At 70.7% G+C, this 57508-nt stretch carries 55 protein-coding genes and 1 pseudogene (2 of these 56 only partly in view); 17 read left to right on the forward strand and 39 right to left on the reverse strand.

What is annotated here, in order from left to right:
• The 4 genes from WD794_01420 to dctP form a co-directional block, all read right to left on the reverse strand.
• On the reverse strand, positions 1–13 hold the 5' portion of the coding sequence (locus WD794_01420; GenBank protein ID MEX2288972.1) for an acetone carboxylase subunit gamma. It extends 350 nt beyond the left edge of the window; 13 of the gene's 363 nt are visible here — the first part of the coding sequence; its start codon is at positions 11–13; the stop codon falls past the left edge of the window.
• 79 nt (positions 14–92) lie between these two features.
• Positions 93–1415 (reverse strand): TRAP transporter large permease subunit, encoded by a 1323-nt coding sequence (locus tag WD794_01425; GenBank protein ID MEX2288973.1) that lies wholly within the window; start codon positions 1413–1415, stop codon positions 93–95.
• Positions 1412–1954, reverse strand: coding sequence for a TRAP transporter small permease (locus WD794_01430; protein ID MEX2288974.1), 543 nt, complete (start codon positions 1952–1954; stop codon positions 1412–1414). Before WD794_01430 ends, WD794_01425 begins: the two co-directional genes overlap by 4 nt.
• Positions 1951–2994 carry a TRAP transporter substrate-binding protein DctP gene (gene dctP / locus WD794_01435; GenBank protein MEX2288975.1) on the reverse strand — a complete coding sequence of 348 codons (1044 nt, stop codon included), beginning with the start codon at positions 2992–2994 and terminating at the stop codon, positions 1951–1953. Before dctP ends, WD794_01430 begins: the two co-directional genes overlap by 4 nt.
• A 123-nt stretch (positions 2995–3117) precedes the next feature.
• Between dctP and WD794_01440 the strand changes: the two genes are divergently transcribed.
• Positions 3118–4308 carry an MFS transporter gene (locus WD794_01440; protein MEX2288976.1) on the forward strand — a complete coding sequence of 397 codons (1191 nt, stop codon included), beginning with the start codon at positions 3118–3120 and terminating at the stop codon, positions 4306–4308.
• A 27-nt stretch (positions 4309–4335) separates the two neighbouring features.
• Here the strand turns inward: WD794_01440 and WD794_01445 are convergent, their stop codons facing one another.
• From WD794_01445 to WD794_01490, 10 genes and pseudogenes are all read right to left on the reverse strand, one after another.
• Positions 4336–5328 (reverse strand): PhnD/SsuA/transferrin family substrate-binding protein, encoded by a 993-nt coding sequence (locus WD794_01445; protein ID MEX2288977.1) that lies wholly within the window; start codon positions 5326–5328, stop codon positions 4336–4338.
• Between the two features lie 20 nt (positions 5329–5348).
• Positions 5349–6314 carry a DMT family transporter gene (locus tag WD794_01450; GenBank protein MEX2288978.1) on the reverse strand — a complete coding sequence of 322 codons (966 nt, stop codon included), beginning with the start codon at positions 6312–6314 and terminating at the stop codon, positions 5349–5351.
• Entirely contained in the window at positions 6307–7968 is a 1662-nt protein-coding gene (locus tag WD794_01455; GenBank protein MEX2288979.1) for an ethanolamine ammonia-lyase reactivating factor EutA, read from the reverse strand. The genes WD794_01450 and WD794_01455 overlap by 8 nt, the downstream gene beginning before the upstream one ends.
• On the reverse strand, positions 7965–9050 hold the full coding sequence (locus WD794_01460) for a hypothetical protein (protein ID MEX2288980.1): 1086 nt from the start codon (positions 9048–9050) through the stop codon (positions 7965–7967). The genes WD794_01455 and WD794_01460 overlap by 4 nt, the downstream gene beginning before the upstream one ends.
• 72 nt (positions 9051–9122) lie before the next feature.
• On the reverse strand, positions 9123–9953 hold the full coding sequence (locus tag WD794_01465; protein MEX2288981.1) for an ABC transporter ATP-binding protein: 831 nt from the start codon (positions 9951–9953) through the stop codon (positions 9123–9125).
• Positions 9950–10855: an ABC transporter permease gene (locus tag WD794_01470; GenBank protein ID MEX2288982.1), complete on the reverse strand. Its 906-nt coding sequence runs from the start codon at positions 10853–10855 to the stop codon at positions 9950–9952. Before WD794_01470 ends, WD794_01465 begins: the two co-directional genes overlap by 4 nt.
• A gap of 180 nt (positions 10856–11035) precedes the next feature.
• Positions 11036–11686 (reverse strand): N-carbamoylsarcosine amidohydrolase, encoded by a 651-nt coding sequence (locus WD794_01475; protein MEX2288983.1) that lies wholly within the window; start codon positions 11684–11686, stop codon positions 11036–11038.
• Entirely contained in the window at positions 11683–11835 is a 153-nt protein-coding gene (locus tag WD794_01480) for a hypothetical protein (protein ID MEX2288984.1), read from the reverse strand. The genes WD794_01475 and WD794_01480 overlap by 4 nt, the downstream gene beginning before the upstream one ends.
• Before the next feature lie 221 nt (positions 11836–12056).
• Positions 12057–14000 (reverse strand): FAD-binding monooxygenase, encoded by a 1944-nt coding sequence (locus WD794_01485; protein ID MEX2288985.1) that lies wholly within the window; start codon positions 13998–14000, stop codon positions 12057–12059.
• Between the two features lie 81 nt (positions 14001–14081).
• A pseudogene (locus WD794_01490) lies at positions 14082–14591 on the reverse strand (class II aldolase/adducin family protein).
• Positions 14592–14973: 382 nt separating this feature from the next.
• Between WD794_01490 and WD794_01495 the strand changes: the two are divergent.
• Entirely contained in the window at positions 14974–15264 is a 291-nt protein-coding gene (locus WD794_01495) for an FAD-dependent monooxygenase (GenBank protein MEX2288986.1), read from the forward strand.
• Here the strand turns inward: WD794_01495 and WD794_01500 are convergent.
• From WD794_01500 to WD794_01510, 3 genes are all read right to left on the reverse strand, one after another.
• Positions 15242–16369 (reverse strand): MFS transporter, encoded by a 1128-nt coding sequence (locus WD794_01500; protein ID MEX2288987.1) that lies wholly within the window; start codon positions 16367–16369, stop codon positions 15242–15244. The genes WD794_01495 and WD794_01500 overlap by 23 nt on opposite strands.
• Before the next feature lie 65 nt (positions 16370–16434).
• Complete coding sequence (locus WD794_01505; GenBank protein MEX2288988.1) at positions 16435–17175, reverse strand: class II aldolase/adducin family protein; 741 nt, start codon at positions 17173–17175, stop codon at positions 16435–16437.
• A 93-nt stretch (positions 17176–17268) separates the two neighbouring features.
• A complete protein-coding gene (locus WD794_01510) occupies positions 17269–18369 on the reverse strand; it encodes an ABC transporter substrate-binding protein (protein ID MEX2288989.1) in 1101 nt (366 codons plus the stop codon).
• 168 nt (positions 18370–18537) lie between these two features.
• Here WD794_01510 and WD794_01515 point away from each other — a divergent pair, with 168 nt between their 5' ends.
• The gene (locus WD794_01515) at positions 18538–19299 is read left to right on the forward strand and encodes a glucose 1-dehydrogenase (GenBank protein MEX2288990.1); all 762 of its coding nucleotides are present in this window, start codon (positions 18538–18540) and stop codon (positions 19297–19299) included.
• On the opposite strand, the gene WD794_01520 is transcribed toward WD794_01515, so the two are convergent.
• Positions 19293–20738, reverse strand: a complete 1446-nt coding sequence (locus WD794_01520; GenBank protein ID MEX2288991.1) for an aldehyde dehydrogenase family protein — start codon at positions 20736–20738, stop codon at positions 19293–19295. The two genes, WD794_01515 and WD794_01520, sit on opposite strands and share 7 nt — an antisense overlap.
• Positions 20739–20748: 10 nt before the next feature.
• The gene (locus tag WD794_01525) at positions 20749–21744 is read right to left on the reverse strand and encodes an ABC transporter substrate-binding protein (protein MEX2288992.1); all 996 of its coding nucleotides are present in this window, start codon (positions 21742–21744) and stop codon (positions 20749–20751) included.
• A gap of 107 nt (positions 21745–21851) precedes the next feature.
• On the opposite strand from WD794_01525, the gene WD794_01530 reads away from it, so the two are divergent.
• Entirely contained in the window at positions 21852–23045 is a 1194-nt protein-coding gene (locus WD794_01530; GenBank protein ID MEX2288993.1) for an MFS transporter, read from the forward strand.
• Between the two features lie 47 nt (positions 23046–23092).
• Positions 23093–23512 carry a PaaI family thioesterase gene (locus WD794_01535; protein MEX2288994.1) on the forward strand — a complete coding sequence of 140 codons (420 nt, stop codon included), beginning with the start codon at positions 23093–23095 and terminating at the stop codon, positions 23510–23512.
• Positions 23513–23555: 43 nt separating this feature from the next.
• Here WD794_01535 and WD794_01540 read toward each other — a convergent pair whose 3' ends face one another.
• Complete coding sequence (locus tag WD794_01540) at positions 23556–24038, reverse strand: YbaK/EbsC family protein (GenBank protein ID MEX2288995.1); 483 nt, start codon at positions 24036–24038, stop codon at positions 23556–23558.
• Positions 24039–24457: 419 nt separating this feature from the next.
• Here WD794_01540 and dcm point away from each other — a divergent pair, with 419 nt between their 5' ends.
• From dcm to bioB, 4 genes are all read left to right on the forward strand, one after another.
• Positions 24458–25642, forward strand: coding sequence for a DNA (cytosine-5-)-methyltransferase (gene dcm / locus WD794_01545; GenBank protein ID MEX2288996.1), 1185 nt, complete (start codon positions 24458–24460; stop codon positions 25640–25642).
• A 35-nt stretch (positions 25643–25677) separates the two neighbouring features.
• A complete protein-coding gene (locus tag WD794_01550; protein ID MEX2288997.1) occupies positions 25678–26526 on the forward strand; it encodes a hypothetical protein in 849 nt (282 codons plus the stop codon).
• A complete protein-coding gene (locus WD794_01555) occupies positions 26526–26966 on the forward strand; it encodes a very short patch repair endonuclease (GenBank protein MEX2288998.1) in 441 nt (146 codons plus the stop codon). Before WD794_01550 ends, WD794_01555 begins: the two co-directional genes overlap by 1 nt.
• 501 nt (positions 26967–27467) lie before the next feature.
• A complete protein-coding gene (gene bioB, locus WD794_01560) occupies positions 27468–28484 on the forward strand; it encodes a biotin synthase BioB (GenBank protein ID MEX2288999.1) in 1017 nt (338 codons plus the stop codon).
• Here bioB and WD794_01565 read toward each other — a convergent pair.
• On the reverse strand, positions 28481–29251 hold the full coding sequence (locus WD794_01565) for a FadR/GntR family transcriptional regulator (protein ID MEX2289000.1): 771 nt from the start codon (positions 29249–29251) through the stop codon (positions 28481–28483). The two genes, bioB and WD794_01565, sit on opposite strands and share 4 nt — an antisense overlap.
• Before the next feature lie 121 nt (positions 29252–29372).
• Between WD794_01565 and WD794_01570 the strand changes: the two genes are divergently transcribed.
• The 4 genes from WD794_01570 to WD794_01585 are packed head-to-tail and all read left to right on the forward strand — an operon-like array spanning position 29373 to position 33324.
• A complete protein-coding gene (locus WD794_01570) occupies positions 29373–29900 on the forward strand; it encodes a biotin/lipoyl-containing protein (protein MEX2289001.1) in 528 nt (175 codons plus the stop codon).
• A gap of 31 nt (positions 29901–29931) precedes the next feature.
• On the forward strand, positions 29932–31389 hold the full coding sequence (locus tag WD794_01575) for a carboxyltransferase (protein ID MEX2289002.1): 1458 nt from the start codon (positions 29932–29934) through the stop codon (positions 31387–31389).
• Between the two features lie 13 nt (positions 31390–31402).
• Positions 31403–32590 (forward strand): thiolase family protein, encoded by a 1188-nt coding sequence (locus tag WD794_01580; protein MEX2289003.1) that lies wholly within the window; start codon positions 31403–31405, stop codon positions 32588–32590.
• Positions 32587–33324 carry a tyrosine-protein phosphatase gene (locus WD794_01585; protein ID MEX2289004.1) on the forward strand — a complete coding sequence of 246 codons (738 nt, stop codon included), beginning with the start codon at positions 32587–32589 and terminating at the stop codon, positions 33322–33324. Before WD794_01580 ends, WD794_01585 begins: the two co-directional genes overlap by 4 nt.
• A 36-nt stretch (positions 33325–33360) precedes the next feature.
• Here WD794_01585 and WD794_01590 read toward each other — a convergent pair whose 3' ends face one another.
• The 3 genes from WD794_01590 to WD794_01600 are packed head-to-tail and all read right to left on the reverse strand — an operon-like array spanning position 33361 to position 36389.
• Positions 33361–34125, reverse strand: coding sequence for a tyrosine-protein phosphatase (locus tag WD794_01590; protein MEX2289005.1), 765 nt, complete (start codon positions 34123–34125; stop codon positions 33361–33363).
• Complete coding sequence (locus WD794_01595; protein ID MEX2289006.1) at positions 34122–35609, reverse strand: AMP-binding protein; 1488 nt, start codon at positions 35607–35609, stop codon at positions 34122–34124. The genes WD794_01590 and WD794_01595 overlap by 4 nt, the downstream gene beginning before the upstream one ends.
• Positions 35610–35651: 42 nt before the next feature.
• Positions 35652–36389 (reverse strand): SDR family oxidoreductase, encoded by a 738-nt coding sequence (locus WD794_01600; GenBank protein MEX2289007.1) that lies wholly within the window; start codon positions 36387–36389, stop codon positions 35652–35654.
• A gap of 316 nt (positions 36390–36705) precedes the next feature.
• Here WD794_01600 and WD794_01605 point away from each other — a divergent pair, with 316 nt between their 5' ends.
• On the forward strand, positions 36706–37407 hold the full coding sequence (locus WD794_01605; GenBank protein ID MEX2289008.1) for a PEP-utilizing enzyme: 702 nt from the start codon (positions 36706–36708) through the stop codon (positions 37405–37407).
• Positions 37408–37420: 13 nt separating this feature from the next.
• Positions 37421–38986 carry a hypothetical protein gene (locus WD794_01610; protein MEX2289009.1) on the forward strand — a complete coding sequence of 522 codons (1566 nt, stop codon included), beginning with the start codon at positions 37421–37423 and terminating at the stop codon, positions 38984–38986.
• Positions 38987–39092: 106 nt separating this feature from the next.
• Here WD794_01610 and WD794_01615 read toward each other — a convergent pair whose 3' ends face one another.
• The 7 genes from WD794_01615 to WD794_01645 are packed head-to-tail and all read right to left on the reverse strand — an operon-like array spanning position 39093 to position 47149.
• A complete protein-coding gene (locus WD794_01615; GenBank protein ID MEX2289010.1) occupies positions 39093–39776 on the reverse strand; it encodes an HAD family hydrolase in 684 nt (227 codons plus the stop codon).
• Positions 39773–41230 carry a carboxyltransferase gene (locus WD794_01620; GenBank protein ID MEX2289011.1) on the reverse strand — a complete coding sequence of 486 codons (1458 nt, stop codon included), beginning with the start codon at positions 41228–41230 and terminating at the stop codon, positions 39773–39775. The genes WD794_01615 and WD794_01620 overlap by 4 nt, the downstream gene beginning before the upstream one ends.
• Positions 41220–42776, reverse strand: coding sequence for an AMP-binding protein (locus WD794_01625; protein ID MEX2289012.1), 1557 nt, complete (start codon positions 42774–42776; stop codon positions 41220–41222). The genes WD794_01620 and WD794_01625 overlap by 11 nt, the downstream gene beginning before the upstream one ends.
• On the reverse strand, positions 42773–44182 hold the full coding sequence (locus WD794_01630; GenBank protein MEX2289013.1) for an acetyl-CoA carboxylase biotin carboxylase subunit: 1410 nt from the start codon (positions 44180–44182) through the stop codon (positions 42773–42775). Before WD794_01630 ends, WD794_01625 begins: the two co-directional genes overlap by 4 nt.
• A 5-nt stretch (positions 44183–44187) precedes the next feature.
• Positions 44188–44763 carry a biotin/lipoyl-containing protein gene (locus tag WD794_01635; GenBank protein ID MEX2289014.1) on the reverse strand — a complete coding sequence of 192 codons (576 nt, stop codon included), beginning with the start codon at positions 44761–44763 and terminating at the stop codon, positions 44188–44190.
• Positions 44760–46601, reverse strand: coding sequence for a pyruvate, phosphate dikinase (locus WD794_01640; GenBank protein ID MEX2289015.1), 1842 nt, complete (start codon positions 46599–46601; stop codon positions 44760–44762). Before WD794_01640 ends, WD794_01635 begins: the two co-directional genes overlap by 4 nt.
• Positions 46544–47149 carry a hypothetical protein gene (locus WD794_01645; GenBank protein MEX2289016.1) on the reverse strand — a complete coding sequence of 202 codons (606 nt, stop codon included), beginning with the start codon at positions 47147–47149 and terminating at the stop codon, positions 46544–46546. Before WD794_01645 ends, WD794_01640 begins: the two co-directional genes overlap by 58 nt.
• A 233-nt stretch (positions 47150–47382) precedes the next feature.
• Here WD794_01645 and WD794_01650 point away from each other — a divergent pair, with 233 nt between their 5' ends.
• Entirely contained in the window at positions 47383–48183 is an 801-nt protein-coding gene (locus WD794_01650) for an SDR family oxidoreductase (GenBank protein ID MEX2289017.1), read from the forward strand.
• 25 nt (positions 48184–48208) lie between these two features.
• Here the strand turns inward: WD794_01650 and WD794_01655 are convergent, their stop codons facing one another.
• Together WD794_01655 and WD794_01660 are read right to left on the reverse strand one after the other, a co-directional pair.
• The gene (locus tag WD794_01655; protein MEX2289018.1) at positions 48209–49405 is read right to left on the reverse strand and encodes a thiolase family protein; all 1197 of its coding nucleotides are present in this window, start codon (positions 49403–49405) and stop codon (positions 48209–48211) included.
• Positions 49406–49546: 141 nt separating this feature from the next.
• The gene (locus WD794_01660) at positions 49547–49744 is read right to left on the reverse strand and encodes a hypothetical protein (GenBank protein ID MEX2289019.1); all 198 of its coding nucleotides are present in this window, start codon (positions 49742–49744) and stop codon (positions 49547–49549) included.
• A gap of 720 nt (positions 49745–50464) precedes the next feature.
• Between WD794_01660 and WD794_01665 the strand changes: the two genes are divergently transcribed.
• A complete protein-coding gene (locus tag WD794_01665) occupies positions 50465–51232 on the forward strand; it encodes an IclR family transcriptional regulator (GenBank protein ID MEX2289020.1) in 768 nt (255 codons plus the stop codon).
• Between the two features lie 28 nt (positions 51233–51260).
• On the opposite strand, the gene WD794_01670 is transcribed toward WD794_01665, so the two are convergent.
• The 6 genes from WD794_01670 to WD794_01695 form a co-directional block, all read right to left on the reverse strand.
• The gene (locus WD794_01670; protein MEX2289021.1) at positions 51261–51695 is read right to left on the reverse strand and encodes an organic hydroperoxide resistance protein; all 435 of its coding nucleotides are present in this window, start codon (positions 51693–51695) and stop codon (positions 51261–51263) included.
• A 28-nt stretch (positions 51696–51723) separates the two neighbouring features.
• Positions 51724–53376: an FAD-dependent oxidoreductase gene (locus WD794_01675; GenBank protein MEX2289022.1), complete on the reverse strand. Its 1653-nt coding sequence runs from the start codon at positions 53374–53376 to the stop codon at positions 51724–51726.
• Between the two features lie 10 nt (positions 53377–53386).
• A complete protein-coding gene (locus WD794_01680) occupies positions 53387–53962 on the reverse strand; it encodes a 3-isopropylmalate dehydratase (GenBank protein ID MEX2289023.1) in 576 nt (191 codons plus the stop codon).
• Entirely contained in the window at positions 53959–55227 is a 1269-nt protein-coding gene (locus tag WD794_01685; GenBank protein ID MEX2289024.1) for an aconitase family protein, read from the reverse strand. The genes WD794_01680 and WD794_01685 overlap by 4 nt, the downstream gene beginning before the upstream one ends.
• Positions 55228–55229: 2 nt before the next feature.
• Entirely contained in the window at positions 55230–56102 is an 873-nt protein-coding gene (locus WD794_01690; protein MEX2289025.1) for an isocitrate lyase/PEP mutase family protein, read from the reverse strand.
• A 112-nt stretch (positions 56103–56214) separates the two neighbouring features.
• A protein-coding gene (locus WD794_01695; GenBank protein ID MEX2289026.1) for an FAD-dependent oxidoreductase crosses the window boundary here: on the reverse strand, positions 56215–57508 show its 3' portion. It continues 311 nt past the right edge of the window; 1294 of the gene's 1605 nt are visible here — the last part of the coding sequence; its start codon lies beyond the right edge, outside the window — the gene reads right to left on this strand; it ends in the stop codon at positions 56215–56217.

The raw sequence follows: 57508 nt of genomic DNA on the forward strand, positions 1-57508 counted from the left end.
GGATCCGTGGCATGGCGTCTCACTTCTCGACGAGTCGGGATCGGTCGCGCCCATAGCTGCTCCAGCCAAGGCTGCTCATGGTGGTCAGGCGCTCATGTGGCGCCCAGGAGGAGGTCCGGCAGGACCAGGACGATCGCGGGGAAGGCCATCATCAGCGCGATGGCCGCGAGGTCGACGCCGATGAACGGGACGGCTGCCCGGCACACGTCGGCGAAGCTGAAGGACTCCGGGGCAGCGCCTTTCACCGCGAACAACCCCAGGCCGAGTGGTGGCGTCAGGTTCGCCATGTCCATCGTGATGAGCATGAGAATCCCGAACCAGACCGGGTCGTAGCCCAGCGCGACGACGACCGGCACGAACACCGGCAGGGTGATGAGCAGGATTGAAACCTGCTCCATGGGCGAGCCCATCAAAACCACGATCAGCACCATCGCGGCGATCACGACCAGCGGGTGCACCGGGAGATCCGTCACCAGCGCCAGCAGGTCCCGGGTGGCTCCGGAGAAGGCCAGCAGCTGACTGTAGGCGGCGGCCCCGCCCATGATCAGCAAAATCATCCCACTGAGCCGGACAGTCCCGAGAAGCGAGCGGACCACAGCATCCCGGCTGGCGGTCCCGTAACCGACCATGAGGATGGCGGCAGCGAGCACGCCGAAGGCCGCCGCCTCGGTCGGTGTCGCAATGCCCCGCACGATGAGGCCGAGGATCACCAGCACGACCAGCCCCAACGGGAGGATGTCGCGCACGACGATGACCAGGCGCTCACGGGTGCTGATCCGCGGCGACTCGTAGTTCGGCGCCTGGCTGGGGTCGCGCCAGCACCGCACGACGATGTAGGTGACCGACAACGTGGCGAGCAGCAGGCCGGGCAGGATGCCCGCGACGAGCAGCCGGCCGATGGAGATGTTCCCGATCGTCCCGACCAGGACTGCCATGGCGCTGGGCGGAACGATCATGGCGAGGCCGCCGGCAGCCAGAATGGGCCCGGCGGACATGCTCTTGCTGTAACCGCGGTCGAGCATCTCGGGGATCAGCGTCCGGCTGAGCATGGAGGTGGTGGCCACGGCCGAGCCGCTCAGGGTGCCGAGGGCGGTGCCGCCGGCCATCGTGATCACGCCGAGCCGTCCGGGAACACGTCCCACGATCTTGGCCACGGCGTCCAGCGTCCGGGTCGCCACCTGCGCCTGGAAGAGAAGCTCGCCCATGAGCACGAACATCGGGATCGGGAGCAGCGCGTAGTTGCCGATGAAGCTCGGGATGCTGGTGACCATCCGGTCGACGCCGGTCTCGAAGCCGAACAGCAGGGTGCTGGCCAGGATGCTGGTCGTCAGGAAGGCGAAGGCCACCGGAATGCCCGTGAACATCAGGACCAGCAGACAGCTGAGAAAGGCCAGCAGCACGATCTCCCAGCTCACGGGACGCCTTTCCTCGGCATCGCCCGCAGCAGGCCCCGCACGAGTTCGGCGGAGAGCAGGAAGAACCCGATCGGAATGGCGGCCCGGGTGAGCCAGCGCGGGACGGACAGCCCTCCGCTGGTCAGCACCACCGCCCGCTGGTAGTCGTCGAGCACCAGGCTCAGGGAGTACCAGCCGGCGATGCCACAGGCAGCGAGGGCCACCCCGGCCGTGGCCAGAGCGAGCAGGCGGGCCCGGTGCGGACCGATTCTGCTGCCCAGGAAGTCGACCGCGACGTGCCCGTTCTGCCGCAGGATCCAGGCGGCCGGCAGGAACGTCAGGCAGATGACGTAGTACTCCGCGAGCGGCACCGTCCAGGGCGCCGAGTCGATCCCGATCTGCCGCGCCAACACGTCGTAGACGATGACGAGGATCAGGGCGAGCAGCATGGCCCCGACCAGGGCGGCCAGCCCGTCCTCGACCCGGTCCAGGCCCCGCGACAGCAGCCCCGACGCCGAACGCGGCCTGCGGTCCGCGCCGGGTTCGGCCGCCGGGCTCACGTGAAGAACTTGTCAATCAGGGTGTCGGCGTCGGTGCGGACGTTCTTCTGGACCCAGCTCTTCGCGGAGTCCCTGGACAGCTCCAGGTATTTCTCTGCCTCGCCGCCCTCGAACTCCACCTGCTTCACCCCGGCAGCCTCGAGCGTCTTCAGCTCCTCTGCCCGGAGCTGCTCGTAGGCCTCGCCGGTCCTGCCCTCGACATTGATGGCCGCCTGGGTGAGCACCTCCTGCTGCGCCTCGGACAGCCCCTCCCAGATGTCGAGGTTGACCAGCTCGACGATGTCGGTCTGCCAGTACGTCGGCAGCACCTGGTAGCGGGCGACCTCGTGGAGCTGGATGGCCGAGATGCCGACGAAGGGCCAGGTGAACCCGTTGATGACGCCCCGCTCGAGGGACGTGAAGATCTCGCCCGGCGGCAGGGTCACCGCCTCGGCGCCCAGGGCCTCCACGAACGGCACATACACCGGGGAGACCCGCAGCCGCATGCCGGCCAGGTCAGCGACGGCCGCCACAGGCTTGGTCGTGTACATGCTGTACGTCGACCCGACCGAGCCGCGGCCGAGCAGGTGGGCGTTCATCCGTTCGTGGTGGATGTCGCTCAGATACTCGAAGGCACCGGATTCCCGCTCCTCCTCCGCCGTCAGCTGCGAGTAGTCCAGCACGGAGGCTTCGGGCAGCGCGGGGAGGTAGTAGGCGGCGGAGAGCCAGGCCATGTCGATCGCGCCGGACCGCACCGCGTCGGCGAGGTCGAAGGGGGCGATGGACTCCGGCCCGCCGACCACCTCGATCGACATCTTGCCGTCGCTGAGCTTGTCGACCTCCTCCTGGAGCATGCCGAGGCCGACGTTCTGGTAGGGGTCGTTCTCCGGCCAGGCCGCGACCAGCCGCAAGGTGGCCGACCCGACGGAGCCGTCGCCGCCCGAGGATGTATCGGTGTCGGCTGCGCCGCCACCGCAGGCGGCCAGCGCGACGGCGCCGGCCAGGACCAGGCCTAGCCGACGGAAGATCTTTCGGGTGTGGGGAGATCCGGACCTGATCAACGTCGTGTCCTCTCGTGGCTGCAGCTCGACGAAGGAGCCTTGCCCGGACGTTATTGTGCGGTTGGATGACTGTCCATACCCAAACAGTTTTTGGGCCTAGCAGCATGCACCCGGGGGAGCGCGATGGAACGGTCGACGTTCCCGCGGCGGCCCACCCTGTCGCCGCTGGCCCTCGGCCTGCTCGTCGGACTGGTGGCAGCCAACCTCCGGCCGCTGCTGGCCAGCGTGGGCCCGATGCTGCCGGACCTGCGCGCCGATCTTGCACTGTCCGGAACCGCGGTCGCCGTCATGGCAGGGCTCGGCGTCCTGTGCCTGGGACTTCTCGCACCGGTGGCCCCGCGGCCGGCCCGCCGCTGGGGCATCAACCGTGTCCTCACCGGCTCGCTGGTCGCCCTGGTCGTCGGACTGCTGGTCCGAGCGACCGGTGGCGCCGTCGCCCTCTTCGCCGGGACGGTCCTGGCCTGCGCCGGCGTGGCCGTCGCCAACGTGCTGCTGCCAGCGGTCATCAAGCGCGACTTCCCGTCCCACCCCGGTCCGGCGATGGGTGTCTACACGATGGCGTTGAGCGGCTCTGCCGCGGTGGCAGCGGCGAGCACCGCTCCGCTGGCGGCGCTGCTCGGTCTGGGCTGGCGCGGGGGGCTGGGCGTCTGGGCCGTGCCTGCTACCGTCGCGCTCGCCGCCTGGGTCTTCGGGACCCGCGGCGGCGGCAATGTACCGATCCAGCCCCCGCCGAGAGGCTCGGTGCTGCGGGACGCGCTGGCCTGGCAGGTCACGGCCTTCTTCGGCCTGGTCGGGCTCGGCTTCCACGCCCTGCTGGTGTGGCTGCCCTCGATCTACCGGGCGCAGGGGCTCGGCGCACAGGAGGCGGGACTGCTGCTCAGCGTGCTGGTGCTCGTCCAGGCCCCGGTTGCCCTCGTCGTCCCGCGCTTCGCAGTACGCGCCCGGAACCAGCAGCGGCAGGTGGTCCTCGCGACGGCGCTGACCGGGATCGGACTGGCCGGTCTCCTGCTGGCCCCGCTGGTCGCGCCGTACCTCTGGGTGCTCGTCCTCGGCCTCGGACAGGGGGCCAACTTCTCGCTGTCGCTCACCATGTTCGTCCTGCGTACGCGCAGCAGCGGCGACACCGCCCGGGTGTCGGCGCTGGCCCAGACGGTCGGCTACCTCATCGCCGCGCTGGGCCCTCTGCTGCTGGGAGCCCTGAACGACATCACGGGCTCGTGGACGCCCGCCCTGCTGCTCCTGCTCGCCGTGCTGGTACCGCAGCTCGCGGCCGGCCTGTTCGCGGGCCGCGACCGTCACGTGCAGACGTCCTGACGCGGGCCCACCCTGCCGGGGATCCGGTCACACCTTCGCGTCGGTCAACGTCGACGGTACGAACAGGTCGTCGGGATCGAGCAGCCGCGCGGTGAAGCCCTGGTCATGGGCATAGCGCAGCAGCGTCGTGAGGGTCGCCCGGTTGGCATCGACCCCGTAGGCGAACACGTCGCCGAGCAGCTGGGCCTCCTGCTCGGCATAGGCCGTCTCCCAGATCAGCGAGGAGAAGGACACTGCGGAGTCGCGCAGTGCGGGAGCGGCCTGCGCCCGCGCCAGTTCGAAGCCGTGCCGCAGGTTGTTGGCCAGCCACGGGTGTTCCTCGACGAGAGTCCGTTTGACCACCACGACGTGCATCAGGGGCACGACCCCCGTCCGGCGGAAGAACTCCTGCTCCTCGTTCCGGTAGTCCGGGAAGAGCCGCCGGATCCGCGGGTCCGCCTTCAGGAACGCGGCCGGTGGCCGGGCGCTGATCAGGGCGTCGATACCGCCGCTCAGCAGCTGGTCGCTGAGGGTTTGGCCGGCGCCCAGCGGCTCGACCGTGAACTGGTCCGGGGGGGTGACCCGTGACTTCTCCTGCCGGCCCGGCTCCTCCAGCCCACCGGTCCGCCAGCGGACACCGGCAAGATCCAGCCCGTAGTGCTCGCCGAGGATGCCCCGCATCCACAGCGACGCGGTCATGCTCCACTCCGGCGTACCGATCGATCGGCCGGCCAGGTCGGCGGCGTCGGTGATCGGCGAGTCGGCCCGCACGTAGACCGCGGAGTGCCGGAAGGCCCGCGACGGGAAGACCGGGATCGCGCACAGCGGACGGTCGGCCTGTTCCACCGCCGCGATGTAGGCGCCGAAGGAGAACTCGGCGGCATCGAATTCGTTGTACCTGCCCTGCCGCCAGAACAGGTCCTCGATCCCGGTCTCGAGGTAGCGTAGGTCCACCCCCTCGATGTGCACGGAGCCGTCGTAAAGCCCTCGCGTGCGGTCGTAGACCACGCCGGCGTAGGTGAGCGGGACAGCATGCGACACGTTTCCTCCTGGAGCGGACGCTAGGTGAGCAGCAGGCCGGCGACACCGCCGAGGATGAGCAGGCCGCCCACGACCGTCCGGCCGGTCACCGCTTCACGGTTGTGCAGGAACAGCACACTCACGGGGATGACGATGACCGGCAGGGCGGCCGCCACCACGACGGCGACAGCGATCGGGATGTAGCGGGTGGAGGCGATGAGCGCGATCTGCGCCGAGATGGTCAGGACCCCCGACAGGCCCCACAGGTAGACCCCCAGTCGATCGGCCTCGCGCACGCGCACGACCAGCGAGCGCACCTGGGTGTGCAGCAGGAGATAGGCGAGGGTGCCGGCGACCGCGCCGACGAAGCCACCGAGGACCGGCTCGTTCCACTCCCGGACGCCGGTGCTGCGGATCACGTTGCCCACCGCGTAGGAGAAGGCACCGGTGAGGGCCAGCGCGATCTCGCGGGTCGGCAGGGCGCCGAACTTCTTGCCCGGCAGGCGGACGTGCCGGTCCTCGACGGCGACCGGTTGATGGGGTGTGTCCCCGCTGGCGACGGCCACCGGAGTCGGCCGCTCGGCGCGTATCCGGGTCGTCAGGTAGAGCCCGAGGATCACGGCGAGGATGAAGCCGATGGCATCCACGCCGAGCCGTTCGCCAAGAAAGATCCAGCTGATGATCCCGGCGAAGACCGGATTGGTGATCTGCAGCGACGTCGCGCGCGATGGCCCGATCGCGTGGACCGAGAGGAAGAACAGCCGGCGCCCGAGGTAGCTGGTGAACAGCCCGCCGACAGCGAACATTGCAAAGGCGTCCCACTGCACCACGAACGGGCCCGACGCAACGACACGCTGGAGCAGCACAACAAGCCCGGAGAAGACGACGTTGGCCCCGAGCGCCAACAGAAAGCCGATCTCCTGCCCGAGCCGTGGGGACACGACGCTGACCAACAGCGCATTCGCGCTGAACAGCAGCAGCGCGAGCAGCGCGAGGGCTTCACCCACGTGCAGGCCCGACCTCCCGGGCTGTGCGCTGGAGCACCCCGCTGCCCTCCACGGGCGACTCCGGAGCGGCGAACAGGAGCGATTTGATCACCAGCGGCACGACGTCACTCGGCTTGATCAGCTCGCCGATGTCGACGTAGTCGAACTCCTCCAGACGTACGCCGTCCAGACACACCACCGGCTCCCGCACGTCCAGCTCACGGACCAGCAGCCGACCCAGCGTCCGCGCGACGTCTCCGTCGAGCAGGACGACGACCGGCTGACCGGCGCGGCGGTGCGCCGCCAGGCCGGCAGCGACGCCCCCGGCCAACCGACGCAGCCGGCGGTACTCCGGCTCGCCCTCCCACTCGAGGGCCACGGCGACAGGACTGGCGCCGTCGGCGACGTCGAAACGGCCTGCCGCGGAGACGATCGCCTTCTCGACCTCGTCCGGGTCGATGTCCCCTGCGAGCGACACGTGCGGGAACAGCACCGGCAGGTTGCGCAGCGGTAGCACCTGCGTCCCGGACAGCGCCACCGTGTTGCCGCTGACCTGGACCGAGAACTGCGAGGCGCCGATGACCGTGGCGCGGATGTGGTGACGCGACTCGGCCAGCCGCATCGGGAGACGGCCGTCGATGAGGGCGTCCCGGAGCTGGGCGCCGAGGGCGGGTGCAATGTCCCCGAAGGTCTGTGACTCGCGCTCGTAGAGGTATTCACCCACTCCGCCGGAGAAGCTGACCACCTCGGGGACGACACCGGCCGGACGATCGTCGACGAGCAGCAGGTCGGGCGGGAACCCAGCGGGGACACCGCCGCCGTTGATGCAGCTGAGCAGGATGCCGGCGAGGGCACGCACGAGCTCGTCCTCGTCGTCCTCGGTGAGCTTCTCGCCGAGGGCCAGCGGCACACCCGCCACCCGGGCAACCTCCAGCGCAGGACCTTCCACGCGAACGACCTCGCGCCCGTCCAGCGCGACCAGCCGGCCGCCGACGGCGACGGCCGCCGTACCGAGGATCTGACCGTCGGAGACGACGGCGAGCTTGGCGGTACCACCGCCGATGTCGACGTGCAGGCGAACCCCGCTGTGCTCGCGCGAGTCGGCGACCGCACCGGAGCCGTGCGCGGCCATCACGGCTTCCAGGTGGTGACCTGCAGACGCGCAGACAAAGGTCCCGGCTTCGGCGGCGAACAGGTCGGCGATCGCGCGGGCATTACTCCGCTTGAGGGCCTCGCCGGTCAGCACCACGGCACCGCTGTCGATCGCCGATCGCTCGAAGCCGGCCTGCACGTAGCAATCGCGGACGAAGTCGCCGAGCAGATCGGCATCGATGCTGTTGTCCGGCAGGTACGGCGTGAGCAGCACCGGCGAGCGCCACAGCACCTTGCGGTCGACGACGACGAACCGGCTCGACAGGCCCTGGGCCAGGCGCTGGAGGTGCACCCGCGCGAACATCAGGTGCGAGGTCGAGGAGCCGATGTCGATGCCGACCGTCGTCAGCTCGACGTTCTCGACGTCCCAGTAGTCCTCCTCCGGTACCTCGTCGGCTCGGGGAGCGTCGCCCTCGTCACCGTGATGGTGGTCCGGGAAGCTGATCTCCTTCGCCGACACCGACGTCGGCCCGAGGGCTGTACCGGCCAGCGGGTCGGGCGCGTGCGTGTGCCCTGCCGTCATCCGCGGGCAGCCACGAAGTTCTGCATGCGCATCTCGGCACTGTTCCTGGCGAGCTCCTGGGCGTACAACTCGTGGACCTTCGGGTTCTGGTCCTCGTACTCGATCTGCCGGCCGCCCTCCTTCAGGCTGACGTCCATGCCCATGAACGTCTTGCGCTTGTCCTCGGTGAACGGGTAGCGCAGACCGCCGAAGGCCACGGCCAGGTAGCGCGCGGGCTGCGCGCTGGTGTTGAAGTGCTGGTGGAACATGCGGTCCGGCGGGGCGTAGACGACGCCGTGCTGCCAGTCGACGCGGTGGAAGTCCTCGTCTCCCTCGTACCACAGCAGCGAGTAGCCCTGTCCGGTGACGGCGTAGACGTGGAAGTCGGCGCCGTGCCGGTGCCCCTTCTTGTACGTCCCGACCGGCATCTCGGAGATGTGGGCGTGCATCGTCCCGTCGGCCAGCACGAACATCATGTTGCTGCCGCCCGCGCCGCGGGCACTCCACTGCTGGAGCTCGAACGAGCCGAGGTCGGGGACGAAGTTCGTCTCCCACATGTGCCGGCCGGGGCGCATCGGGATGAAGTCCCCGTCGCCGGAGAAGTGCTTGTCGGTGCCGACACGCTCGCCGAAGACCCACGGGTTGTCGAAGACGAACGCCTCGTTGTGGAACAGGTTCAGCATGATCGGCGCACTGGTCGTCGAGGACAGCCGCGCCGGCTCCGCCCCGCTGGCGTTGAAGTGGCGGTAGCGGGAGTTCAGCGGCAGGGCGAACAGGCTCTTGGGGCCCCACTCGAAGCTGTGCTGCTTGCCGTCCGGGCTCTCGATGGTCGTGCTACCCGAGCCGGACAGGATGTAGACGACCTCCTCGTACAGGTGCTTCTGCGGCTCGGTGCTGCCACCGGGCTCGAGCTCGACGACGACCACGTTGATGAAGTCGCCACGCCCCTTGAGGTTGACGAACGCGGCGTTCGCGCCGAGCCGCGCCCACGGTGCGGTCTCCACCTCGAGCAGATTGACGCCGAAGTCTTCGACGACCGGGATGCCCTCTCCCTTGACCCACTCCAGGTAGCTGTCCACCAGGAACTTGGGTTCCGCGGTCACGGAGTGTCCTCTCTTTTCACCGCTGTCGCGGTGGTCGGGAGCCGCGCCCCGGCGGGGTGCGGGTCAACCAAATCAGGCCTGCGCGCTGCCGGGCGCGTGAAGCAACCGCCAGATCTCGCGGCCGAGCTCGGCCAGGCGGTCGCTCTGCTGGAACTCCGCGGTGCGTGGGTGCGGTTCGTCGATCTCGTACGTCTTGACGAAGCGGCCCGGATTGGCGGCCATGACGAGCACCCGGTCGGCCTGGAAGATGGCCTCGCGGATGTCGTGCGTGATGAAGACCGTCGTGGTGTGCGTCTCGGCCACCACCCGCTGCAGGTCGCGCTGGAGCTTCTCCCGCGTCTGCGCGTCGAGCGCGCTGAACGGCTCGTCCATGAGCAGCACCGGCGGCTGGATGGCCAGCGCGCGGGCCAGGTTGACCCTCTGCTGCATGCCGCCGGAGATCTGCGACGGGTAGTAGTCGGCGAAAGCGGTGAGGTTCGTGAGCCGAAGCAGATCCGCCACCCGCTCCCTGCGCTGTTCCTTGGTCGGCGGTCGGTTCGGCGTCCCCTTGAGCACGTTGAGGTCGAGGCCGAACGCGACGTTGCGCTGGACGGTCCGCCACGGGAACAACGAGGCCTTCTGGAAGACGAAGCCGGTCGCGACGGTGCCCGGCGGCTGCGAGTCGACCAGGACCTCGCCGCTGTCGTGCTCCTCGAGCCCCTGCAGGATGCGCAGCAGCGTCGTCTTGCCGCACCCGGACGGCCCGACGATGGCAACGAACTCCCCCGGTCGGACGTCCATGGAGACGTCGTCGAGCACCGTGAGCAGTTCGCCCTTCGGCGAGGTGAAGCGCTTGGAGACGTTCCGGACGGTGACTCCCCCCGAGGTCGTCTGTCCGCTGGCCGGCGTCATGGTCATCGTCATACCTGTGCCTTCACCTCGATCTGCCACGGCGTGAGCTTCTTCTGCAGGACGCGCAGCACCCAGGTGAGACCGACTCCCAGGGCCGCCAGGATCAGGACCCCCACGAAGACGTCGGCTGTCGCGAACAGCTGGGCGGACGTCAGGATCAGGTAGCCCAGCCCGGCCTGCGCGCCGAACAGGTCGGCCACCACGATGCCGACCAGCGCTCGGGCCATGGCAAGCCGGAGCCCGGTGAAGATGTACGGCATCGCACCGGGCAGATCGACCAGCGCGAAGACCTCGCGCTTGTTGGCGCGGAACGCGATGCCGACCTCCCGCAGGTCGCGCTCCACCGCGTGCACACCGTCGATGGTGTTGATGATCACGGGGAAGAAAGCCACCAGGGCGATGATCGCGATGTGCGACACGTCGCCGAAGCCGAGCCAGATGATGAACAGCGGCGCCAGCGCGACGTTGGGCGTGGCGTAGAGGGCGGTCAGCCACGGGTCGCCGTAGTCGTGCGCCCGCCGGCTGGCCCCCATCCACAGCCCGAGCGGGATGGCCAGCGCCGAGGCGAGTCCATAGCCGAGCAGGAACTGCTTCATACTGACCCTGAAGTGGGTCCACAGTTCCCCGGTCTCCGCGAGCGCCCAGAACGCCGGCGGGATGGCGCTCGGCGCAACGATGATGACCGTGCTCGGTTCGAAGATCCGCACGGCGGCTTCCCAGGCGGCCAGAACGACCGCCACCGAGACGAAGCCGCGGACGAGTGAGCGCCGTTTCGCGCCGGTGAACCTGCTCTTGCGGACCATCGGTGCGGGAGTCGGACCCTGGTCAGGCATGGTGGGCGTCGGCACGACCCCGGTGTCGGAACGGCGCTCCGTCGGGGGCGGGGCGCCGACCTGCTCGGCGTCGCCCGTCATCGGGCTGCTGCTGGGGCTTGCCATCGATATCGCGTTCCTTCCGCGGGCCGTGGCCGGACGACGGCCGGCAGACGCCGTGACCGCTCTCACAGTTGTACTCTGATCCGCGACATTCGGCAACTGGAAATTTGGGATCGCTACTATCTCCGGCGTCGCCAATGACCTCTTCTCCGGCACGGACTACCGCGGCTCGAGCCTCCGGAGGTAGTCCAGCGCGTCCTCCAGCTGCACGACATCGCCGTACTTCGCGTCGATGTCGAACAGGCTGGCCAGATGCGGCAGCTCGGCCCGGTCGCCCACCGCCTCCTGCACCACGATGGTGTGGAAGCCGAGGGAACAGGCATCCACGGCCGAGGCCCGAACGCAGCCGCTGGTCGTGCAGCCCACCAGGATCAGCGTGTCGACACCGCGACTGACCAGCCGCGCGACCAGGTCGGTGCCGAAGAACGCCGAGGCGTACTTCTTCACCACCAGCGACTCGCCAGGCTGCCGCCCCAGCCGCTCGTCGAGCTCCACCCACTCCGAACCCTCCACCAGGTAGCCGGTCGAAGGGATCTTGCGGATCCACAGGCCGGCCTCCTGCAGCTCCTTGTCGTAGGAGACCGTCGTGAACAGGACAGGGACGTCCTTTCCGCGTGCTGCGGCGAGCAGCTCCGTGGTCGACTCGAGCTGGGACGTCAGGTCGCTGGCCAGCGGACACCGCTCGTCGGTGAACCCGCGGATGAAGTCGATGACCAGCACGGCCGGATGACGGCCGAAACCGACGCGCGAGGCGAAACCCTTGTTCAGGTAGAAGTCGAAGGTCTCGGCGTACTGCTCGGGGATCTTCACGCCGTCCCACCGAAGATGCTCGTCGAGGGCTTGTCGACCTCGTAGTGCTCGGCGTGCGAGCCGACACAGAAGGCAGCGCGGGCACCACCTGGCCACTGCAGCGGCGGGCTGGCCGGCAGTGGCGAGTACTCGTACAGCTCGTTGTCCATGAGCGAACCTCCGGCTCGGCCTGATCGGGTCTCGCAGTCCCACGCCGGGGATGAGCAAAACCCCTGACGACGCCCGGCCGAAGGTATCCCCGCGGGTTCTGACAGTCCACCAGAGGGGATGTCCCGTCCGATAACTTATTCGTCGGCAGATCGAGGACACCCTTCGCCCAGGCCCAGGCCCAGGCCCAGGCTCAGGTCAGCGCGGTGGACCGCTCTAGGTCCTATGGCCTCCGCACGTCGAGCAGTACTCCGGACAGGAAGGCGTCGAGCTGGTTGTGTCCCTCCAAGGGCAGCACGTGCGCCACGTACTGGTCGGGACGAACTACGACCATGCATCCTCGGTCCCGGTCGATGCCACGTACCTCGAAGATGTCCCCGGCGGTCGGACAGGGGCAGAAGACCTTCTCGTAGTCGACGAGACCGAACCGCCCCTTTCGCGGCAGTAGGACAGCCGGCGTCGTCTCCAGGGTCAGATCGCGATGTCCCTGCTGGAAGACGGCGCGGACGTCGATCACGGAGTCCGGGTCTGCCCCCGCCGGGGTGAACGCTGCGATCGGTGAGGCCTCCGATGCCAGGAACTCGCACAGCCGGCGGATTCCTGAGTCGCGATGCGCGAGGGCTCCACGGTCGGCGAAGAGGTAAAGCCGCCAGGCGCCGTCGGCGCGGGCAGCGTGACCAAGTTGCATCGGTTTCGCGTCGCACAGCCGAACGACTGGCGCGGAGTGAAAGCGCATCCCGACGGGGAAGCCCTTGGCGAGGTTCTGGTGGGTCGCCTCCCCCGTGATCATCGACGGCGGATAGCGGGTGGCGACTCCGGCGGTGAAGCGGCCCTGCCGGACGAAGTACCGCTGAAACTCCTCCGTGTCGCCCCCGGCTCCGAGAACCTGTTCGGATTCCTTGGGTGGAGAACTGAACATCCGGGCGAACTCACGGTCGAAGTCTATGAGCTCCTGCGCCACCGCATGGCGTTCGTCCGAGTAGGTCCGCAGCAGCTCCGGCCGGGCGGTCCCGCGCAGCACGCTGGCCAACTTCCAGCCGAGGTTCCAGCCGTCGGCCATGGACACGTTCATGCCCTGACCAGCCTTGGCGCTGTGGGTGTGGCATGCGTCGCCGGCGATGAACACCCGGGGAAGGCGGCTGGCTGCCTCGTCCGCGGGCGTGTCGTCGAACCCGTCGCACAGGCGCTGCCCGATCTCGTACATCGACCACCATCCGACGTCCTTCACCTCCAGCGTGTACGGATGCAGGATTCGGTTGGCAACCACGGCGAGTTTCTCCGGGGTCACCTCGCGGTTCTCCAGCATCTCGCGGTCGTGCAAGGGGTCGAGCTCGATGTAGAGCCGCACCAGGTAGCCACCTTCGCGCGGGATGATCAGCAGGTTGCCCTGGTTCGCGGAGTGAATGGCGCACTTGAGCCGGATGTCGGGAAAATCGGTGACCGCCAAGACGTCCATGACGCCCCACGTCTGGTTCGTCGCGTCGCCGAGGAGTTCTCGGCCGATCGCGGACCGGATCGCACTGCGGGAACCGTCGCAGCCGACGACGTACTTCGCGCGGATCTCAGAGGTCTCCCCTGCATCCTGCAGCTCCTTCAGGTGCTGGAAGGTGACCGTGACCGGATAGCCCGACGAGTCATCGTTCTCGACGTATACGTCCGTGGCGTGGAGCCCGTAGTGCGGCCGGAGCCGGCTGGATGAGCGCTCCATGAAGTCCCGCAGGTAGGCCAGCATCCGAGCCTGGTTCACAATGACGTGCGGGAACTCGGACAGGCCCTCCTCGACATCCTGGACGCGTCCGGTGCGCGTGATCCTCGTACGATCGCCCGGGTCGGGCCGCCAGAAGCTGACCTCGTTGACCCAATAGGCCTCGTCGACCAGTCGGCTGGCCAGTCCGAACGCCTCGAACATCTCCACGGTACGGACGGCGACCCCGTCGGCCTGGCCCACCTGGAGCGGTCCGTCGCGCCGGTCGACGATGACGGTGCGGATGTCGGCGAAGGCAGCCAGCTGCGCGGCCAGGACCAGGCCGGCCGGACCGCAACCGACTATCACGACGTCAGCCTTCTCCGGCAGACCGTCCAGCTGCTCGGCGACGTGGGGGTGCGGTGGCTCGATCAGCGGGTCACCGGCCCTGTAGCCGTCCAGGTAGAACTGCAACCTAGTCAACTCCCTTACGAGTGCGGCTCTCGGTTGATCGTCGCGTCGTGGGCTGGGCCGGGCACCCTCGACCGGACTGGGCGGCGGACGCTACCGGCCGGTGCCGCTGCGCAGGCTCCAGGCGTGCCAGGCTCGGGTGCTGACCAGAGGGTCGAGCAGCATCCTGGCCGCCCGCTCCACCTCCTCCTCCGACAGGTACCTGACCTCGCCCATGGTCATGGCCTGCATCTGCAACCTCGCGTTGTGCTCCATGTAGACGCAGGCCATGACGACTTCACGCAGGGAGCCGCCCGCGACCACGCCGCCGTGCCCCCGCATCAGAGCGACGCGGCCGGAGGACAGCGTCTGCGCCAACGACTGCCCCTGCTCCTGGGTGCGCACCAGCATGTCGGTGTCACCGAAGGCGTCACCGATGTCCCACACGGGAGGGTCGACGCCCAGCAAGGCGGCCATGTGGAAGACGGCACGGAGCGGGACACCGGTCACCCCGAACGGGATGATCGACGGCGAGTGATTGTGGCAGATCGCCAGCACGTCGGGACGGGCGGCGTAGATCGCCCCGTGGATGGCGCGCTCGGCGTACGCCGAGCGCGCCCCCCCCCCCCCGGGTCGCCGGCCAGCTGGTCGCCGGTCAGTGTGAAGCGCTGCAGATCGCTCTCGGAGACGTACGCAGGACCCAAGGAACGGGAGATGACGTAGGAGCCGGGGTCCTCCGGGTGGCGCGCGCTGACGTGCCCGAAAGCGTCGAGCACTCCCTGAGAGGCGAGGATGTGGTTCGCTGCAACCACATCGCGCAACAGTTCTGCATCCGCCACAAGCCCGGGGTCCATATCGAGCGAGTCCCTCTGGTCGTCACGTGTCGTTGCAGGCGCTTCGAACCCTGCATTGTCGAGCTGTTGGAGACTTTCTCGACAGCCGCCCGCAGCCTCCCACAGCGCGATGGTCTTGCCGGTGGACTGTCCCCGTTCGGGTGCATCTGGCAGTGCGCGCCGACTACGTCGCCGGATGCGACGGCGGAGCCAGCACCGTGCGCAAGCAGCTCGGGATCGGTCTGCACGGGCGCGGGTCGATCGGCACGCTGCGCCAGGTCTTCTTCCGCAGTGATGACCTCGTCGACAAGGTCTCCCGGGTAGTCATGGCCAGGCACTTCTTCGTCGCCGACCGGCCGTCCGCCGACCTGAGCGAGATGGGTGGCTGGCGTTCTCTGCGTGCCGGCCTGAGGTGGGTGACCATGCGGGCGGACGGCCCGGTCAGCGTGTCGCGCGCGTCGTGAACCTGGCGACCGCGACCATGGCCGCGGCGGCGGCGTAGACCACCGCGACGACGACCCAGGCCGAGGCGTAGCTGGCAGCTTCGACCAACAGGCCGAACGAGACAGGCCCCAGCGCGAACCCGCCGTACTGACCGACGGCAAGCAGCCCCGAGGCGGTCCCGATGGAGCCCGGCGGGACCACCCGGACGGCAGCCGTCATCACCACCACGGTGCCGGCGACGGCCGTCGCACCGGTGAGGACGGTCGCGCTCCACACCAGCCAAGCCGCCTGCCACTGTGCAGCGGCCAGCAGCAGGCAGGTCGCTGTCGCGCCGCCGAGCGCCATCCACACGAGCACCTGGCGCGGGTCGGAGCTGCGCTCCGTCACGCGGCCCCACGCGACCCTCGCGAGCAGTCCGACTCCCCCGAGGAGAGCGACAATGAGACCCGCGGCGGCGACGCTGAAGGACACCTCCTGGAAGGCGAACAGTGGCAGATGCACGATGGTCGCCTGCAGGGCCGCGCCGGAGACGAAGCCGTAGGCGAGCAGCAGCCAGACCTGGTGCGGCAGGGGCTGCTCGGTCCTGTCTCCCCCATCGGCTGGCGGGGGCGGTCGTCCGGCCGGGACGTAGCGGTGTGTCAGCACCATTCCCAGTGCCACGATGGTCAGGGTCGTGGCCAACGCACCCCGCCAGCCCGTGAGGACGGCGACGGACGGGAGCGTCAGCCCGATGAACAGCTGAGCGATCTGCACACCCGACTGCTTGACGCCCATCACCGCGCCGCGCTGCCCAGCGCCGACCTGCACCGAGACAAGCCGATTGGTCACCGGGTTGGTGGCCGACATCGCGATGCCGGCGAGCAGAACGCCGGCCACGAGCCAGCGGTACGAGGTGGCAGCCGACAGGACGACGAGCGACAGGACACCCGTGCCGAGCAGGCTGAAGATGATGGTCCTGGCGCTGTAGCGGTCGACCCAGCGGCCGAGCAGCCATGCACTCGGGGCGGCGACGATGAACGAGATCGTCGCCAGAGCACCGAACTGAGACGGCCCGAGCCGCAGGTCGGCCGTGACGAGCGGGCCGAGCGCGATCAGCGCGAACAGCCCGAGCGGCCCGACCGCCATGGTCACGGTCAGCGTCGCGGTGAGGCCCAGCGGCCGACGCGACGGCGCTGCCCCAGGCCCGGCCGTCAGGTCGCGAGCCCGCGGACCAGGTAGTCCCACGCCTGCTGGATCAACGCCGGGGGGTAGCAGTGCTGTCGCTTGGCCAGCGACTCCTGCTCGGATGACCAGTGCTGCACGCCGCCGGCGGACATCGCCTGCAGCTGCGTGCGGCAGGCCCGGTCGAGCAGGACGGTGGCGACCACCGCGGTCGGCAGGTCCGCTGCCGCCACCACCAAGCCGTGGTTGATCATCAGTGCGGCGTTGCGGTCGCCGAGCGTGCCGGCGAGCTCCCGGCCGAGCTCCCGGGTCAGGATCAGGTCTCCGGTGACCGTGAAGCGCGCGATCGACGGGGGGACGAAGAAGTTGCCCTCGTGCGAGACGGGCAGCAGCTCCGCGCCGGTGGCGCCGAGGGCGACGGCGCTGGCCGAGTGCGTGTGCACGACGCAGTTGACGTCCGGGCGGGCCGCCAAGATCTCTGTGTGGATCGGGTACTCGGCGTGCCGCCGGCCCTCGCCGGCGAGCACGCCGCCGTCGGCGTCGACCAAGACGATGCGCTCCGGCGTCATCTCCTCGAAGCCGTATCCGGCCGACTTCATCCACACGCCGCGACCGTCCGGGTCACGCAGCGACAGGTGCCCCCAGACGAGGTCGGACTGGTCCTGCGAGCCAAGGACCCACGCGCCCAGAGCGGTGGCTGCCGGCGGGTCGGCGGGAAGCCCCCCTCCGACCGTGCCTGCCGTGGCCGAGTCGATCGTCACGGTGGTCATATGCACCCTCTCCTCCGGTCCCTGTCCACGATCCTGCACGGGACGTGCCGGCTGGGCCCGGCGCGATCCGCCGGGCCCAGCCGCACCGCGCTGCTACTTCGGCGGCGAGTCTTCGAGCGTCTGCTGCGCCCGCTCGAGGTAGGACTCGTCGATGTACTTCGTCGGGTCGATCTTCGACTTCAGGGCGCCGATCTCGACGAAGGCGTCGGCGGAGTTCTGCAGGGACTCGGGGTCGGTCCTGCCGTCCTTGCCGACGGCCGGGTCCTTGCCGTCGTTGTCGAGGAAGAGGTCCTCGATCCCCCGCGCCGCGTACTTCTCCGGCACCTTCAGCTGAGCCGCGATGACCTCGGTCAGCTTGTCCTTCATCGCCGGGTCGTAGAGGTCGTTGATCACCCGTTGGTAGGCCCGCAGGAAGCGCACCAACGCCTCCTCGTTGGCCTCTGCCCACTTCTTGCTCACGGTCAACGTGGAGGCGTTGATGGTGGGCGCGCCCAGGTCGACGCTGGTGTTACCGAAGTTCTTGAAACCGTCCTGGTCCTCGGCCTGGTAGTTCTGCGGGATGCCGAGCGTCGCGCCCTGGACCTGCCCGGCCTTGAGTGCCGCGTACCGCTTGCTGGTGCCACCGGCCGCGACGAACTTTATCTTGCTGGTGTCCACGCCCTTGGCCTCGAGACCTGCGCGGGCTGCGGCGGTGCTGATCGAGGCGAGCGAGGAGACGCCGTACGCCTTGCCCTCCAGCTGCTTGAGGTCGGTGATCTCCGGGGAGGTGACGACGTCCCAGATGGAGTTGTTGGCCGCCCCCACCACGAAGATGAGGTCAGCGCCCTGCTCGTTGGCCGCCAGCGCCTCCGGCCCACCGAGGTAGGCGTCGAGCGAGCCGCCGATCAATGCCTGCACGTTGTTCGACGTGACCTCGCCCGTCAGCAGCTCGACCTCGAGGTTTTCGTCCTCGAAGTAGCCGAGGGCGTCGGCCAGCCGCGGGTAGGACGTCTGGATCACCAGGGCCTGCAGGCCGACCTTCATCTTCAACGGTTTGCTGGTGTCGTAGGCACCCGGGTCACCGGTGCTTCCTTCAGGCTGCTGCGGACTCGCCGCGTCGGTGCCGGCACCGCCACCGCAGGCGGCCACAGACAGCGCGAGCACGGCAGCGATGGCGGTGCGGGTCGCCCAGCGCCGGTGGACTCTCCGGTTCATTCGTCTCCTCGGGGTGCGATCGCGGTAGCGGTCCGGGGAAGCCCCCGGTGCTGCCGGTCCGTCGTGACAGTCGTCACGCCCTCTTTGTACTCCAGATCCCGACAGTTATCTAGCGCGACTTTTCACAAGTCTGCAACTCTTTGGCAACGACTGGGGGATGCTGACCCCGTGGTGGATCTCAGCGGCAAGGTCGTCGTCGTCACAGGGGCAGCGCGGGGCATCGGAGCAGAGTACGCGGGCGCCTTCGCGCGCTGCGGGGCGCGGCTGCTGCTCGTGGACCGGTCGGCGGCGGGCGGAACGCTGGCGCAGGTGCGGGAGGCCGGCGCCGAGGGGCATGCGGTCGAGGGGGACGTCAGCTCGCGGGAGCAGGCCGACGCCATGGCAGCCGTGGCGCTCGAGCACTGGGGACGCATCGACGTGCTGGTGAACAACGCCGCCCGTTACGCCGGCCTCTACCGGGGTCCACTCGAGGACATTCCCACGCAGGAGTGGGACGACGTCATGGCGGTGAACGTCCGCGGCGTCTGGAACGCCACCGCAGCTGTCCTGCCGGCCATGCGCCGGCAGGCGGGCGGCGCGATCGTGAACATCGGGTCGGGCACGGCACTGAAGGGGACACCGGGGGCGCTGCACTACGTCGCCTCCAAGGGCGCCGTCCTCGCGATGACCCGGGCGATGGCCCGTGAGCTCGGTGCCTCGGGCATCCGGGTCAACTGCGTCACGCCCGGCCTGGTGAGCAACGAGGCGAGTCGGGAGGGCCGGGAGGAGGAGTTCGCCGCACGGTCGGCCCAACGCGCCCAGGAGCGCAGCCTGCCGCGGGAGATGCTGCCGCAGGACCTGGTCGGCGCGGTGCTCTTCCTGGCCTCGGAGGCGAGCGGGTTCGTCACCGGACAGAACCTCACGGTCGACGGCGGCGCGGTCTTCTACTGACGCCCCGGCAGTACAAGGGTCTGCAGTTCGGCGTACTCGTCGATGCCCCGCAGACCTGCCTTGCGACCGAGCCCGCTCTGCTTCGTTCCGCCGTACGGCGCATTCGTGGAGTTCACGCTCTGCGTGCCGTGCGCGTTGACGAAGGCGACACCCGTCTCGAGCCGCGCCGCGAGCTCGGCACCGCGCTCGAGGTCGTTCGTCCACACCGAGCCGGCCAGCCCGTATTCGCTGTCATTGGCCAGCGAGAGCGCCTCGTCCGCGTCCCGCACCCGCACCACGGGTACCGCCGGACCGAACTGCTCCTCGCGCACGAGCGCGGCATCCGGTGGCACGTCGGTGACCACCCTCGGCGACAGGAACCACCCGCCATCCTGGGCTCCGTCCGTGCGGCGGCCGAGGACACGGACCGACGCGCCGGTCGACGCCGCCCGGTCGAGGAGTCCGGTGACCTTTGCCAGCCCGCCCTGGCTGTGCAGCGGCCCCATGGTCACTCCGGCCTGCAACCCGTCGCCGACGACGAGCCGGTCGACCTGGGCGCAGAACGCGTCGACGAACTCCTCGTGCACCTGCTCCTCGACGTAGATCCGCTTCACCGCCATGCACACCTGGCCGGCCATCCGGAAGACGCTGCCGGCCAGCGCAGACATGGTGGCCTCTCCCAGGTCGACGTCGGCCAGCACGACCGCCGGATCGTTACCGCCGAGCTCGAGCGTCACGCTCTTCACCGTCTCCGCCGCACTGTGCAGGATCCGGCGGCCACTCTCGGTGCTGCCGGTGAAGGCGACCTTGCGCACGAGTCGGTGCCCGACCAGCGCCGCGCCGACATCGACACCGCCCTGCACGACATTGATGCAGCCGGCCGGCAGCATCGCGGCGAGGGCCGCCAGGGAGTCGGTCAGCGTCAGCGGGCAGGTCGGCGGTGGCTTGACGACGACCGTGTTCCCCGTGAGCAGCGCGCTCACGACCTGCGGCAGGGTCTGGGTCAGCGGCGCGTTGAACGGAGCGACGCACGCGGTCACGCCGTACGGGCGCCGGCGCACGACGACTCCCGGCGCACCCTCGACCGGCTCGTCGGTCAGCTGGTCCGCCCACCCGAGCACGAGCCGCAGCCGCCCCGGCAGACCGGCGACCTCCCGCTCGGCCTCCGCCAGGGTCTTGCCGTTCTCCCGCACATAGAGCACGGCTCGCTCCGCACTGCGGTGGCGGAGCAACGTCGTGGCCGACAGCAGCCGGTCAGCACGCTCCGGGAGCGGTAACGCAGCCCACGCCCGTCCGGCGCCATGAGCCGCCAGCACCGCCGCCTCCACATCGTCCGGGCCGGAAGCGGCCACTGTTCCGACGATCTCGCTGGGCCGGGCCGGGTTACGCACGGCGCTACCACCGGCGGGGCCACGGGTCCGGCCGGCCACGACCAGGCCGGCGATGGGCAGATCCTTCACGGCAGAACGGTCATATCGCGTGTGCCTCGAGGGTCTCCGGCACGAACAGCTCCTCGGGCTCCAGCACCCGGCTGGCCAGGTGCTGTTCGTAGGAGTAGCGCAGGAAGGTCGACAACGTCGAGCGATTCGCCTCCAGGCCGTACGGCCAGAAATCGCCGCCCATGAGTGCGCGGGTGCGTTCGAGCTCGCCGACCGCCCAGGGCAGCATCGTGGCCAGCGCGGTCGTGTCGTACAGCCGTTCGTAGGTCTCCCGCTGCGCTGCGGCGAAGGCCTGCATCAGGGACTGCGCGACCCAACGGTGCCGCTCGTAGACCTCGCGCCGGAGGACGACGGTGTGCATGATCGGGAAGATCCGGGTTCGGGCGTAGTAGTCGCGCTCCACCTGCTCGTAGTCGGGAAACAGTCGCCGAACCCGGCTGCCGGGGCGGCAGAAGGAGTGGGGCATCCGCGCCGTGTAGAACGCGTCGATCTCGCCGCTGTCGAGCATCGCGGACAGCGTCTGCCCAGGCCCGATCGGCTGGACGTCGATCTCGGGCGGCAGGGAGAGCGAGATCTTCTCCGGCCGGTTGGCCTGATGCTGGCCCCCGGTCCGGTAGCGCACGCTCTCGACCGGGACGCCGTGGTGCTCGGCGAGGGTCCCGCGGATCCACACTCCGGCGCTGATCTGGTATTCCGGCGTGCCGACCAACCGACCACGCAGGTCGCTCGGGCGCTCGATGCCGCTGTCGGCATTGACGTAGATCGAGGAGTGCCGGAAGGCCCGTGAAGGAAAGACCGGGATTGCGACGAAGGGCCGCTCGGGTGTCAGCAGCGAGAGCACGTACGACGAAAGCGACATCTCCGCAACGTCGAACTCCCGGTGCCGCAGCATGCGGAAGAACGTCTCCTCCGCGCCCAGCGCCAGGCAGGTCAGGTCGATCCCCTCGGGACGTACCCGACCGTCGAGCAGAGCCTGCACCCGGTCGTAGCGGCCGACCGCGAGTGCGAGCGGCAGGCGGCAGCTCATCGGCCGCGGCCGGAGAATATCCGTGATACTTCAGTGCTTGACATTCTATGGACAGTAGGACTGCACGGGAGGGCCCGTCAACGCCCCGCCCCGGGGAAAGGTGCGCGATGACCGACAGCCCGACGATCTCGGATCGTCGTCGCCTGCTCGCGTACGCCTCAGGGGGTTTCGGGCTGGGTGTCAGCACGCTGATGTACTTCCTCGTGCCACTGCGGGCGGCCGAGATGGGCGTCGGCGTTGCCGTCATCGGGCTGCTGCTGGGTGCCGAGGCGTTGACCGAGATGATCGTGTCCGTGCCGCTCGGCGGCCTCATCGACCGTGCAGGCGCGCGCCGCGCCTACCTCGCCGGCACGCTCGGCCTGGCCCTGGTGGGGGTCGGCTTCATGCTTGCGTCGTCGCTCGCGCTGCTGTTCGTGCTCCAGGTGGCGTTCGGGGTGGCCCGGCCGCTCGGCTGGCTCGGCGGGCAGGCGTACGTCTCGGGCATGCGCTCGCCGGCCGAGCGCAGCCAGGACAGCGGCCGGTTCAGCTTCGTGGCGAACCTCGGCCAGATCGTGGCGCCGGTCCTGGCCGGAGCCGCGGTGCAACTGGCCGGCGTGCAGGTGGCCTTCGCGCTCGTCACGCTGTTCGGCGTTGCCTTCTTCGCGGTCGGGCTGGGACTGCCGGACGACCGTTGCCAGGCACCGTCGCAGCGTGAGGGGCGGGCAACCTTCCGACCCGCGGCCCGGCTGCTCACGCTGCGCGGAATGCAGATCGTGATGCTGCTGACCTTCACCCGGCTGTGGCTGATGTCGATGTGGAGCGCCTTCTTGCCGCTGTACCTGGTCGGCATCGGGACGGCCCCCGGGGTCGTGGGAAGCGCGGTGTCCACCATGGCGCTGGTCGCCACCCTCACCTCCCTGCTCACCGGCCGGATCGCCCGGCTGGGTCGCGCGACCTTCGTCGGCGCGGGTGGTCTGGCCGTCAGCTGCGCCGGGGTGGCGCTCTCGCCGGTGGTCACGACGGTGCCCGGCCTCTACCTCCCCGCGGCACTGGTCGGCATCGGCATGGGGCTGAGCCTGCCGATGCTGCTCGTGCTCGTGGCCGCCAACGCACCACCCGGGCAGCGCAGTCTCGCGCTCGGGCTACGCGCCAGCGTCAACCAGGGTGCCGCCACCGCCGCCCCGGTCCTGGTCGCGCCGGTCATCGGGATCGTCGGTTTGGCCCTGGGTTTTCCGCTGGCCGCCGTCGTCGGAGGGCTCATCCTCTGCGGTGCGGTGAGCCTCGAGGTGTGCGGGCCACGCGAAGGCGTCGGCGCCGCTTGACGGCGGGCAGGTGCCCTCGCGGGACCCCGTGCGCCTACGCTGCGCGTGTGCCCAACCAGGACGAGGACCGCCGACTGCAGGCGGTGGCCGAGGCGCAGCCCGCCTTCGCGACGCACCTGGGAATCGTGGTCACTTCCTTCTCCCGTGACTACGTCGAAGCAGAACTCACCGTGCGGGAGGAGTTCGCCAACCGCAACGGCGTGCTGCACGGGGGAGCCCTCATGGGCTTCGCCGACAACCTCGGTGGCACGGCCGCATCGCTGAACCTTCCCGAGGGGCTGAGGACCACGACGATCGAGAGCAAGACCAACTTCTTCCGGCCGATCCCGGTCGGCAGCACGGCGACCGGGCGGTGTGTGCCGCTGCATCGCGGTCGCACCACGTCCGTGTGGCAGACCACCGTCACGACGCAGGACGGGAAGGTCGCCGCGGTCGTCACCCAGACCCAGCTCACCCTCCAGCCCTGACCTGCGCGGTCACAGCGTCGGCCCGTTTCCGTTGGCCTCCAGCTCAGTCGACGTCCAGTACCGTCGCGTCGGCCAGGCGGACGAGCTCCTCGTACGAGGTGCTGAAGACTGCAGCGGGGTGCCCCGCGGCAGCCCAGAGCTCGTCGTACCTCTGCAGCCACGGGTCGATGTAGGTCCGAAGCGGCAGCGGGTGCGCGATCGGTGACACTCCGCCGATGACCTGGCCGGTGTGCTCGCGCACGAAGTCGGGCGCCGCACGTCGAAGCTTTCCGACGCCGAGTTCGCAGGCCACCTTCGCGGTGTCCACCCGGTGCGCTCCGGAGGTCAAGATCAGAACGGGGCGACCGTCGGCGTCGAAGAGCAGGCTGTTGGCGATGGCGCCGACCTCGCACCCGAGCGCGCCTGCAGCGAGTGCGGCCGTGTGCGCGGCCGCCGGGAGCACCACGATGCGCCCCGTTCCTCCACGGCGCGTGAGGATGTCCCGGAAGCGGCTGATCGACGGGTGCTCGACACCCTCGCCAGACATGGTCAGCGAAGGTAGTCGCCGCGGGACTGCACTTCCCTGGGTGCGCCCGAAGGGATTCGAACCCCTAACCTCTTGATCCGTAGTCAGGTGTGGGGGTCGGCGGCAGTGCGCCCTCGTCTGTTTCCCCAGGTCACAGGGGTGCAGCGGTTCGCCGGCATTCGCCGCCGTCCGATCCCGTGGCTGTACGTTGGCTGTACGGAAGCCTTCAACGCGGCCTCTTCGCTCGCCGTCCCGCAAGGAGCTGTCGACCCCGAGAGGACGACGCGCTCGCGGTGAACGCCCTTGGCCGTCGTCAAGACGCTGGAGCAGAACTGGGGACAGCGGACACCCCCCTCCAGGTGCTCGAGTTTGTCCTCCGGCACAGCTAGTTTCACTCTGACCGCAGGACCACCCACGTCGGAGGCACAGTGCCGGGCACGATGAAGATCGCTGGGCTCTTCGCCGGGATCGGCGGGATCGAGCTCGGCTTCCAGCGCGCGCTCGGGGACGCCGTCGAGACCGAGTTGCTGTGCGAGTGGTGGCAGCCTGCGCGCAAGGTCCTCGCGGCCCGCTTCGACGGCATCCCGATCCACCCGGACGTGCGCGAGCTGCGCGACCTGCCGGCCGACCTGGACGTGCTCGCCGCGGGCTTCCCGTGCACCGACCTGTCACAGGCGGGGCGCACCGCCGGCATCACCGGGGCCGCGTCCAGCCTGGTCTCGCACGTCTTCGAGGCCCTGCGGCTCGCCGGAGGCAAAGGCGACCGGCTGCCATGGCTGCTGATCGAGAACGTCCCCAACATGCTGGCGCTGGACCGCGGGCAGGCCATGCGCTACCTCGTCCGCGAGCTCGAGCAGCTGGGCTACCGCTGGGCCTACCGGACGGTGGACTCCCGCTTCACGGGGACACCGCAGCGTCGACGGCGAGTGCTGCTGGTCGCGTCCACGACCCACGACCCGCGCGAGGTGCTCTTCAGCGACGACGCCGGGCCTCGCCCCGATGAGGACTACGCCGACGACGCCTACGGCTTCTACTGGACCGAGGGCCGCGGCGGGCTCGGCTGGGCGCGCGACGCCGTGCCCACCCTCAAGGGAGGATCGACGATCGGCATCCCATCGCCTCCGGCGATCTGGCTGCCCGACGCCCAACCCGGGCGCAAGGTGGTAACGCCGCGCATCAGCGATGCCGAAGCCATGCAGGGCTTCCCGCGCGAGTGGACGGCCATCGCCGAGCAGGGCAAGGCCCGCGGGCCGCGCTGGAAGCTCGTCGGCAACGCCGTCACCGTCGACGTCGCCGCATGGGTGGCCGGAAGGCTGGCCGCGCCTGGAGAGGTCGACGTCGACAGCCGGGCGTGGGACGGCCCTGCGTCCTGGCCAGCCGCCGCCTGGGGCCAGGACGGCAAGGTCTGGAGCGTGTCCATCTCCGAGCACCCGATCCGGGCCCCGTACCGCCACCTGCTCGACGTCGTCGACGCTGACCAGGCGCCGACCCTGAGCCACCGCGGCGTCCTGGGCTTCCTCCGCAGGCTGGAGCAGGGCAACCTCGGGCGTCATCCCGGCTTCCGCGCCGACATGGCCGAGCACGCCGACGTCATGGGCCCCCGGATGACACCGCTCGCGATCTGACCAGCAGCCGGCGGGCCAGGCCGTAGGTTTGCCGTATGTACGGGCCCGGCATCCTCGCGCGCTTCCTCCAGCAACCTGGCCCCGCCGACAAGTACGGCAACCACTGGCAGTACCACTCCCGGTCCGACCGGCACAGCAAGGTCGGCAGCTGGGGCGTGGCGCTAGACCTGCTCGCAACGTCGAGCCTGCTTCGGCGGCACGTGGACGACGGCAAGGTCGTGCTCGGCGTCAACCACACAATGACCGACTTCGCGACCGGCCGCAAGAAGGATCTCGATCTGGTCATCGCGCGCCCCACGGGCGCTGTTCCGGTCAAGGCCAAGACCTTCGCCGGACTCGCCGAGCAGTACGGCATCGCCCTGGAGCCCCTCGAGCAGGGCGTGCTCGCCGCGCTGCCGGCCTTCCCGGTCAGCACCGTCGGCGCGGTCCTCGTGGCGCTGGAGGCCAAGGCCTGCATGACGGCGCACGTAAAGTCGCTGCCCCGGCTCTACGACGAGCTGAACTCCTCGCACCTGTGCGTGCACGGCGCTTCCCGGCAGGCGCTGGCCATCGGCTACGTCCAGGTCAACGCCGCCGAGCAGTTCCTGTCCCCGGTCGTGAACAACCGGCGGCTCGGGGACACCCCCGCCGAGGTCACCCAGCATCGGCAGCCCGCGGACACCGAGCGGGTGCTGAAGAAGGTCGCAGAGATCCCCCGCCGATCGGCTTCGTCCGAGAGCGGCTTCGACGGCATAGGCGTCACCGTGCTGGACCTGCGCAACGACGGCGGCCCCGTCACGATCGTCGACGACCCGCCCGCACCGCAGCCCGGCGACTCCTTCCACTACGGAAGCATGATCGTTCGGATGGCGAACGAGTACGACACCACCTTCGCGCAGGTCTGATGGCCGGCCCGGTCCCTTCGTCGGCCGTTGTCCGTCGGCGGATGCAGCGGCAGCGGCGGCGGGACACGCGCCCCGAGCTGGAGCTGCGCCGGGCGTTGCACGCAACAGGCCTGCGCTACCGCGTCGAGCGGTCCGTCATCCCTGGCATGCGTCGGCGGGCCGACATCGTTTTCGGACCGGCGAAGGTCGCCGTCTTCGTCGACGGGTGCTTCTGGCACATGTGCCCCCAGCACGCCACCGCGCCGAAGGCGAACGCGGACTGGTGGCGCGAGAAGCTGGAGCGCAACCGCGAACGTGATCGCGACACGGACCGACTGCTACTCGATCAGGGGTGGTTTCCGGTACGGGTCTGGGAGCACGAGGACATGGCTGAAGCGGCGCTGATCGTCGTGGAGGTTGTGCGTCCGCGTCATCCAGGGAGGTCAGGAAGCCCCGGGTGAGGAGGCAACGCCCTCGCTGGTGCGGGCAGCCGCACGGACGAAGAACCCGCACAGACGAAGAAGCCCAAGTTCGACGGCATCAGGTACTCGCCGAGTCGCGGTCGATTCCGGCAATGATCGCAGCCCGGCGTATGAACCGGTGGGCACAGCTGTGGACGAGCGTGAAGAGGTCACTACCAGCGGTCGGGGTGGCAGGCTCGTCCCCTGGGCCCGGGATGTCTGCGGAGGCGATGACCGAGACACGGGCACCGGGCGTCCCGGCGGCCGGGTCATACGCGCCGACGTCGTGGCCGCGGCCCACGAGTCAGTCTGCGACCTGAACCGGATCGAGGCGGGCGAGGTACGCCTCGGTCTCCGACAGGTCGCCGTGGAGGCGACAGCCGTTGCGTAGGCGCCGGCGGCGAGGACGGTGGGGCTGTGCGCCGGGTAGGAAGCTCTTCGCTGTGTGTGACACTGTTCCGCAGGAAGACATCGGATGTATTCGCACTGCTGAAGGATGCTATGACCGCCCTGCTCGGCCGCGCCAGCACGGAGATCCTCACGACCGCGCGCGAGCAGGTGCTCGAGCGCGGCGTCCCTTTGACCCAGGAGCAGGCGCTGGCCTGTCTGGAGTTGGGCAGGGATCGGCTGCCCGAGCTGCTGCAGCTGGCCCATGAGGTCCGGATGAGGCACTGCGGCCCGGAGGTGGAGGTCGAGGGCATCGTCAGCCTCAAGACCGGAGGATGTCCGGAGGACTGCCACTTCTGTTCCCAGTCCGGGCTGTTCCCCTCCCCGGTGCGGACGGCCTGGCTCGACATCCCGTCGCTGGTGCAGGCGGCGGTCGAGACGGCGGCCACGGGCGCGACCGAGTTCTGCATCGTCGCCGCCGTACGCGGACCGGACGACAAGCTGATGGCGCAGGTCGAGGCGGGGGTGAAGGCGATCCACGCGGCGGTCGACATCCAGGTCGCCTGCTCACTCGGGATGCTCACCCAGGAGCAGGTCGACGCGCTGACCGCGATGGGTGTGCACCGCTACAACCACAACCTGGAGACGGCGCGTTCGCACTTCCCCGCCGTCGTGACCACCCACACGTGGGAGGAGCGCTGGGAGACCCTGCGGATGGTGCGGGATGCGGGCATGGAGGTCTGCTGCGGCGGCATCCTGGGCATGGGCGAGACGCTCGAGCAGCGCGCGGAGTTCGCCGCGCAGTTGGCCGCGCTCGAGCCGGACGAGGTCCCGCTGAACTTCCTCAACCCGCGGCCGGGCACGCCGTTCGGCGACCTGCCGGTGATGGAAGCGAACGACGCACTGCGGGCGATCGCGGTCTTCCGGCTGGCGCTGCCACGCACGATCCTGCGCTTCGCCGGCGGCCGCGAGATCACCCTCGGCGACCTGGCCCGCAACGGGATGCTCGGCGGCATCAACGCCGTCATCGTCGGCAACTACCTCACCACCCTGGGCCGACCCGCCACCGAGGACCTGGACATGCTGCAGGACCTGCAGATGCCGATCAAGGCGATCTCGCAGACGATCTAGGGAATCGGGGCTCGGAAGGCCAATGCCGCTGCGGTGGCGGTGCCGGTACCGGTGCCCAGCCAGCGGCTCGCGCTGCCGTCTCCGGCGTTGGCATCCTTGAGCAGGTGCCGCAGCCACTGCTCAGAGGCCGACACGTGCACGGTGGCCGCGGCCGTGGCCAGCGTGACGTCGCGCTGCTCGAGGGCATCGACGATCATCTCGTGTTGGGCATAGGTCCAGTCCAGGGCGCCCCGATCCCAGACGCCCCGCCAGATGCGGGCGCGTGCTGTCCTGGTGAACACAGCCTCGAGGAAGGACACCAGCGCCTCGTTGCCGGCTCCCTTCACCACGCACCGGTGGAACGCGACGTCCTGCGTGATGAGGTCCTCGCTGGTCGTTGTACGACGCATGGCGTCGAGCAGCCCGCGCAGCTCCTGGATGGCGCCACCCGAGATGCGGGTGGCCGCCAGCCCCGTGGCTGCCGGCTCGAGCAGCCGGCGGACCTCGAACAGCTCGAGCACCGTCCGGTCCTGCATGAGATCCATGACGAAGCTGAGCCCGCTCATCAGCAGCTGCGGCTCCAGGCTGGTCACGTAGGTGCCGTCCCCCCGGCGCACATCCAGCACCTTGGCCTGTATCAGCGCGCGCACCGCCTCACGCAGCGAGTTGCGGGACACGCCGAGGAGACCGGCGAGTTCGGCCTCCGGCGGGAGCCGGTCACCTGGCGCGAGGTCACCGTTCGCGATGAGGTCCCGGATCCGTTCGATCGCGGTGTCGATGACGCCCATGTTTGCTGCTACCTCCGCGACCAGATGGTGTCGCACGTCACTTCATGCGCTAGAAACTACGGTAGAGGTCGGATGTTCCGCGCCTCGGTGGGGCCAGAACCGGAGGATAGGTGACTGAACGATGGGGTTGACACCCGATGACCTCCGAGAGCTGCTCGAGGTGTTCGAGGGCAGCACCTGGCAGGAGATGACCGTGAACGTCAGCGGCGACAGCCTGCACGTGTCTCGGCGTGCGGAGGCCGCCCCCGCTGCTGCGGCTGAACCCGCCGTGGTGGGCGCCTCCCCCACACCCGCGACGATGAGTCCGGCGGTCGCCGCGACGAGTGCGTCACCCGAGCCGGCGGCTGCCGGCGCCGCTGAGCCGGCAACGACCGCGGCTGCGACCTCCGTGGCCGGTGGCGCGCCGGGGACACCCGTTTCGGCGCCGTCGGTCGGGCTGTTCTGGCGGGCACCGAGCCCCGGCGCCCCGCCGTTCGTCGACGTCGGCAGCCGGGTCGCGGCCGAGGACGCCATCGGCATCGTCGAGGTGATGAAGCTGATGAGCCGGGTGCCGGCCGGCGTCGCCGGCGTCGTCACCGCGGTTCTGGTCGAGAACGGCGGGATGGTCGAGCACGGCCAGCCGCTGGTCCTCATCGACACCAGCGCCTGAAGCGCGCAGAGCTGACAGGAGAGGGCTCCGGATGGCCACCATCGACTTCATCGACCAGACCCTGCGGGACGGCCAGCAGAGCCTGTGGGGCATGCGCATGCGCGCCGGGCACATCCTGCCCATCGCCAAGGCCATCGACTCCGCCGGCTACCGCGTCGTCGACCTCACCGGCAGCTCGCAGTTCGAGGTGCAGGTGCGGTACTGCCGGGACAACCCCTGGGAGGGGCTGGACCTGGTCTCGGCCGCGATGCCGAACAGCACCCTGCGCGCCGGCACCCGCAGCAACGGCGTCGTCGGGATGGGACGAACTCCGGACGCGATCGTCGAGCTGTGGGTGCGTACGCTGGCCAAGCACGGGATCGGCAGCCTGTGGATCTTCGACTGCCTGTTCAACCTCGACCAGATGCGGCGCATTGCCCGCGTCGCGCACGACGCCGGGATGAGCGTGTCGCCCCAGGTGATGTTCAGCCATTCGCCGGTGCACACGGACGGCTACTTCGAGCGCATCGTTCGCGACATGGCGACCTGGGACGGCCTCGACAGCATCATCCTCGGCGACGAGCCCGGCGTGCTCACCGCCGACCGCGCGCGGGACTGGATCCCGCGGATGCGCCACGCCGCCGACGGCGTGCCGCTGGAGATGCACTTCCACAACACCACCGGGCTCGGCACCATCAACTACCTGACCGGAGCCGAGGCCGGCGTGACGATCGTGCACACCGCGGTGTCGACGCTCGCCAACGGCCCGTCGATGCCGTCCACCGAGGCGACGCTGGACAACATGCGTCGGCTGGGGCACGACGTCGCGATCGACGACTCCCGGCTGCCCGAGGTCGCCGAGCACTTCCGCGCCGTCGCCGCCGCCGAGGGCTACGCAACCGGCGCTCCGGCCGAGTTCCGGCTGGCGGTCTACCACCAGCAGCTGCCCGGCGGCATGACCGGGACGCTGCTCAACCAACTGCGCACCTACGGGATGGAGGACCGTCTGCCGGCCGTGCTGGAGGAGGTGGAGGTGGTCCGGGCCGAGATGGGCTACCCGGTGATGGCGACGCCGTTCAGCCAGCTCGTCGGCATCCAGGCCATGCTCAACGTCGTCAACGGCGAGCGCTACGGCGTCATCCCCGACGAGAACCTCGTGTACCTGGCCGGGCACCTCGGCCCCCCACCCGGGACCGTGGACCCCGAGGTGCTCGACCGTGCCTTCGGCAGCCAGCGCGGCCGTTTCATCCGGGACAACCCGCCGCCGCAGCCGACGCTGGCCGAGATCCGGCGCGAGTACGGCGAGGCGCTGTCCGACGAGGAACTGCTGCTGCGCTACCTCATGCCCGGCCCGGACGTGGACGCGATGTACGCCGCCGGACCGGTGCCGCAGCGGCTGCCGGCCGACGTCTCGCCGCACACCGCGTGGGTGCGCGACCTCGTCGCCTCGACGACAGCCCGGTCGCTGTCCACCCGCTCCGGTGACGTGAGCGTCACCCTGCGCCGATGAGCTGGAGAAGCAGGTGACCCGCCGCGCCGTGGTCGTCGACGTCGTCCGGTCGCCGTTCGCCAAGGGCAAGGAGGGCGGCGCGCTGGTCGGCGTGCACCCGGTCGACCTGCTCGCCGGCGTGCTCGAGGCCCTGCAGCAGCGCACCGGGATCGACCCCGGAATGGTCGACGACGTCGTGGCTGGCTGCGTGCTGCCGGTGGGCGAGCAATCCGGCAACATCGCCCGGCACGCCGCCCTGGCGGCCGGCTGGCCCGAGCACGTGCCGGCCACGACGATCGACCGCAAGTGCGGGTCGGCGCAGCAGGCCGTGCAGTTCGCGGCCCAGGCCGTCATGGCCGGCGAGCAGGACGTCGTCGTCGCCGCCGGCGTCGACATGATGAGCACCGTCCCCATGAAGGCCAACCGGCTCGGTCGGGACGAGCTCGGTCCGCGGCTGCGCGCGCGCTACCCCAAGGGGCTGGTCCGGCAGGGCATCTCCGCCGAGCTCATCGCCGCCCGGTGGAACGTGAGCCGCGAGGCGAGCGATGCCTGGTCGGTGCGCTCGCACCGACGTGCCGCCGAGGCACAGCAGGCAGGGGCGCTTCGCGCGCAGATCTCGCCGGTGCGTCGCTCGGACGGCGCCGTCCTCGACACCGACGAGGGCATCCGCGCGGACACCTCGGTCGAGGCGCTGGCCCGGCTCCGGCCGGCCTTCCACGACGAGCAGGCGGCGCAGCGCCATCCCGAGATCGGCTGGGTCGTCACCGCCGGGTCGTCGTCGCAGGTCAGCGACGGGGCCAGTGCCGCGCTCGTCGTCGCCGAGGACGTGGCCGACCGACTCGGGCTGCGGCCGCGCGCGGCCGTCGTCCGGGGGACCGTGGTCGGCGTCGACCCGGTACTCATGCTGCACGGGGTGATCCCGGCGACGCAGCGCGTGCTGGCCCGCACCGGGCTCGGCATCGACGACATCGACGCCAGCGAGGTCAACGAGGCCTTCGCACCGGTGGTCCTGGCCTGGCTGCGCGAGACCGGCGCCGATCCCGAGCGGGTGAACGTGCACGGCGGCGCGATCGCGTTCGGCCACCCGGTCGGCGCCTCCGGCGGTCGGCTGCTCGCCACGCTGCTGGACGCGCTCGACGCGCGGCAGGGCCGGTACGGGCTGCTGACGATGTGTGAGAGCGGCGGAATGGCCAACGCGACGGTGCTGGAACGCCTGTCGTGACGCCGGGGTGGCAGCCGGCCGGCACGTACAACTTCCGCGACCTCGGCGGGCTCTCGACCGAGGACGGCGGCCGGACCCGTTCCGGGATGCTCTTCCGCAGCGACACGATGCAGGAGCTCACGACGGACGACGTCGAGGCGCTCGTCGAGCGGCTCGGGCTGCGGCTGGTCGTCGACCTGCGCGGACCGGCCGAGGTGGAGCGGGAGGGCCGCGGGCTGCTGGCCGGCTCCCCGGTCCGGCACGTGAACCTGCCGCTGGACAGCAAGGACGACCGGGCGATCCCTGACCTGGCCCTCGACACGCTGGTGCAGCACTACCTCGGCTACCTGTCGGTCAGCGCGGGGTCTCTGGTGCAGGCCTTCCGGATGCTCGCCGACGACGGACTCCCGGCCGTCGTGCACTGCGCCGCCGGCAAGGACCGGACCGGGGTGACGACGGCGCTGGTGCTGCGCGCCGTGGGCGTCCCGGCGGAGGTGGTCGCCGAGGACTACGCGGCGAGCGCGCCCGCCGTCCCGCAGATCCTGGCCCGGCTGCGCCGGCTGCCGTCCTACGCCGACCGCATCGACCGGCTGCCCGTCGACGTCCACGCCTGCGAGGCGCAGACCATGACGCACTTCCTCACCGAGGTCGACGCGCAGTTCGGCTCCGTGCGGGGCTTCCTCGTCGACGCCGGCCTGGAGCCGTCCGTGGTGCAGCGGCTGCACGAGCGTCTGGTCGAGCCACCACCAGGCTGACACCGGGGCGCCGCCCGCCCTGCGCCCGCCCGGTCGTCAGCGGCGATGCTCCTCGCGAAGGGCGGCGCGCACCCGAGCCAGGATCTCGGGTGCCAGCCCCTGATCGAGCGCCCACCGCTCGGCGCCTCCGTACCGCTCGTCGAGCGCGACCAGGAAGCGGCGCATGGTCGCCGCCTCCGCGGTGTACACCTCCCGCGGCAGCGTGGCGATGTTGCGGGCATAGGCCGGCGACGGCATCAGCCGCTCGCGCAGGATCACCTCGGCGCTCTCCGCGCTGAGCAGGTAGTCGTCCACCACCGCCTCGGCCCGCACGCCGACCAGGCGCAGGACGAGCGCCGACAGCACGCCGGTACGGTCCTTGCCCGCTGCGCAGAAGAACACCGTCGGCAGCGTCTCGGCCTCGCTGAGCAGCTCGATCGCGCGCAGCATCGCCCGTCCCGGCGAGTCCAGGTAGGACAGGTAACGGGGCACCAGGTCGACGGTGCGCCCGTCCTCGAGGTAGCTCAGCAGCGAGCCGTCCTCCTGCACCAGCGGCAGGTTGACGTACCGGACGTCGCGCTCGGCGAGCAGTCCGCGCCCCTCGCTGAGCACCTCCTCCTCGCCGCGCAGGTCGACGACGGCGCGTACGCCGAGCCGCTCGTGCAGCAGGGTGGCGCCCTCGGCCGTCACCGACTGCAGGCTGTCGCTGCGGAACAGCCGCCCACGCCGGGTCGTCCCGCCGTCCTCGGTCGGCAGGCCACCCAGGTCACGCAGGTTGTAGACGCCGTCGAGGCGGTGCCGGCGCGCGGCGGCCGAGGTCACCGCGGCACCGACTGCACGCGCGCACGCTCGGCATCCCGCACCTCGCGACGCAGGATCTTGTTCGCCGGGCTCTTCGGGAGCGCGTCCCACACCGCGACGCTGCGCGGCCGCTTGTAGCCTGCGATCCGCTCCCCGACGAACGCGAGAAGCTCCTCCTCGCTCGCCCGGGCGCCCGGGCGCAGCGCGACGACGGCGTGCACCAGCTCGCCCCACCGCTCCGAGGGCAGGCCGACGACGGCCGCCTCGCGCACCGCCGGGTGGGCGCTGAGCACGTCCTCGACCTCGCGCGGGTAGACGTTCGACCCGCCCGTGATGATGACGTCGTTGCGGCGGTCGACCAGGTAGAGGAAGCCCTCTTCGTCCATCCGGCCGATGTCGCCGGTGTGCAGCCAGCCGCCGCGCAACGCCCCGGCGCTGGCCTCCGGGCGGTTCCAGTATCCGCTCATCACGTGCTGCCCGCGCGTGACCACCTCCCCGGACTCGCCGAGCGGTACCTCTCGGTCGTCCTCGTCGACCACGCGCACCTCGACGAGCGAGTACGGACGTCCGGCCGAACCGACCCGGTCGTGCTCCTCGGGCTGCAGCACGCTGATGGCCATCGGCGCCTCGGCCTGGCCGTAGGTCTGCGCGAGCACCCGGCCGAAGACCTGCTGGGCGCGCTCGGTGACCGTCGGCGCCATGGGAGACGCGCCCCAGCACAGCCGGCGCAGCCTCGGCACCGAGAGCGACTCCGCTCCGGGCTCGTCGACTGCCATGGCGATCATCGTGGGGACGAGGAAGGACGCGGTCGCCCCGGTGCGCTGCAGCTCCTCCAGGTAGGCCGACGGGTCCCACGTCGTCAGCACGACGTTGTGCGCCCCGCGGACCAGGTGCGGGAGGAAGAACGCGCCACTGGCGTGGATGACCGGCGCAGCGTGGAGCATGACGTCACCGGGGCCGACACCAGGCAGCAGGTCGACGAGGAAGTGCGCGAGCTCGGCGTGCTCGCTGCGCATGGTGAGCACGGCGCCCTTCGGCTTGCCGGTGGTGCCCCCCGTGTAGCCCAGCCGGTACGGCGCCTCCACGTCCCGCGCGACGTCGCACGGCGGCGCGTCACCCGACCACGCCGTCGCCTCGAGCCACTGCGGGTCCCAGGACTGCACCAGGTCCGGGCCGTCGATCGGCGTGCCGCTGTGGACCAGCCCGCGCGAGCCCGAGTCGGTGAGCTTGTAGGTCCACTCCGCCGGGGTCTCGCGATGGTTCAACGGCACGCGCACGAGCCCGGCCTTGGCCAGCGCGTAGTAGACGACCAGGCCCTCGATGCCGTTCGGCAGCATGACGCCCACCCGGTCGCCGGGCACGAGACCGCTGGAGAGCAGCGCGTTACCGACGCGGTCGGTGGCCCGGTCGAACTCGGCGAAGGAGACGGTGCGCCCGTCCGCGGTCAGGCACGGCGCGTCGCCGAACCGTCGGGCCGCGATGCGGATGAGTGAACCGACCTGCACGTGCTCCTCCTCGAGAAAGACCCGCCACGACGGCGGGAACCGTCAGCCCAACAGGTCGGCGCCGCCGTACACGGCGATCGTCTGACCCGTGACCATTTCCGCCGCGGGCGAGGCCAGGAAGGCCACCAACCCGAGGTAGTCGTCGTGCCGGAGCCCGCGCCCGGCCGGGATGCTGTCGGCCTTCGCTGCGAGCACGGCCTCGGTGCGGTCGCCGAACAGCGTGCGCACCGCAGCCGTGTCGAGCATGCCGGGTGCGACGGCGTTCACCCGCACGCCCTGCGGCGCCAGCTCGACCGCGAGGTAGCGCACCAGCGCCTCACCGGCGGCCTTGCCGACGCCGACCGCGGCGTAGCCGGGGATCACCACCCGGCCGCCTCGGCTGGACACGAACAGCACGAGGCTGCCTCGCCGCAGCCGGGGGCGTGCCGCCCGCGTGAGGTGCAGCAGCCCCATGCCGTTGACGGCGACGGCGTGGTCGAACCGCCCGGGGTCGGCCTCGGTGGCGTCGCCGGGGACGACCTCGACCGCGCAGTGCACGAGCTGGTCGACGTTCTCGCCGTCCGGCACGGCGGCGAGAAGCTCGGCCGCGCCCTCCGGCGTGCCGACGTCGGACGGCACCGTGACCGGGTGCGCGCCCCGCGCCGCGACACGGTCGCGAGCGGCCGCGGCGACGGCAGCGTCCCGGTGGTAGCCAAGGACGACGGTCGCACCGGGGGTCGCGAGGGCGGCGGCGATCTCCAGCCCGATACCGCGCGTGCCCCCGCTCACCACCACTGCCACGTGCGCTCCTTGTCGGCGAGGGACTTGCGAGCAGAGGACATCCGAGGTCTGCAGGCTCCACCGTGCAGGGGACGGACGTCAAGACGCACCGCTGCCGGCGTCGGACCGAGCTGCGGACGGTGCTGCGTATCAGTGTGACGTACGCTACATTTCCGCCTACGAGGCGTCCTTTCGACGCCGGCGACACATGCAGGGGGACACGGGATCGATCAGCAGAGCCGCCGCACTGCCCGCCAAACGCATGGCGGGCCGCTGCACGAAGCATCGGATGTCTAGCGGAGACCGCGACGGCCGCGGGCCTCTTGGAGGAGGGTTTATGACGGAGACCGGCGCCATCCCCGACAAGTGGGGCGGGGCGGCGATGAACCCGACCGTGGAGTTCTTCCACTCCGCGGTCCGCAAACTGGTGGCCGAACGGCTGGCCGCGTCCGGGAAGAGCTGGGAGGAGGCGGTCGGCGATCCCTCGCTCGAGCTGACGCGGGAGGACTTCGTGCGCATCGAGGCCGCCATGCTGGCGACCGGCTACCGGTTCGAGGCCTCGGCGCAGGTCTCCGCCGTGGAGGAGCCGGACAAGTACAAGCCCGAGGGCGTCATCGGCGACAGCGGCCAGCAGCCGCGCGACGAGCAGGGCCGCCTGATCGTCGGCGCCGGTGACAACGTCTTCCATGCCAAGAGCGACATCACCGGCACAGCCCGGCTCATCAGCACGGTCGACGTGGTGATGGACATGCTCCTCAACGGCGTGCCGGACGGGACGATCGCCGTCATCGACGACTCCGGCGGCACCCTCACGGCGCCGATCCTCGAGCAGTTCACCGGCGTCATCTGCATGGGCGGAACCGTCCGGTCCCACCTGGGCATCCTCACCCGCGAGTACAACATCCCGTGCCTCATGGCGGCCGAGCTCGACGGGCTGAAGGAGGGCGACCGGGTGCTGGTCGAGTACTCGCGGCCGGCCGCGGATGCCTACGCCGAGCGGGACGACGCAGGTCGCGCCCGCATCATCCAGGTCGACTGAGAGGACTCCCGCGATGCCCACGAAGCACAGCTATGCCGACCTGCTCGAGGCCAACGCCTGGATCCGCAAGGCCAGCGACGCCTTCTACTTCCAGTGCACCGCCCGCACCGTGCAGGAGTCCAAGCTCTTCCCGGTCAACCCCTACATCGCGCTGTCGTACCTCAACGCGTGGTACCGCTACCCCGACCTCTTCCGCAAGATCGAGGCAGCGATGCCGGCGGAGGAGATCGGCGACTACGCGCGCGAGCGGTCCACCTCGGCGAACATCATCACCAACGGCATTATCGAGCAGTTCTACCTCGGTGGCCGGCAGATGCTCATGGACATGGGGATGCTCAAGCCGACGGATGCGCTCGACGACGTCATGTACGTCCTCGACTTCACGCGCCGGCTGAACCTCAGCTACCACCGCAACCACGCGCACATCCTGCCGACCGACGCGGGCCTGTCGGCGCAGCTGCTGCCCGAGCGTCAGGTGCAGGTGTTCGAGGCCGACGCGCTCGGCACCAAGCCGGGCGACAAGCTGCACACCGCGGTCGCGCAGTTCCTGGCCGCCGTGAGCCAGTACGCCTTCCTGAAGAACTCCGAGTGCCGCCTGGGCATCCACAACTCCGGCCCCTACAAGGTGGCGCAGGGCGAGATGCTCGTGCGCGAGTTCGTCGACCTGGCCGAGAGCGACCTGCCCTGGCTGGACGGGGTGGCGGCCGACGTCGAGCTCAACAACATCACGATGCCGGTGTTCATGAAGGACACCCACTTCAACATCGTGGACGACTGGGCCAGCTTCGAGGCCCAGCCCAGCTACAACCACGACAACATGTACGCCGTCGGGCTGTACACCTCCGACTACCTCTCGGACGGGTACCTCCCGGTGCACATGGACAGCGCCTCTGAGCTGGCCGACTACCTGGACCACCTGCGAGACAGCATCCATGCGGCGACGCAGGGGCTGTGGAAGCAGGTCGCCGGCTGGTCCCGTGACCAGATGATCGATTCCGGCCTGCTGGTGTACTACAACGTGCCCAAGGACCTCGCGCACATCGCGGGCGTCTACGACCAGCAGGACTGGTACACCGTCGAGGACCGCGTGCAGCGGTTCAAGCCGATGTTCAACGACGAGTACGGCAACCACCTCATCGCCGAGCTCGTCGGGTACATCTCGCTGCGGTCGCAGCAGGGCAACGAGTACCACATGGCGAAGGGGTCGAACGCCCGCGGCGACATGTGGTCGACCATCCCGTACAGCGTGCTCGGGGACGACGAGTGGACCGAGAGCGTCGGCCCGATCCGCGGCGGCAGCACGTCGCTGCCGCAGAAGACGGCGCTGTACACCACGACTCAGGGCAAGCTCACCCAGGAGCAGTGCAACGAGGCGGCCAGGGCGCTGCGGGTGCCGACGCTCGAGGACGGCTTGCGCCACCTCGACGACACGTGGGTGAAGAACCACCCGGACGACCCCCGGGTGCACGAGCTGTACCGCCGCACTCAGGCGAACTCCTTCGCGCTCAAGGACCAGGGCGCCGGGCTGCTGCGCGAGGACGTCCTGCGGCTCCGCAAGGGGGCCGGCCGGGAGGAGTGAGCGACGCGCAGTGGGCCCGCACCGCACCGGTGCGGGCCCTCGGCGCGTCCGTGGGGCCCTGGGTCTCTCGGCCCGAGACGTGTGCGGGCCGTCGGCGTGCGTAGCCTCAGCGCAGCAGGCGGTGCCGAACCAGTGCGGCGCGGAGCTCGTCAAACGAGCCGACGACGTCGTCGGCTCCGGCAGCCCGTAGCGCCTCCGCGTCGCTGGAGCCCCACGTGACGCCGATGGAGGCGACGCCGGCGGCGCGACCGGTCGCGATGTCGACGCCGGTGTCGCCCACCATCACGGCCGCGTCGGCCGCGACGTCGAGAGCCTCGAGCACCTGGTGCACCGCCTGCGGGTCGGGCTTGCCCCGGGCGACGTCCTCGGCACACGCCACAGCGCTCACGAGATGCGCCAGACGCCCGCGGTCGGCGTCGGCGACGTACCGGGCCCGCGCCTTGCTGGTCACCACGCCGACCGCGATCCCGCGCTCGTGCAGGTCCTCCAGCAGGGCGACCGCGCCCGGGAAGGGGCGGACGCCGTCGGTGGCGTGCCGCTCGTAGGCGGGTGTGAAGCCGTCCTCCAGCGCCCGAACGACCACCGGGTCGTCGGACAGGCGGGGGAACACCTCGGTGCCACGGCGGCTCAGCACCAGCCGCACGTCATCGTCGTCGAGCGGCCAGCGCCGACCGAGGTGCTCCTGCGTGACGTCATGCCAGGCCGCGACGAGCGCCTGCTTGCTGTCGACGATCGTGCCGTCCCAGTCGAACAGCGCCGCTCCGGCCCACCTCCGGGTCGCGTCGGTCATGACCGGCGCAACTCGAGGTCCATGCTCTCGGTGACGACCCGGACGTACGGCGTCCGCGTCGCGGCGAGCAGCGCGCGCACCTCGTCGACCTCCGGCGACGCGAGCGGGAAGTCCCGGCGGACCGGCCCGGCGGCGCGCATCGCGGCCAGAGCCGGCTCCGGCAGCAGCGCCCGCAGCACGAGCTCGTCGCCGTCGGTCGTGCCGTGCCGCTTCTGCAGCTCCTCCAGCGTCGGCTGCTCGGGCGGGTTGTCGACGACGCGCTGCGCGCGCGGCGCCGCCATGATCCGGTCGAGGACATCCTGGTCGACCGGGGCCGGTGGCGTGCCGTAGTGCCCGGCGGCGTAGCCGATCACCTCGTCCGGGACGTGGCTGTACCGGCTGCCGGTGACGATGTTGAGGACGGCCTGCGTACCGACCAGCTGGCTCAGCGGCGTCGCCATGACCGGGTAACCGAGCTCGCGCCGGACGGCCGCGGTCTCCTCGAGCACCTCGTCGAGCCGGTGGTCCATGCCGTGCTGCGTCAGCTGGGCCTTGAGCGTGCCGACCATGCCGCCCGGGACCTGGTGCGTGGTGTTGAACAGGTCGTACTCGCTGACCTGGTCGACCAGATAGCCGACGGCCGTCCCGACGGCCCGCATGTGCTCGGCGACCGGCGGCAGCAGCGCCGTGTCGATCGAGTGCATGCAGCCCACCATCTCGAGGTTGCGCACGACGCTCTCGGTCGACGGGACGGAGGGTCCGTTGGCCATCGGCCGGCTGGCGGTGTGCAGGATCGTGACGCCGTGCCGGACGGACTCGGCGTAGGCCAGGCCGGACAGCCCCATGAGGTTGTTGGAGTGGAACTCGACCGGCTTGCCCCCGGCGGCGTCGACGATCGTCGGCACCAGCGTGCGGAGCCGGTCGACGTGCAGGCTCCCGGCCGTGTCGTAGAACAGGATCGTGTCGATCTCGGGCACCGCCGCCATCTCCGCCGTCCGTGCCGCGAAGTACTCATCGGTGTGCACCGGCGACATCGTGTAGAAGACGGTCCCGGCGATCTCCGAGCCATACTCCTTGGCCACCCGGCCGAGCCGAGCGAAGTTCTGCACCCCGTACAGCACGTCGTAGATCCAGAAGGACCGGACGCCGTGCTCGTTGAGCCGGCGCATCCACAGGTCCATGAGTGCGTCCGGCGTCACGCCGAACGAGACCGCCGCGTTCCCCCGCATCCCGCCGCGCATCGGGGTCCGCCGGATCCGCTCCCGAACGAGGTCGAGCCCCTCCCATGGGTTCTCGCGGCAGTACTTCACGAGCACCTCGAACATCGAGCTGCCCGCATAGTCGATGACGCGGAAACCGGTCTGGTCGAGCAGGTGGGCGACCGGCAGGGCCATGCCCGCCTGCATCCGCATCCCCCACAGGCTCTGCTGGCCGTCGCGCAGCGTCGTGTCGAGGATCTCCACGTCAGTGGTCATCAGCGTCCTGTCCGTCGGCGGCGGGCACCTGGCCGCGCAGCGCTGTCTTGAGCACCTTGCCGGCGGCGTTGCGCGGGAGCGCCTCCACCACCACGTACTGCGTCGGCCGCTTGTGTCGGGCGATCGACGCGAGGCACCGCGCATCCAGGGCGTCGGTGTCGGGCTGCTGCACCGGCGTCGGCACGACGAACGCCACCAGCCGCTCCCCCCACTCGGCGTCGGGGACGCCGACGACCGCTGCCTCGGCGACGGCGGGGTCGTCCACCAGGACGTCCTCCACCTCGCGCGGGTAGACGTTGTAGCCGCCGGTGATGACGACGTCCTTGACCCGGTCGACCAGCGTCAGGTGCCCGGCTTCGTCGAACCGGCCGAGGTCTCCGGTGTGCAGCCATCCGCCGCGCAGCGTCTCCGCCGTGGCGTCCGGGCGTCCGAGGTAGCCAGTCATCACGGTCGGGCCGTCCACGACGACCTCGCCCACCTCACCGGGTGGGAGCGGGCGGTCATCGGCGTCGACGACGCGGACCCGGGTCGCCCACCGGGCGGTGCCGACGGAGCCGAGACGATCCGGCTCGTGGAGCGCGGCGGCCGTCGCGGCGGCCGGCATCGCCGTGATCGTGCACGGGCTCTCGCCCTGCCCGTAGCCGTTCCACAGCCGGGGACCCAGAGCCGCGAGGCCGCGGCGCAGGTCGTCGCCGAGCACCGGCGCGGCGCCGACGAGGACGGTGCCGAGCCGGTCGACCGCCGACGGCACCGGCGCCCGCTCCACCGCGGCGGTGAGCCGGCGGAGCAGCACCGGCGGGAGGAAGAAGCTGGATCGATCCTGCCGGCCCACCAGGTCGAACAGCTCGGCCGCGTCGAAGCCCGCCGAGACCGGCAGCACCTGCGTGGCGCCCCGGGCGAGGAACGGCAGGGCGAACAGCCCGGAGGCGTGGCTGAGCGCGGCGACGTGCACGAACGTGTCGCGCGCGCCGACGTCGGCGACGTCGGCATAGTAGGCCGCGCTCATCGCGAGCAGATTGCCGTGGCTGAGCCGGGCGCCCTTGGCCTGACCGGTCGTCCCGGAGGTGTAGAAGATCCACGCGTCGTCCACGGCGCTGCGGCGGACCGGCTCGATCGGCTCGGCGGACGCCGTGGCGCGCTCGTCGTCCGCACCGACGACCAGCAGTCGCGTCCGCGGTGCGAGCAGCGGGGCCAGGTCCCCGGCGAGGTCGTCGGTCGCCACGCACAGCGGTGCGCTGCAGTCGGCCAGCAGCGCCGCCGCCTCGCGGGCGTGCAGCCGGCCGCTCACCGGCACGGCGACCGCGCCGGCGTGCCAGATCGCCAGCAGCCACTCGAGGTACTCGGGGCAGTTCGCGGCGACGAGCGCGACGCGGTCGCCCGGGCGGATACCGAACGTCGTACCCAGGGCGCCGGCGCGCCGCGCGACGGCGCCGGCCAACCCGGCCCAGGAGCGCACCGGCCGGTCGCCGAGGAGCACCGCTGGCGCGTCGCCGCGTGCGCGCGCCGGGCCGTCGAGCAGCAGCGCGAGGTTCGCGGAACCGCTCATACCGCGGCGGGCACCGGCTGACCGGCTCGGGCGCCGCCGGTGCCCGCGTCCGCGGCAAGGGAGGGCATCAGGTCCTGCTCGACCCAGCGTGTGTGGTGCGTGCCGGCCCGGAAGTCGGCCGAGTCGATGACGGCGAGCAGCATCGGCACGGTCGTGGACACGCCCTCCACGACCAGGTGGCGCAGCCCCCGGTCGAGCCGGCGCAGCGCCTGCTCGCGGTCGGTTCCGTGGGCGATGACCTTCGCGAGCAGCGAGTCGTAGTGCGGGGGGATGCGGTAGCCGCCGAAGCAGTGCGTGTCGATCCGCAGTCCCCCGCCGACCGGTTCCACCCAGCGCGTGACCGTGCCCGGACTCGGCGCGAATCCACGGCTCGGGTTTTCGGCGTTCACCCGGACCTCGACCGCGTGCCCGTCGAGCCGCACGTCGGACTGCCGGAACCGCAGCGGCTCGCCGCCGGCGATCTGCAGCTGCGCCCGCACGATGTCGATCCCGGTCACCATCTCCGTCACCGGGTGTTCGACCTGAACCCGGGTGTTGACCTCGAGGAACGCGTACTGCCCCGTGTCGGCGTCGACGACGAACTCGACGGTCCCGGCCCCGACGTAGTCCAGGGCCCGGGCCAGCTCGACCGCCGCCTCGTGCAGCGACCGGCGCACCTCCACGGGCACGGACGTCGCCGGCGCCTCCTCCACCAGCTTCTGGTAGCGCCGCTGCGCGGAGCAGTCGCGTTCGCCGAGGTGGACCACGTTGCCGTGCTGGTCGGCGAGCACCTGCACCTCGACGTGCCGGGCCCGGGTGATGAACCGCTCCAGGTACATCCGCCCGTCGCCGAATGCCGCCTGCGCCTCGCGGCTGGCGTTCTCGAAGGACTGCGCGAGCCCCTCAGGCCCCTCGACGAGCACCATGCCGCGCCCGCCGCCACCGGCCGCGGCCTTGAGTACTACGGGGTAGCCGACCCGGTCGGCGATCTCCTGTGCGGTCGTGGCGTCGTCGATCGTGTCGCTGCCCGCGCCGACCGGGATGCCGAGCGACGCGGCGATCCGGCGGGCAGCGGCCTTGTCCCCACCGCGCCGGATCGTGTCGGCCGACGGGCCGACGAAGGCCAGCCCGTTCTCCGCGCACGCCTCCGGCAGCTCCGGGCGCTCGGAGAGGAACCCGTAGCCGGGATGGATGGCGTCGCAGCCGGTGCCCAGCGCGGCCGCGACGACGCGGCCGACGTCGAGGTAGCTCGAGGAGGCGGCGGCCGGACCGATGCAGACGGCGCGGTCGGCGACGAGCGCGGCGCGCGAGTCGCGATCGACCTCGGAGACCACGACGACGCTCTCGATGCCCTCGTCGGCGCAGGCACGGATGACACGGACGGCGATCTCGCCACGGTTGGCGACAAGGACACGGCGCAGCGACATGCGGGTCAGGCCTCCTTCTCGATGACGAACAGCGCCTGACCGTGCTCCACCATCGCGCCGTTCTCGATCTCGACGGAGCGGACCGTGCCGGTCACTCCTGCCTGGACGTGGTTGAACAGCTTCATCACCTCCACGATGCAGACCGGGTCGTCCGGCTCGACACGCTGCCCGATCTCGACGAACGGCGGGGCGGACGGGTCGGGAGCGCGCCAGAACAGCCCGACGCTTGGCGCGGTCACCCGGTGGGTGCCCGTCGTGTTCTCCAGGAGCGCCTCGGACCGGCGCTCCGCCGCCTCGACGGCGGCTACCGAGGCGACCTCGGCGGGGGCTCCGACGGCTCCTTCCTCGACGGGCGGTGGCAGCCGCGCGGCGTCGACGCCCGCAAGCGGCGGCGCCGGGAGGTCGCCGGGCTCCGCCGCCGCTGAGCGGCCCCCCGCCCCTGCGATCTCGCTGCCGGCCGGCGGCCGCCCGGTCTTGCTGAGCTGCACCTGCTCGCCAGCGAGGCTGAGCCGCATCTCGTCCCACGCGGAAGCGTCGAACGCGGCCAGGAGCGCCTGCAGGTCGCTCGCCGTCAGGCTCATGCCGCGGCCTCGCGGCGGCGGGCGTCGGCGTGCAGGAGGTGCAGCAGCAGGACGAGCGGGGGCTGCCCGGGGCACGTGACGACGGTGCGCACGCCCGAGTCGAGCACAGCGTCGGCACCCGCGGGGCAGGCCAGGATCGAGCCGCGCACGCTGCGGTTGCCGGCGATCGCCTCGACGATCCGGGACCGGTCCGGTGCCTCGTCGGCGGCCAGTGCGACCCCCGCAGCGTCGAGGTCACGCGTGCCGTCCTCCGGCTCCTCCACGACCTGCACGGGGCTGGCCTCGCGGGCCCACTCGAGCAGGCGCGACAGCGACGGGTCGTCCTCGACCCGGACGGCCTCGGTCGGCAGGCGCCCGGCGTACACGACGCCCTTGGTGGCGTCGACGGTGACCTCCCGGCCGGACCACCCGGCGGTGGCCCCGCTGCCGGCGCCCACCACGCACGGCCGGCCGAGCGCCCGCGTGACGACGGCCGCGTGCGAGGTCGACCCGCCGAGCTCGGTGACGACGGCCCGCGCCGCGATCATCCCGGTGATGTCCTCCGGGCTCGTGGTCGGGCGGACGAGCACGACGTCGCGCCCCTCGGCGGCAGCCGCGGCGGCGGCCTCGCTGTCGGTGACCACGACGCCGGACGCGACCCCCGGGCAGGCCGGCTCCGCACGGGAGAGCACCTCGGCGGAGTCGGCGCCGCCGGCCAGCCGGGGCTGCAGCACCGAGGACACCTGCTCGGGCGTGACCCGCCGCAGGGCTGTCGCCCGGTCGACGGCCCCGGCCTCGGCGAAGTCGACCGCGGTACGCACGGCAGCGGCGGGTGACCGCTTGGCCGCCCGGGCCTGGAGCAGGAACAGCCGGCCGCGCTCGACGGTGAACTCGATGTCCTGGACGTCGCCGTGCTCGCGCTCGAGCGTGCGCCCGATTGAGAGCAGCTCGGCGTGCACGTCGGGGAGCTGCGCGGCCAAGTGGGCCAGCGTCTGGACGGCGTGCGTACCGCTCACCACGTCCTCGCCCTGTCCGCCGGGCAGCCACTCCCCGTAGGGCTCGGCTGCGCCGGTGAGCGGGTCACGCGTGAAGAAGACCCCGGTTCCCGACCCCTCGCCGAGGTTGCCGAACACCATGGCCTGCACGGTGACGGCGGTCCCGCCCTCCTCGCTGATCCCCCAGTGCTTGCGGTAGGCGACCGCACGCCGGCTGCGCCAGGAGTCGAAGACGGCGCTGATGGCCTGCCGCAGCTGCTCGAGCGGGTCACGCGGCACGTCCCGGCCGCAGTCCCCTCGGATCTCTGCGCGGGTGCGCTCGGCGTCGGAACCGGGTCCCGGCGCGTCCACGTCCGCACCGAGCACGATGCGGCCGAACTGCGAGCAGAACCGCGTGTGGGTGTCGCACGCGAAGTCCGGATCGCCCGACACCTGGGCCAGCGTGCGCTCCACCTCGTCGGTCATCCCGAGGTTGAGGACGGTGTCCATCATCCCGGGCATGCTCACGGGAGCTCCGCTGCGGACGCTGACCAGCAGAGGCGCGGCGGGGTCGCCGAGCCGGCGCCCGGTCTCCTGCTCGAGGCGGCGCAGGCCCTCGAGCACCGCCTGCCACGTCTCGTCGTCCAACTGCCGGCCGTTCTCGTGGTAGCGGTGGCACTCGGTAACGGGCAGGACGAACGCCCCTGGCACCGGCAGCCCGAGCCGCCGCATGCGGACGATCCCCCACGCCTTGCCGCCGAGCACGTCCTTGCCCAGTGCGACGGACCCGTCGAGCAAGACGACGCGTTCCACTGCCACGGTGGCCGTCACTCCTGCCTCTGCCGGCCGAGCATGCGCAGCAGGTCCTCGTGCATCTGGTGCCACACCACGTGGTAGCTGTCGACGCGCACTCCGCTCACGAAGTCGGTCTCGCCCGCCAGCGCCTTGTCGTAGGCCGTGTCCAGGCGCTGCACGTAGTGCTCCAGCCGCGGCTCCGCGCTGCTGAGCCGGTCCAGCACCTTGGCCGCCCGGTCGTGCAGGTCTCCGAGCCGGTCGAGGATCGCCCGGTCGTAGTCGGCGTCGGTGTGCGTGTTCGGCACGCGCTCGCCGCCGGCCGGCATGCTCTGCCAGTCGGTGAGCAGGGCGAGCAGGTCGCGGTTCACGCGCTCGAACCGGTCCGCCGCGGCCAGCACGTCGACGTCCTCGCGCAGCGCCCCGAAGACCTGCGGGTACTGCTCGTCCAGCCACGCGCGGCCCTGCGGGGTGACCATGAACGTGCCCTTGGCCCCGACCGCCCGACCGTTCCCCACCTCGGCCTCCAGCGCCTGCTGGACCTCGTCGGGTTCCCGGCCCAGCAGCACAGCCACAGCCTTCGGACTTCCGGCGCTTCTCACGGCCAAGCCGTGCAGCGCGAGCAGCTGCAGGTCACTCACCCGATCCTCCTACACATCCGATGTATCAACGGGGACGACGGCCGCGTCGGGACTCTTGCGTGGAAGCCCCATTGCCCCAGAAGACGCGGCCGGTTAACGTGACGCGCGCCACACTACCGGTGGCGGGGGCGCAACGGTACCCCGCCCAGGGTGGCGAATCATCCGACCCTTGCCGACCGGCTCAGTCAGGCGTCTGCTCCACGAGCGCCGTCGGCGGACCCACTGGAGGAACTGTGCAAGGAACGTTGAACGGCAGGCTCGAGGGCAAGGTCGCCGTCATCACCGGCGCGAGCACCGGGATCGGCCGTGCGGCCATGGAGATGTTCGCGCAGGCCGGCGCGAAGGTCGTCGGGGTCGCCCGTACCCAGTCGACGCTGGACGAGGCCGTGAAGGCGGTGGGCAACCTCGGCGGCGATGCGCTCGCCGTGTCGGCCGACCTGTCGTCCGACGGCGCGGCCAAGGACGCCATCGCGGCCGCGGTCAGCAACTTCGGCGGTGTCGACATCCTCGTCAACAACGCCGGGGTGGGCTACAACTACCGCGCGGTGCGGCCGGACTCGATGCTCGACGTGGCTGGGTCCAGCGTCGAGGAGTGGGACAACGTCATGTCCATCAACCTGGGCTCCGTGGTCAGCTGCAGCCGGTATGCGGTCCCCGCGATGCGCGAGCGCGGCGGCGGCTCGATCGTCAACGTGGCGAGCGTGCTGGGTCTGGTCGGCAACCCGGACGCGCATGCCTACACCGCGGCCAAGGGGGCGATGGTCAACCTGACCCGGTCCATGGCGGTCGCGTACGGCAAGGAGGGGATCCGCACCAACGTCGTCTGCCCGGGCTACACCGAGACGCCGCTGGTCGAGGAGTACATCGACTACCTCAACTCGGAGGAGAACCGCTTCGCCTGGAACCCGATGGGCCGGATGGGCCTGCCGGAGGAGATCGCCTACGGCCTGCTCTACCTGGCCTCGGACGAGGCGTCGTACTGCAACGGGACGATCCTCACCATCGACGGCGGCATGATCTGCAAGCCGAGCTAGGCACCAAGAGCGGCGGCGGTCGGGGTCAGCGCGAGAGCAGCGTGACCCCGATCGCCGCCGAGTCCGTGTCCAGGTAGCCACCGGCGTTCTCCGCGAGGGCGAGGCGGGCGTCCGGTACCTGCCGGGCGCCGGCCCGTCCGCGCAGCTGGTCGACGAGTTCGACGAGCTGCGCGCAGCCGGTCGCGCCGATCGGGTGGCCGCGGGACAGCAGGCCGCCGCCGGTGTTGACCGGGACGCGGCCGCCCAGCGCGGTGTCACCGGAGGCGAGCAGCTTCGGTCCCTCGCCCGGCGCGCACAGCCCCAGCTGCTCGTACACGATCAGCTCGGCCGGCGCGGCGCCGTCGTGCACCTCGGCCACGTGCACGTCGTTCGGGCCCAGCCCGGACGCCTCGTACGCGGCATTCGCCGCCAACGTCACTCCGGGGAGGTCGTCGGCGCCACGGTCGGTCCCCGACCGCAGCTCGCAGGCCCGCACCCGCACGTCGGCACCGCCGTGACGTCGCGCGAACGACTCCGAGCACACGACGAGGGCGGCTGCGCCGTCGCTCACCGGCGAGCACATCAACAGCCGCAGCGGCGGCGAGATCAGCCGGCTGGCCAGCACCTCGTCGCGGGTGACGCCGTTCCGGTACTGCGCCTTGGGGTTCAACGCGCCGTGCCGGCCGTTCTTGACCGCCACGTCGGCGTAGTCGGCCTCGGTCGCGCCGGATTGCCTCGTGTAGTCCGCCGCCATCGCGGCGTAGACATCCATGAAGTAGGACCGAGGCCCGGCCGGGTCCTCGTCCCCGGCGATGCGGCCGGCGAGGGTGGGCGGCTCGGACAGGTCGATCGCCGTCCCGATCGCCGCAAGCGGTCGGGCTTTATCGGCGTGCGTGAGCTTCTCGGCACCGACGGCCAGCGCTACGTCCGCGGCGCCGGACTCGACCGCCATGCAGGCGAGGCGGAAGGCGGTGGTGGCCGAGGCGCAGGCGTTCTCGACGTTGACGACGGGCCGGCCCAGCAGCCCGGTGTGCCGCAGCGCGGACTGCCCGCGGATCATCTCCTGGCCGGACAGCAGCCCTTCGGCGGCGTTGCCGAAGAACACCATCTGCACGTCGTCGGGCCCGAGCGCCGCGTCGGCGAGCGCGCCCTGCACGGCCTCCTCGGCGAGACTGCGCAGCGTCCTGCCCGGGATCTTCCCGAACGCGGTCATGGCCGCCCCGGCCACCCGTACCGGACCCACCCTTGGCCTCCTCCGTGCGTTCCCGCCAGCGCTCGCACGTTAGCGGGTACTCGTCCACGACTCGACCGAACGTTGCGAGCACCCCACGCCGGAGTAACCCCGGATCCACCGTTGCTCTTGCCATCGACCCGGCTGCTGGGATCAGTAGTCGGGCGTATGGGCGGACGTACTCGACGGACGACCAGCCGGACCTGGCGGGCGTGCCGCAGGTCGCATCTGGCTGGCAAACGCGGTGAAGTCGGTCTCGGCGACATCCGGCCCGGAGACCTCCGGGGTGAACAGCCGGTACGGGATCGGCTGCCGCGCCTGGTCCGGGATGGCGTCGACCGCGGCGCGCACGCGACTGTAAGAAACGCGAAAGAGGAGCCGCCCGAACCGGCGACCCCTCCGACCTGCACTTGCCTGGGTGCGCCCGAAGGGATTCGAACCCCTAACCTCTTGATCCGCAGACCCCGTCGTCGCGCGGCCCGGCACCCATTGTCGGATCAGTCGTCACTCGGTCCTCCGCTCACAGCGTGCCGTTCACTGCCAAGCCACTCGGGGCGCGCGGGGAAGCACGCTGTCGTAACAGCCGAAGGGTTTCTGCTGGGAGGCGTGGCAGGCCGCTGACCTGGCTGCTTCCGCCGCGCGGGTGCCGGATCCCGTCCGTTCAGGGCGTCGGTGAGCAAGCCCTTCACGACGGGAGGACCTCTGGCGGCGTGCTGTGCGGTTCCTCGCTGACGTTGGCCAACGCAGCAGGATCGCCGCCGGCGGCGATGGCAGCCTTCAAACTGCGTAGCGCGTCCGAGCATTCGCGCCCTGAATCAGGCGATGACGGGGGTCGAGGGTGGATCCACCGAAATCGCAACATCGTGTGGGTCAGCGCGCCAGTCGACTGTCGCAAGTACATCCGCTGAAGCCAATGCATCACCTCTCTGCTCCCCGGCGCGCGCAGTTCGCCGGTGAGTCCTGCAGTGACAACAAGCGGGGGCCTTTGCCATGGCTCGGTACTCCAGTCGACGCCGCTTCAGGACGATCGCAGGGGACGCATGGCATGGCGAGAACCGGTACGGTGCGTAGGTGGAGTCCTCGACCGATCCGAAGAACATCGTCGGGTCGGTCGTGAAAGCGGCGCGCCTGCTGGACAGCTTCAGCGTCGAGCGCCCAGAGGTCACGCTCAGCGAGTTCACCGAGGACACGGGCCTCAACAAGACGACCGTCTACCGCCTGCTGCAGACCATGCTTTCGTGTGGATGGCTCACGCGAACGAAGTCGGGCGGCTACCGGCTCGGGATGCCTCTGCTGTACCTGGGCGCTATCGCGCGCGGCAATCTCGATCTTCGCAACGAGGCCGTGCCGCTCATGCGGCGGCTGTCGGAAGAGTTCGGCGACACGTCCTTCCTGATGATTCCGGGTCCCCATGGGGCTGTGACGATCGAGCTGGTCGTAGGCAGGAATCCTGTCCGTATCCATGGCGTAACCGTGGGTTCTGTACTGCCTTACCACGTCGCCGCTGGGCCGGTCGCGATCGCCGCGTTTACTCCCGAGATCGAGGCCCGCCTGGTCGCGTCGGAGCAGCCTCGGCTGACCAGTCGCACCGTGGTGTCGAGAGCAGATCTGTCTCGCTACTTCGCTCGCGTCCGGGAAGCGGGCTATGTCGTGAGCGTCGAGGACTACATCGAAGATGTCGCGGCCGTCGCGGCACCCGTACTCGATGCGGACGGCGTAGCCATCGCAGCGCTGAGCCTCGGCGGCCCCGCCAGCAGATTCGAGGAACCCATGCTGTCGCGTGCGATCGACCGCGTGTGCGCAATGGCGCGGGAGCTCAGCGGACGCATGAGCGCCTGACCCGCCATCGGCGCGTGGAGCAAGCATGTCAACCCGCCCGGGCGACGATCTCGACCGGGATGTTGCCCCTCGTCGCGTTCGAGTACGGACACACGGCGTGCGCCGCGTCCGCCAGCTCGCGAGCCTGCGTCTCGTCGACCCCGGGCACCTCGACGGTGAGGACGACGGCAAGGCCGTAGGCCCTCCCCACAGGACCGATGCTCACGTCGCAGGCGATCTCGCACGACGACGCGTCGATGCCGGCGCGGCGGCCAGCCACCATCAGCGCGCTCTGGAAGCAGGCGGCGTAGCCGGCAGCGAACAGCTGCTCAGGGTTCGTCGCGCCACCCGGGCCACCCATCTCGACGGGCGGTCGCAGGTCCAAGTCGACGAAGCCGTCGCTGGTCTTCACGTGGCCGGACCGTCCGCCCGCCACCTTCGCCGTCGCCGTGTACACGACCTTCTCGGGGCCACTGGCCGTCATCTGCTTCCTCTCACAGTGTTTGCGCCGCTCAGGAAGAGCGGCGTGGAGCTGGTGCCTGGACAGGTGCGGCCGACATGGCGCGCACGGACCGGTGCGCCATCGCAAGGTTGCGGCTGTTGGCGTAGCCGGTGACATAGCCGCGGAACTCGGTGGTGGCGACCGCGTTGCCCGTCGCGTGCAGGCCTGGGACGGCCGATCCGTCACGGCGCAGGACACGGCCGTCCTCGTCGGTCCGCAGGCCGAATGTGCACATGCCCGTTCCGAGCAGGCGCAGGGGGAGCCCGTAGAACGGCGGCTCCGCAACGGGACCGAGATTGGCGTTGGGCTCGTGCGACGGGTCGCCGTAGCGACGTCGCACGAACGGCAGCGAACCTCGTCCGAAGGAGGGGTCCTCGCCCCGTTCGGCGTGGAAGTTGAAGAACTCGACGGTTCTCGTGAGCGCCTCACCGTCGATTCCGAGGATTGCGGCCAGTCCGCGCAGATCCGCGGCTCGAGCGATCGACGACGGGTACGGCGCGCCCGGCTGCAGGGAACCCAGCCGGTACGTCCGCCGGAAGCGCTCGTCGACCACGAGGTAGCAGGGGAAGTTCTCCCAGCGCTTCTGCACGGCGTCCCAGCGCCGGAGCGCCTCGTTGATCCCGACGTAGTAGCTCTCGTCCCCGAAGCGCCGTCCCGACCGGTTCACCACCAGCGTGTGCGGCAGCCCCATGACGTCGAACAGCTGCTGGCACAGGACCTCTGCGGTGCCGGGGTGCGTCAGCGAGCTGTCGAGCTCCGCACCCATGGAGAACTGGGGGCCACTCCCGCGGACCAGGCCGGCGCCGACCGACTCAGCAAGCACCAGGTGGTCCCCGCTGATCGAAGGAGGACTCGCCTCGGCGAAGTCCGGCAATCCCTCCAGGTCCGCCGCAGCGGGCGACCAGCCGTAGCCGCCCGTCGCCAGGACCACGCCCCTCCTCGCGCCGTAGTGCGCGGGGCCGCCGGACCCTTCTGCCACGACGCCGGTGACCCGTCCCGCCTGCGTGACCAGCCCGGTCACGCTCTGCTCGGTGAGGCAGGACGCGGCCCCCTCCGCCAGAGCTGCGCGGACGAAGGCCCCGGCCAGTCCGACCCCCATCGTCAGCACGTCGCCGCGCTGGCGCGCGCGCAGGAGGGAATTGGTCAGCACGCTCGTCCGGGTCGAGTCGAACATCTCGCTGTGCCGCAGCCCGATCCGGTAGTGCGGGCTCGGCATGAGACGAGTGCGCCACGACCCGAGCGAGCTGCCGTCGACTGCGCACTCGAGCATGCGGCCCGACGCGGTGGAGCCGGGTGCCTGGGGGTGGTAGACGTCGGGGTTGCCCGGCACCACCTCCAGGGGGACGCCGAGTTCGCGGTAGGCCCTGGTGGCGTCGCGCATCGCGCGCACGACCGACAGTCGCAGCGCCTCGTCGCACTCGCGCTCGCCCTGCACGTGGTCGAGGTAGGCGCAGGCCGCATTCAGGCTGTCGGGCGGAACCGTCTCGTCCAGACCCGGGACCCAGCACAGCCCGCCGCTGTAGGCAGCGCCTCCACCGAGGTACGACGACTTCTCCAGCACGAGCGCCGACAGGCCATGCGCCTGCGCGCTCAGGGCTGCGGCGAGACCTCCGAGGCCTCCCCCGACGCAGACGAGGTCGAACTGCTCGAGCTCAGACGTCATTCCGCTCGCGTCAGTCGTCCGCGGCGGCCATCGCCCGCCGGGCACGGCCCTCGGGGCCCTGCTCCTTGAGCAGCAGGTTGAACCCTCCACCCGCTTCGATCACGCGCACTGCGTGCTCGCTGAGGGGGCTTCCCTGCAGCACCTGGCCCGATCCCGGCAGCGTCACCCGAGCGGCGCGCCAGTCGAGCTCGACCTCGTCCCACCGCTCCACCGCCGAGCTGATGCCGGGCACCGTGATGAGGGGCATGCCCTGGTAGATCTCACCGCGCCAGTACCCGGGTGCGAAGGACTCGGCGATGACCGCCGATATGCCTTCGTTCCGCAGAGCGATCATCGCGGGGTAGTGCGGATGGCCGTAGCCGAAGTTGCGACCACCGACGATGACGTCGCCCGGTCGCACCGCGGAGATGAAGTCCGGGTCGTAGGTCGCCATGCAGACCGAGCGCAGGTGCACCGGGTCGTAGGACTTGATGTTCTCGACCCCTATGACCAGGTCGATGTCGAAGTCGTCACCGAAGATCCACGCGACCCGCCCCCTGAGCAGGTCGGGGACGACCGACGACGGGCCGGGAGCCACTCCCGTCATGACGGCACCACCTCTCGCGGGTCGGCGATCGTGCCGGTCAGCGCCGAGGCAGCGACGGTGTACGCACTGCCCATGTAGATCTGCGCCTCCGTGCTGCCCATGCGGCCGGAGATGTTGAGGACGCCGGTGGAGATGCAGGAGTCTCCCGCCGCGAGCGGAGCGGCGTAGCCGATGCAGAAGTCGCACGACGACTTCGCGACGTGGGCGCCGGCTTCGCTGAGCACGCTGAGCAGCCCCTCCTCGTCGGCCTGCTGGTAGATCTGCTCCGATGTCGGCACGACGTTCAGCCGCACGTTCGCGGCGACCTTCTTGCCGCGCAGGATGTCGGCCGCCGCTCGGATCTCCTCGATGCGCCCGCTCGCGCACGAGCCGATGTAGGCGTGCTGCACCGGTGTGCCTGCCAGCTCCTCGATGGGGCGCGTGTTCGACGACTTCGCGGAGCCCGGCAGCACGACCTGCGGGGAGAGCGTGGTGAGGTCGATCTCGTAGCTCGCAGCATACTCGGCGTCGGGGTCACTGTAGAGCGGCTCGAAGTCGCGCCGCGCGACCTTCCGCGCGTACTCGAGTGACAGCTCGTCCGGGTTGAAGATGGCCGACACGGCACCGGTGAACATCGCCATGGCGCAGAGCCCCTGGCGACGGTCGATGCTCATCGCCTCGGCCCCGGGACCGACGTACTCCATCACCTGGTGCGCGCAGCCGTCGGCGCCCATCTCGGCGATGATGTGGTGGAGCAGGTCCCGGTTGTCGACGCCCGGACCGAATCGGCCCTCGAGGTGGAACTTCGAGCTGGCGGGGACGTCTAGGTAGACCGCTCCGGAGACCCACGCCTCGAGCAGGTCCTTGCGGACGCCCCACCCGAGCGAGCCGAACGCGCCGAGCCCGCTGATGTGTCCGTCGAAGTGGACGAGGAACGTGCCCGGCATCGCGTAGCCGAGCTCGGCCGCGACCTGGTGGCCGATGCCCTTGCCTTCGTGGACCTCGACGCCGTTGGCGCGTCCCCATTCGCGCGTCACGCGGTGGATCTCCTCCTCGCGCTCGCCGCCGCGGGTGACCAGGTGGTCGATGAACAGAACGTAGCGGTCGGGGTCATCCAGCGTGGTGATGCCGAAGTCGTCAGCCATCTGCTTGAACATCACGTCGGTGTAGCCAGGGAAGTCGTAGGCGACCATGTAGTCCGGTCGGAACGGCGCGTTCTGCCCTGGACGGACCACGTCCATGCCACCGGCGCGCGCGAGGATCTTCTCCGTGATCGTCGAGCCCATGGTCATGCCTCCACGGTCGCCGGCAGGTAGCGCTGCTGGAGCTCTTCCATCTCCGGGAAGCCGATCATCCCGATGAACTCGCCGTGCTTCATGTAGTCGGCCGACACCGCCTCCGAGCGCTCACCGGCCGCCAGCCGCCGCAGCGAGTCACGCATGGCCGTGGCCGCCGAGAGCACGAGCTGCGTCGGCAGGAAGGCAATGGCGATCCCTGCCTCGAGCATGGCCTCGCGGGTGAAGTCGCGCTCCACCCAGGTCCAGGCGGTCAGCGCCGCGACGAGCGGCACGCCGGCGACCTCGGAGCAGCGACGCCACTGCTCAAGGTCGCTGAAGGTCTTGGAGACGGGCATGACCATGTCGGCGCCGGCGGCCACGTAAGCCTCGGCGCGCTTGAGCGCCTCGTGACCGACGGCGTCGGTCCGGGCGATGAGGATCACCTCACCCTCGAGGGAGTCGGCCACAGCCCGCACCTTGCCGGCGGACTCGCCGATCGGCAGCACCTCGACGGGGTCACCGACGCAGATGGGACAGCGCTTCGGAGAGATCTGGTCCTCCATGAAGACCGCCGCCACCCCTGCACGGCGAAACGATGCCGCCGTGCGCGCTGCGTTGATGGCGTTGCCGTAGCCGGTGTCGATGTCAGCGACGATCGGCAGCGACGTCGCCTCGCGGATCTTGCGGACCGCCTCGAGGTTCTCCGTCGCCGTGAAGACCTCGGCGTCGGGAAGCCCGAGCGCTGCCGAGATCGCGAAGCCGGAGGCGCACACCGCCCCGAACCCGGCCTGTTCGGAGAGCCTCGCGGACAGGCCGTCCCAGACGCCGGGGGCGTAGACGACCCCCTGGGCCTCGATGAGCGCGCGCAGATCCTGTGCCGACATAGCCGCTGCCCCTCTGGTTCCGCATTGCGGAACCCTTTCCGGAATACGTACTTCCGACCGTAGTCCCCCCAGCCCCGAGGGTCAACAGGCGACGGGCGGCGGAGCGCGAGCGTCAGGTCAGCATCGCGCCGACCGCGTTGTAGGCGTAGGTGTAGTTGCGTGCGTTGGCTAGGCCGGTGACGTAGCCCTTGAGCTCCCGGGTCGCCGCCGCATTGCCCGTCGCGTACAGGCCGTCGATCGTGCTGCCGTCGCGGCGGAGCACCCGCGCGTCCCCGTCGATGCCGAGCCCCAGCGTGCTCAGCCCGACGCCGAGGACGGTGAGCCGCACGGCGTGGAACGGCGCGCGCTCGACCGGTCCGAGGTTCGGGTTCGCGACGTACCGCGGGTCCCCGTAGGCGCTGCGGGCGAAGGGCAGCGAGCCGCGCGCGTGCTCGAGGTCCTCTCCCGTAGCGGCGTACTGGTTGAAGCGCTCGACGGTGGCTCGTAGGCCCGCGCGGTCGATGCCCGTGCCCGCCGCGAGCTCGTCGAGGCTGCCGAAGGTCCGGACCTCGTCCGGGTAGGGCGCGCCAGGGTCGTAGGGGCCGAGCGGGTACTGCTCGTGGAAGCTCTCGTCGAAGACCAGCCAGCACGGGTAGTTCGCCCACCGTTTGCGCCGTGCGTCGTACTGGCGCAGGCCTCGGATCAGCGCGCCGTAGTAGGACTCGTCGCCGAAGCGCTGGCCGTCGGAGTTGACGATCATCGAGTGCGGGTAGCCGAGGAACTCGAGCAGCTGCGTGTACATCGGCTCGTCGGTACCCGGGTGCGTCTGCCCCTCGAACCGCTCCCCGAGCACGACGAAGGGGTCCGCACCGCGGACGACGGCGGCGCCCACCGACTGGGCCAGCGACAGCCCGTCGCCCGCCACGACCGGCGGTGCCGCCTCCACCAGCTCCGGCACGTCCTCGAGCTCGGCGGCGTCGGGCGCGTTGCCGTAGCCCCCGACGGCGAGCAGCACCCCCCTGCGGGCAGTGATCTCGACCCCGCCGTCCGGGCCCTCGGCCACGACGCCGACGACCCGGCCGCTCTCCTGCAGGAGTCGGACGACGCGGTGGCTGAGCCGGCACTCCACCCCGCGGCGGACGAGCGCCTCGCGGACGAAGGCGCCCATGAGCCCGAGCCCGTGCGTGAGGTGGTCCTCCGCGCTGCGGGAGGCGGCCAGCCGCACGCGGGCGGCGACGTCACCGCCGAGCTCGTAGTAGAACTCGTCGCGGCTCACGCCGGTGCGGTAGTACGGGCTCGGGCGCAGACGGGGCCGCCAGTCGCCGAGCTCCGCACCCGCAACCGCGCACTCCAGCAGCCTGCCCTGGGCGGTCGAGCCGGGACACGGGGCGTACAGGTCCGGCGCCCTGCGGATGAGGTTGAACGGG

It is taken from the genome of Mycobacteriales bacterium (assembly GCA_040902655.1).
Classification (GTDB): Bacteria; Actinomycetota; Actinomycetes; order Mycobacteriales; family SCTD01; genus SCTD01.

Bases quoted from the DNA above. Each gene is read 5' to 3' on its own strand.
- WD794_01440 (MEX2288976.1), top strand. From the start codon at position 3,118: ATGGAACGGTCGACGTTCCCGCGGCGGCCCACCCTGTCGCCGCTGGCC.
- WD794_01455 (MEX2288979.1), bottom strand. From the start codon at position 7,968: ATGACGGCAGGGCACACGCACGCGCCCGACCCGCTGGCCGGTACAGCC.
- WD794_01465 (MEX2288981.1), bottom strand. From the start codon at position 9,953: ATGACGATGACCATGACGCCGGCCAGCGGACAGACGACCTCGGGGGGA.
- WD794_01470 (MEX2288982.1), bottom strand. From the start codon at position 10,855: ATGACGGGCGACGCCGAGCAGGTCGGCGCCCCGCCCCCGACGGAGCGC.
- WD794_01480 (MEX2288984.1), bottom strand. From the start codon at position 11,835: ATGGACAACGAGCTGTACGAGTACTCGCCACTGCCGGCCAGCCCGCCG.
- WD794_01500 (MEX2288987.1), bottom strand. From the start codon at position 16,369: ATGGCGGTCGGGCCGCTCGGGCTGTTCGCGCTGATCGCGCTCGGCCCG.
- WD794_01505 (MEX2288988.1), bottom strand. From the start codon at position 17,175: ATGACCACCGTGACGATCGACTCGGCCACGGCAGGCACGGTCGGAGGG.
- WD794_01510 (MEX2288989.1), bottom strand. From the start codon at position 18,369: ATGAACCGGAGAGTCCACCGGCGCTGGGCGACCCGCACCGCCATCGCT.
- WD794_01525 (MEX2288992.1), bottom strand. From the start codon at position 21,744: ATGAGCTGCCGCCTGCCGCTCGCACTCGCGGTCGGCCGCTACGACCGG.
- WD794_01530 (MEX2288993.1), top strand. From the start codon at position 21,852: ATGACCGACAGCCCGACGATCTCGGATCGTCGTCGCCTGCTCGCGTAC.
- WD794_01540 (MEX2288995.1), bottom strand. From the start codon at position 24,038: ATGTCTGGCGAGGGTGTCGAGCACCCGTCGATCAGCCGCTTCCGGGAC.
- dcm (MEX2288996.1), top strand. From the start codon at position 24,458: ATGAAGATCGCTGGGCTCTTCGCCGGGATCGGCGGGATCGAGCTCGGC.
- WD794_01550 (MEX2288997.1), top strand. From the start codon at position 25,678: ATGTACGGGCCCGGCATCCTCGCGCGCTTCCTCCAGCAACCTGGCCCC.
- WD794_01555 (MEX2288998.1), top strand. From the start codon at position 26,526: ATGGCCGGCCCGGTCCCTTCGTCGGCCGTTGTCCGTCGGCGGATGCAG.
- bioB (MEX2288999.1), top strand. From the start codon at position 27,468: ATGACCGCCCTGCTCGGCCGCGCCAGCACGGAGATCCTCACGACCGCG.
- WD794_01565 (MEX2289000.1), bottom strand. From the start codon at position 29,251: ATGGGCGTCATCGACACCGCGATCGAACGGATCCGGGACCTCATCGCG.
- WD794_01570 (MEX2289001.1), top strand. From the start codon at position 29,373: ATGGGGTTGACACCCGATGACCTCCGAGAGCTGCTCGAGGTGTTCGAG.
- WD794_01575 (MEX2289002.1), top strand. From the start codon at position 29,932: ATGGCCACCATCGACTTCATCGACCAGACCCTGCGGGACGGCCAGCAG.
- WD794_01605 (MEX2289008.1), top strand. From the start codon at position 36,706: ATGACGGAGACCGGCGCCATCCCCGACAAGTGGGGCGGGGCGGCGATG.
- WD794_01610 (MEX2289009.1), top strand. From the start codon at position 37,421: ATGCCCACGAAGCACAGCTATGCCGACCTGCTCGAGGCCAACGCCTGG.
- WD794_01615 (MEX2289010.1), bottom strand. From the start codon at position 39,776: ATGACCGACGCGACCCGGAGGTGGGCCGGAGCGGCGCTGTTCGACTGG.
- WD794_01620 (MEX2289011.1), bottom strand. From the start codon at position 41,230: ATGACCACTGACGTGGAGATCCTCGACACGACGCTGCGCGACGGCCAG.
- WD794_01625 (MEX2289012.1), bottom strand. From the start codon at position 42,776: ATGAGCGGTTCCGCGAACCTCGCGCTGCTGCTCGACGGCCCGGCGCGC.
- WD794_01630 (MEX2289013.1), bottom strand. From the start codon at position 44,182: ATGTCGCTGCGCCGTGTCCTTGTCGCCAACCGTGGCGAGATCGCCGTC.
- WD794_01635 (MEX2289014.1), bottom strand. From the start codon at position 44,763: ATGAGCCTGACGGCGAGCGACCTGCAGGCGCTCCTGGCCGCGTTCGAC.
- WD794_01670 (MEX2289021.1), bottom strand. From the start codon at position 51,695: ATGACGGCCAGTGGCCCCGAGAAGGTCGTGTACACGGCGACGGCGAAG.
- WD794_01675 (MEX2289022.1), bottom strand. From the start codon at position 53,376: ATGACGTCTGAGCTCGAGCAGTTCGACCTCGTCTGCGTCGGGGGAGGC.
- WD794_01680 (MEX2289023.1), bottom strand. From the start codon at position 53,962: ATGACGGGAGTGGCTCCCGGCCCGTCGTCGGTCGTCCCCGACCTGCTC.
- WD794_01685 (MEX2289024.1), bottom strand. From the start codon at position 55,227: ATGGGCTCGACGATCACGGAGAAGATCCTCGCGCGCGCCGGTGGCATG.
- WD794_01690 (MEX2289025.1), bottom strand. From the start codon at position 56,102: ATGTCGGCACAGGATCTGCGCGCGCTCATCGAGGCCCAGGGGGTCGTC.